The organism is Nocardioides conyzicola (assembly GCF_039543825.1).
Lineage (GTDB): Bacteria > Actinomycetota > Actinomycetes > Propionibacteriales > Nocardioidaceae > Nocardioides > Nocardioides conyzicola.
Genome location: NZ_BAABKM010000004.1, coordinates 336,796 through 393,900, shown reverse-complemented (window position 1 = coordinate 393,900; position 57,105 = coordinate 336,796). Strand labels below are relative to the sequence as shown.

Genomic DNA, 57,105 nt, shown 5'->3' with positions numbered 1-57,105 from the left:
CATCATCGCCCGGAACGGCTCCAGCCGCAGGGGCCGGGCCACCAAGGCAGGGGTGGCCACGACGCCGGAGTCCATCGGAGCATCGTAGGGTGCCGCCTGACCCACCACATGGAGGAGGCGCCGTGCTCGGCACGTCTGAGGAGCCGCTGTGCCAGGCGTACGACCTGGCGATGCTCGACCTGGACGGGGTCGTGTACATCAGCGGTGAGGCCGTCCCGGGTGCCGCGGCGCACCTCGCGGCCGCACGCGATGCCGGGATGCGGCTGGCCTTCATCACCAACAACGCCGCGCGGCCCCCCGAGGAGGTCGCCGAGCACCTCAACCAGCTCGGCGTCGACGCCGAGGTCGAGGACGTGGTGACCTCGGCCCAGGCCGCGGCCCGCGTGCTGGTGGACCGGTTCGGCGAGGGCGCCCGGGTGGTCTGCCTCGGCTCGGCGGGGCTCGAGCAGGTGGTCAGGGCGGCCGGCCTGGAGCCCGTCGGTGCCGAGGACGACGCGGTCGCGATCGTCACCGGCTACGGGCCCGAGGTCCGGTGGAGCTCCATCATGCGGGCGGCGGTGCGGATCCGCGACGGGTTGCCGTGGGTGGCGAGCAACGCGGACCAGACGATCCCGACGGCGTTCGGCATCGCGCCCGGGCACGGGGTGCAGGTGGCGATGCTGCGCGACTTCACCGGGGTCGAACCGATCGTGGCGGGCAAGCCGGAGCGGCCCCTGCTCGACGAGACGGTACGACGGGTCGGTGGCAAGCGACCGTTGATGGTCGGCGACCGGCTGGACACCGACATCGAGGGAGCGCGCCGGATCGGGCTGGACTCGTTGCTGGTGCTGACCGGGGTGACGGGTCTCGCGGAGCTCGTCGCGGCACCGGAGGAGGTGCGGCCGACGTACGTCGCGCCCGACCTCGCCGGGCTGCTGGAGCCGCACCCGGCACCCGCGCAGGATGCGGAGGAGCACCACCTCGGCGGCTGGCGCGGGAGGGTCGACGACGGCCGCCTGACGGTGACCGGCGACGGCAGCCCGGGGGACTGGTGGCGGGTGGCCGCGGCGACCGCTTGGGCGCACCTGGACGCGGTCGGCGAGCCGGTCGACCTGAGCGCGGCGACCCCGCCCGCCGCGGGGTAGCCTCGGGCGCATGAGTGAGACCGATCTGCCCGAGCCGGAGCGGGTGCGTACCGGGGTCGACTCGGTCGATGACGTCATCCGGGCCGTCGAGGAGCTCGAGGAGCGTCCGCTGGAGGAGCACGTCGGCGTCTTCGAGGCCGCGCACACCGAGCTGCGTCGCGCCCTCGACCACACCGAGTCGCCGACCGAACCCGCCTGACCGTGCCGCCTCGACGGCTCCGCCTGGACGCCGAGCTCGTACGGCGCGGGCTGGCGCGCTCGCGCGACCACGCCAGTGAGCTGATCGCGCAGGGGCGCGTCAAGGTCGGAGGCGCGCGGGCCGCGAAGGCGGCCACCGGCGTCACGACCGACGTGGCCATCGTGGTCAGCGACGACCCCGACCGTCCGGACTACGTGTCCCGGGGTGGGCACAAGCTGGCGGGAGCGCTGGCGGCGTTCGAGCCGCACGGGTTCGTGGTCGCCGGCCGACGATGCCTGGACGCGGGAGCGTCGACGGGTGGGTTCACCGACGTGCTCCTGCGGCACGGCGCGAGCGAGGTGGTGGCGGTCGACGTCGGCTACGGCCAGCTCGCGTGGCGGCTGCAGCAGGACGAGCGGGTCGTGGTGCACGACCGCACCAACATCCGCGAGCTCACCACCGAGCTCGTCGGCGGGCCGGTCGAGGTCGTGGTGGGGGACCTGTCGTTCATCTCGCTCGAGCTGGTCCTCGACGCGCTGCTGGGGGTCGTCGTGCCCGAGGCCGACCTGGCGCTGATGGTGAAGCCGCAGTTCGAGATCGGCAAGGAACGCCTCGGCAAGGGCGGCGTGGTCCGCGATCCCGAGCAGCGTGCCGAGACGGTCCTCGGCGTCGCCCACGCGGCCGCCCGTCGCGGCTGGGGAGCGCGGATGGTGGCCACCAGCCCACTCCCGGGGCCGTCGGGCAACGTGGAGTTCTTCCTGTGGCTGCGCAAGGGCCCGGCCGAGCTGTCCGACGAGGACATCCACAGCCTCGTGGTGGCAGCCGACCCTCTGGGGGTCCCGGGTGAGAGGGTGGACCCGTGAAGTCCACCGACCCGGCCGACCGACGGGTGCTGCTCGTCGCGCACACCGGACGCGACGAGGCCCGTGAGGTCGCGCGCGCCTTCACCAAGGCGCTGACCGCGCACGGGATCGTGGTGCGGCTGTTCCCGTCCGAGGCTGCGGACCTGGGACTGGAGCCGGGCAACGACGGCGTCGAGATCGCGGCGGAGACCGACCCCAGCGGCGGGTGCGAGCTGGTGCTGGTCATCGGCGGCGACGGGACGATCCTGCGTGCTGCGGAGCTGATCCACGGGACCCTCACGCCCGTCCTCGGCGTCAACCTGGGCCATGTGGGCTTCCTGGCCGAGGCCGAGTATGACGACCTGGAGTCGACGATCGACGCGGTGGTCCACCGCCGCTACACGTGGGAGGACCGGCTCACGCTCGACGTGTCGGTGCACCGCGACGGCGAGGTCATCGCCCGGACGTTCGCCCTCAACGAGGCCAGCGTCGAGAAGGCGGCCCGCGAGCGGATGATCGAGGTGGTCGTCGAGATCGACGGGCGACCGCTGTCGCGCTGGGGCTGCGACGGTGTCGTCTGCGCGACGCCGACCGGCTCGACGGCGTACAACTTCAGTGCCGGCGGGCCGGTGGTGTGGCCCGGCGTCGAGGCGCTGCTCCTGGTGCCGATCAGCGCGCACGCTCTCTTCGCCCGACCGCTCGTGGTCGCCCCGACCTCCGTGATGGCCGTCGAGGTCCTGGCCCGCACCGACGGCGCGGGCGTGCTGTGGTGCGACGGGCGGCGGACGGTCGAGCTGCCCCCGGGCGCCCGGATCGAGGTACGCCGCGGCGAGGTGCCCGTGCGGCTGGTCCGGCTGCACGAGGCCCCGTTCACGGACCGGCTGGTGGCGAAGTTCGGGCTGCCGGTCGAGGGGTGGCGCGGCTCCACGGAGCGGCGGCACCGGGTGGCCCAGGAGACGGACGATGCTTGAGGAGATCCGGATCTCCTCGCTCGGGGTGATCGAGTCGTCGACCCTCGAGCTCGGCCCCGGCCTGACGGTGATCACCGGTGAGACCGGCGCCGGCAAGACCATGATCGTGACCGCGCTGGGCCTGCTGCTCGGCGGACGGGCCGACACGGGCGCCGTCCGCACCGGCGCCAAGACCGCCCGCGTCGAGGGGGTCGTCCGGGTGGCCGGGCTGGCCGGCTTCGCGGAGGCGGTTGAGGACGTCGGCGGCGAGGTCGAGGACGACCTGGTCGTGCTCGCGCGCAACGTCTCGGCCGAGGGGCGCTCGCGCGCCTTCGTCGGTGGTGCCTCGGTGCCGGTGACCGCGCTCGCGCAGGTCGCGGAGCCGCTGGTGGCCGTGCACGGCCAGTCCGACCAGCACCGGCTGCTGCAGGCACGCGCGCAGCGGGAGGCGTTGGACCGGTTCGGTGGAGCGCCGGTGGCCTCGTTGCTGGCGACGTACTCCGACCTGCACCGCCGCCTGGAGGCCACGGAGGCCGAGCTCGCGGAGGTGGTCGCCACGGCACGCGAGCGCGCGCAGGAGGCCGACCTGCTGCGGTTCGGGCTGGGCGAGATCGAGGCCGTCTCGCCGGAGCCGGGCGAGGACACCACGCTCGCGGCCGACGAGACCCGGCTGGGCTTCGCCGACACGCTCCGCACCGCGGCCGAGCAGGCCCGGGAGGCGCTCTCGAGCGAGGACGGGCAGCCGGACGCGCTCACCACGGCGTACGCCGCCCGGTCGCTGCTCGACGGCGTCCGGGAGCACGACACCGAGGCGGGCGAGCTGGCCGACCGACTGGCGGAGCTCACCTACCTGCTGTCCGACCTGGCCGCCGACGTCGCGTCGTACGCCGCTCGGATCGAGACCGACCCGGCACGGCTGTCGACGGTGTCCGAGCGACGCGCGGCGCTGACCGCGCTGACCCGCAAGTACGGCGACACGATCGACGAGGTGCTCGCCTGGTCGGAGCGGTCCGCGACGCGGCTGCTCGACCTCGACCACACCGACGAGCGGATCGAGGAGCTGCGCGCCGAGCAGGAGGTGCTCCGGCGCGACCGTGAGCGGGCCGCCGCGGCGTTGACGAAGGCGCGGACGTCCCTGGCCGAGCGGCTGGGCCTGGAGGTCACCTCCGAGCTCGCGCTGCTCGCGATGCCGCACGCCCGGCTCACCGTCGAGGTGCGTCCGGCGGACCGGTTCACCGCCTCCGGCGCGGACGAGATCGAGCTGATGCTCGCGGCCAACACCGGCGCCGAGCCACGGGCCCTCAACAAGGGTGCGTCCGGCGGTGAGCTGTCCCGCGTGATGCTCGCGCTCGAGGTCTCGCTGGCCGGCACCAGCCCGGTGCCGACGTTCGTCTTCGACGAGGTCGACGCCGGCGTGGGTGGCGCCGCCGCGGTCGAGGTCGGCCGCCGTCTGGCGCAGCTGGCCCGCACGGCGCAGGTGCTCGTCGTGACGCACCTGCCGCAGGTCGCGGCGTACGCCGACCGGCACGTCGTGGTCGAGAAGGCCTCGGACGGCTCCGTGACCAGCTCGGGCCTGACCGTCCTCGACGACACCCAGCGGGAGCGGGAGCTGTCGCGGATGCTCGCGGGGATGGCCGACTCCGACACTGCGCTGGCGCACGCGCGCGAGCTCCTCGAGGTGGCGCAGGAGGCGCGCCGAGGCTGACTCGATGCCAGGATCACCCGATCCGTTTTGGCACGATTGACCCAGTCATGAGGTCATCGGTCCAGAAACGTCCAGTCGTCGCAGCACCTCCCGGAACGGTCGGGACCGCTCGGGTCGACCGGCGGACCCGGGGCCTGGTCTCCCGGCTGCGCCCGGGCGACATCGCCGTCGTCGAGCACCTTGACATGGACCGCGCGACCGCCCAGGCGCTGGTCGATGCCGGGGTCGTCGCGGTCGTCGACGGGGTCGCGATCATCTCGGGTCGCTATCCCAACCTCGGCCCGCGCATCCTCGCCGAGGCGGGTGTCGTGATCGTCGACGGCGTCGGTGCGGCGGGCGTGGCGGCCATCTCGGATGGTGCCGAGGTCCGGGTCCACGAGGGCACGGTCTTCGTCGGGGACGCGGAGGTCGCGAGCGGCCGGGCGCTCGACCGGGACTCGGTCGCGGCGGAGATGGAGCGCGCCCGCTCGGGCCTGGCCACCCAGCTGGCGGCGCTCACCCACAACAGCACCGAGTTCCTCCGGCGCGAGCAGGACCTGCTGCTCCACGGGGTGGGCGTACCCCGGCTCGCAGCGCGGATCGCCGGCCGGCCGGTGGTCGTCGTCGCCCACGACTACGACCCCGACACCGAGCTCGCCGGCGTACGCCGCTTCTTGAGCGAGCAGCACCCGGTCGTCATCGGCGTCGGCCCCGCCGCCGACCGCCTGCGCACGGCGGGCGTGCGCGTCGACGTCGTCGTGGTGGACGCTGCGGACGACGAGCTCCCGTCCGCGGCCGTGCTGCGTGCGGCCCGCGACGTCGTCGTCCGCGCCGACCGGGGGAGCACGCCGGCCGCGGTCGAGCAGCTGGAGCGGCTCGGCGTACGACCCGTGCTGCTCGAGTCCGCCGCAGCGCCCGCCGACGCCGCCCTGGTGCTCGCCGACGCCGCCGACCCGACGGTGATCGTGGCGGTCGGGATGCGCGCCACCGTGGCCGAGCTGCTCGACAGCCAGCGGCCCGGCGTCGCCGGGACCTTCCTCACCCGGCTCAAGGTGGGGCCGCGGCTGGTCGACGCCGCCGCCGTGCCGCACCTCTACTCCGGCCGGGTCCGGCCCTGGCACCTCTTCGTGCTCATGCTCGCCGGCCTCGCCGCCCTCGCGGCGGCCGTGTCCGTGACCCCCGTCGGGCAGGAGTGGGCCGACTCGCTCGGCTCCGCCCTCGCCGACCTCTACGACCAAGCACAGGGACTGTTCTCGTGATCTCCTACCGACACCACGTCGTGTCGCTCGTCGCCGTCTTCCTCGCCCTCGCCGTGGGCGTCGTGCTCGGAGGAGGTCCGCTCAGCGACCTCGGCCGTGACGACCGGGCGGCCGCGGCCAGCACCGCACCCGCGCGGGAGGCGCAGCGCACGGCCGACTTCGGCGACCAGTTCGCCGCCGCCTCCGCGTCGACGCTGTACGGCGGCCGGCTCGCCGACCATGGGGTCGCGGTCGTCACCATGCCCGGTGCCGACCCCGACACGACCGCGGCACTGTCCGCCGAGGTGTCCGCTGCCGGCGGCAAGGTCGTCGGCACGTACACCGCCCGGGCGGCGCTCACCGACCCCGGACAGAAGGCGCTCGTCGACACCCTCGGCAGCCAGCTGATGACCACGCTCGAGGACGCCGTCGACGCGGACGCGACGACGTACGAACGCCTCGGGAAGCTGCTGGCGCTGGCGGCCACCGGAGACGGGGCCGACGCGGAGACGGTGCGGGAGAGCCTGGCCGGCGCGGAGCTGGTGGACCCGTCGAAGGGCGCCAAGCCGGCCGACGTCGTCCTGGTGATCCTCGGGGACCACGCCGACCCGGCGATCCTGGCGGGACTCACGACGGGCCTCGCCGCCAAGGCGAAGGGCGTCGTCGTCGGCGGGGACACGAGGTCCGGGGTGTCCGGCGGTGACCTGGTCGCGCTGCGCGCCGACCCGGACGCGGACACCGTCGCGACCGTCGACGGGGTCGACACGGCCCTGGGCCAGGTGACCGCGACGCTCGCCCTGATCCGGTCCCTGACCGATCCGGGCGGGTCCTTCGGTGCGTCGGGTTCGGCGGGAGCCGTGCCTCTCACGTAGGATCGAGTTCCGTGAACAACGGGACGCCCACCAAGCACGTATTCGTCACTGGGGGCGTCGCCTCTTCCCTCGGGAAGGGCCTCACGGCCTCCAGCCTCGGCAGTCTTCTGAAGGCACGCGGTCTGCGCGTGACCATGCAGAAGCTCGACCCCTACCTGAACGTCGACCCGGGGACGATGAACCCCTTCCAGCACGGCGAGGTGTTCGTCACCAACGACGGCGCCGAGACCGACCTGGACATCGGCCACTACGAGCGGTTCCTCGACACCGACCTCGGTCAGATCGCGAACGTCACGACCGGCCAGGTGTACTCGAGCGTGATCGCGAAGGAGCGCCGCGGCGACTACCTCGGCGACACCGTGCAGGTCATCCCGCACATCACGAACGAGATCAAGGAGCGCGTCCTGGCCATGGGCGGGCCGCACGTGGACGTGGTGATCACGGAGGTCGGCGGCACCGTCGGCGACATCGAGTCGCTGCCGTTCCTCGAGGCCGCGCGCCAGGTGCGCCACGACATCGGCCGCAACAACGTCTTCTTCCTGCACGTCTCGCTGGTGCCCTACATCGGCCCGTCCGGCGAGCTGAAGACCAAGCCCACCCAGCACTCGGTCGCGGCCCTGCGCCAGGTCGGCATCCAGCCCGACGCGGTGGTCTGCCGCGCCGACCGCGAGCTGCCGGACTCCATCAAGCGCAAGATCTCGCTGATGTGCGACGTCGACCAGGAGGCCGTCGTCACCGCGGCCGACGCGCCGTCGATCTACGACATCCCGAAGGTGCTGCACCGCGAGGGCCTGGACGCCTACGTCGTACGCCGGCTGGACCTCCCCTTCCGCGACGTCGACTGGACCGTCTGGGACGACCTGCTCCGCCGGGTGCACCACCCCAAGGAGGAGGTGACCGTGGCGCTGGTCGGCAAGTACATCGACCTGCCCGACGCCTACCTCTCCGTCGGCGAGGCGCTGCGAGCCGGTGGCTTCGCCCACGAGGCGAAGGTCAACATCCGCTGGATCGCCTCCGACGAGTGCGAGACGCCGGCAGGTGCGGCCAAGAACCTGAGCGACGTCGACGCGATCTGCGTGCCCGGTGGCTTCGGCATCCGCGGCCTCGAGGGCAAGCTCGGCGCGCTGACCTACGCCCGCACCCACGGGATCCCGACCCTCGGGCTCTGCCTGGGTCTGCAGTGCATGGTGATCGAGTACTCGCGCTCCGTGCTCGGCCTCGAGAAGGCGGGCTCGACCGAGTTCGACCCGGACACCCCGGAGCCGGTGATCGCGACGATGGCGGAGCAGATCCACTTCGTCGAGGGCGCGGGCGACCTGGGCGGCACGATGCGCCTCGGTCTCTACCCGGCCGTCCTCAAGGAGGGGTCGGTCGCGCGCGCGGCGTACGGCGAGGAGCTGATCGAGGAGCGCCACCGGCACCGCTACGAGGTCAACAACGCCTACCGCGACCAGCTCGAGGAGGCCGGGCTGGTCTTCTCCGGCACGTCGCCGGACAACAACCTCGTCGAGTTCGTCGAGCTGCCGCGCGAGGTGCACCCCTACTACGTGTCGACCCAGGCGCACCCCGAGCTGCGCTCCCGCCCGACCCGCCCGCACCCGCTCTTCAAGGGGCTGGTCGGCGCGGCGATCGAGCGGCAGAAGGAGCTGCGGTTCCCGATCGACGAGAGCCTGCTGCACCGCGCCGACGAGGACGAGGACTGAGCCGGGTGCCCGAGCTCGTCGGCGATGCCGACGCCTGGCCGGTCGCCGACAGCACGCACCGGTACGACGGTGGGTGGGTGATGCGGCTGCGCGAGGACCAGGTGCAGCGGCCCGGTCATCGCGACGAGACGCCGTTCAGCCGGCTGGTCCTCGAGCACCCCGGGGCCGCGATCATCCTGGCCGTCGACGACCAGGACCGGGCGCTGTGCCTGTGGCAGTACCGCCACCCGGTCGAGCGGTCGCTGCTCCAGCTCCCGGCCGGACTGTGCGACATCGCGGGGGAGGAACCCCTCGGCGTGGCGCGTCGCGAGCTGGTCGAGGAGGCCGGCTTCGAGGCGGCCGAGTGGACGCACCTCGTTTCGGCGTACTCCTCTCCCGGGATCTCCGAGGAGATGGGGCACTACTTCCTCGCCCGCGGGCTCACCGAGGTGGGTCAGGGCGACTTCGAGCCGGAGCACGAGGAGGCCGAGATGGAGGTCCGCTGGGTGCCCGTGCAGGAGCTGGCGGACGCCGTGCTGGCCGGTGGACCGGTCGACGGGCACCTCGCCATCGCCGTCTTGCTGGCCACCGCACGCGGTCTGGCAGGATCGACCCGTCCCCGGTAGCAAAGGAGCTCCACGTGAAGGTCGGCGTCCCCAAGGAAGTCAAGAACCACGAGTACCGGGTGGCGATCACCCCGATCGGTGTGCACGAGCTGGTGGCGCACGGCCACGAGGTCTTCATCCAGCAGGATGCGGGCGTCGGGTCGTCGATCCCCGACGAGGAGTACGTCGCCGCCGGTGCCACGATCGTCCCTGATGCGGACTCCGCGTGGGGCGCCGACGGCAGCATCGACATGGTGCTCAAGGTCAAGGAGCCCGTCGCCGAGGAGTACCACCGGATGCGGGAGGGGCTGACCCTCTTCACCTACCTCCACCTCGCGGCCGACAAGCCGCTGACCGAGGAGCTGCTGGCCCGCAAGGTCACCGGCGTCGCCTACGAGACCGTGCAGCTGCCCTCGGGCGGGCTGCCGCTGCTCTACCCGATGTCGGAGGTCGCCGGTTGCCTCGCGCCCCAGGTGGGCGCCTACTCGCTGCTCAAGGCGCAGGGCGGCCGCGGTGTGCTGATGGGCGGGGTCGGCGGTGTCGCCAACGCGAAGGTCGTCATCATCGGCGCGGGCGTCTCCGGCCAGAACGCCGCCAACATCGCGCTCGGCATGGGCGCCGACGTGACGCTGCTCGACACCGACCTGGACAAGCTGCGGATGTCCTTCTGGCGCTACAACAACCGGGTCCACGGGCTGGCGTCGTCCAAGCTCGCGCTCGAGCAGCAGGTGCGCGAGGCCGACATGGTCATCGGCGCGGTGCTGATCCCGGGTGCGGCGGCGCCCAAGCTGGTCTCCAACCAGCTGGTGTCGGAGATGAAGCCGGGCTCGGTGCTCGTGGACATCGCGGTCGACCAGGGTGGCTGCTTCGAGGACACCCACGCGACCACGCACGCGGACCCGACGTACCAGGTGCACAACTCGACGTTCTACTGCGTGGCCAACATGCCGGGCGCGGTGCCGAACACGTCGACGTACGCCCTGACCAACGCGACCCTGCCGTACGCCGTCGCGCTGGCCGACAAGGGCTGGGCGCAGGCGTGCCGCGACGACCACTCGCTGGCCCTCGGCCTCAACACCCACGCCGGGCTCCTCACCAACGGACCGGTGGGAGCCGCGGTGGGCATCGAGGCCGTCAGCCTGGACGGAGTACTCGCTGAGTGACGTCCAGCGGGCGGTCCGCACCTACCTCGACCACCTCTCGGTCGAGCGCGGGCTCGCGGCCAACACCCTGACGTCGTACCGGCGCGACCTGCGCAGGTACGTCGGCTACCTGGCGGAGCGCGGCGTCGACGACCTCGACCAGGTCACCGAGGCGACCGTCATCGACTTCCTCGTGCGCCTGCGCGAGGGCGACGCCGAGCACCCGGCGCTGACCTCCACCTCGGCCGCGCGGACCGTGGTGGCGGTGCGGGGCTTCCACAAGTTCGCCGTCGCCGACGGGCTGGCGACCATGGACCCGGCCAGCGGCGTGAAGCCGCCGACGCCGGCGAAGCGGCTGCCCAAGGCGCTGCCGCTGGCCGACGTCGAGGCGATCCTGGAGGTGGCCGGGGCTCCCGGGACGACGCTGGCGCTGCGGGACCGGGCGCTGCTCGAGCTGCTGTACGGCACCGGTGCGCGCATCTCCGAGGCCGTCGGGCTGGACGTCGACGACCTCGACTGGGGTGCCTCCGGCACGGACGGCACCGTGCTGCTGCGCGGCAAGGGCAGCAAGGAGCGGATCGTGCCGGTCGGCTCGTACGCCCGGGAGGCGATCGACGCCTACCTCGTGCGCGGCCGGCCGGAGCTGGCATCGGTCACGACGAAGGCGACCAACGGGGGAGCGCTCTTCCTCAACGCCCGCGGGGGCCGGCTCTCGCGGCAGTCGGCCTGGGCGGTCCTGGTGAAGGCCGCGGACCGGGCGGGCATCACCAAGGACGTCTCGCCGCACACCCTGCGACACTCGTTCGCGACCCACCTGATCGACGGCGGCGCCGACGTCCGCGTCGTGCAGGAGCTGCTCGGGCACGCCTCGGTGACCACCACGCAGGTCTACACGCTGGTCACCGTCGACAACCTCCGCGAGGTCTTCGCCACCGCCCACCCGAGAGCACGTGACTGATGGCGTACGACGCAGATGCGGTGCTCGACGACATCACGGCGTACGCCGGGGGTCTCGGTCTCGAGCTCTACCCGCACCAGGAGGAGGCGATCCTCTCGATCCTCGCCGGCGACAACGTCATCCTCGCCACGCCTACGGGCTCGGGGAAGTCGCTGGTCGCGGTCGGGGCGCACAAGGCGGCGATGGCCTCCGACCGGGTGTCGTTCTACACCGCGCCGATCAAGGCGTTGGTGAGCGAGAAGTTCTTCGCGCTGTGCGAGGTGTTCGGCGCGGACGACGTCGGGATGCTGACCGGCGACGCGTCGGTCAACCCGGACGCCCCGATCATCTGCTGCACCGCGGAGGTGCTCGCCAACATCGCGCTGCGCGAGGGTGAGCGCGCGGACGTCGGGCTCGTCGTGATGGACGAGTTCCACTTCTACGCCGAGCCCGACCGCGGCTGGGCCTGGCAGGTGCCGCTGCTGGAGCTGCCGCAGGCACAGTTCCTGCTGATGTCGGCCACGCTCGGCGACGTGACGGAGCTGGCCGCGGACATCACGCGGCGCAACGGCCGGGACACGACGGTCGTCGACGACGCCGTACGACCGGTGCCGCTGCACTTCGCCTGGCAGCTGACGCCGCTGATCGAGACGCTCGAGGAGCTGGTGACGACCGGGCAGGGACCGGTGTACGTCGTGCACTTCACCCAGAAGGACGCGGTCGACGGCGCGACGTCGCTGCTCAACGCCGGGTGGGCCTCCGCCGACAGGGCGCAGCGCGACGAGCTGGCGGAGCGGCTGGCCGGCTTCCGGTTCGGCGCCGGCTTCGGCAAGACCCTCTCCAAGCTGCTGCGCAAGGGGATCGGCGTCCACCACGCAGGGATGCTGCCGCGCTACCGCCGGGTCGTCGAGCAGCTGGCCCAGGCCGGTCTGCTGCGGGTCATCTGCGGCACGGACACCCTCGGCGTCGGGATCAACGTGCCGATCCGCACCGTGCTCTTCAGCGCGCTCGCGAAGTACGACGGCAACCGGTCGCGGGTGCTGCGCAGCCGGGAGTTCCTCCAGATCGCCGGCCGCGCCGGCCGCGCGGGCTACGACACCGCGGGGTACGTCGTGGTCCAGGCGCCCGAGCACACGATCGCCAACGAGAAGGCCAAGGCCAAGGCCGCGGCCAAGAACGCGGCGATGAGCGCCGAGAAGCAGGCCAAGCGGGGCAGCAAGGCCCAGCTCAAGAAGCCGCCGGAGGGCACGGTGGTGTGGACCGAGCAGACCTACGACAAGCTCGTCGAGGGGCTGCCGGAGCCGCTGGTCTCGCGGATGAAGGTCGACAACGCGATGCTGATCAACGTCCTCGCTCGCGAGGAGGACGCCTTCCCGGTGATGCGCCGGCTGCTCATGGACAACCACGAGGAGCGTCGTCAGCAGCTGCGGCTGGCCCGGCGCGCGCTGCGGCTGGCCCGGTCGCTGGTGCGGTCGGGGACGCTCACGCGCCTGGACGAGCTGGACGAGTTCGGGCGTCGCTACGTGATGACGGTCGACCTGCCGGTGGACTTCGCGCTCAACCAGCCGCTCGCGCACTTCGCGCTCGCGGCGCTCGACGTCCTGGACCCGGAGTCCGAGGACTACACGCTGGACATCGTCTCGGTCATCGAGGCGGTGCTGGAGGGGCCGCGCCAGATCCTGGCGCAGCAGCAGTACGTCGCGCGGGGCGAGGCCGTGGCGGAGATGAAGGCCGACGGCATCGAGTACGAGGAGCGGATGCTGCTGCTCGAGGAGGTCACCTGGCCGCAGCCGCTGGCCGAGCTGCTGACCGCGACGTACGAGATCTACCGCGAGCGGCACCCCTGGCTGCGCGAGGACGCGCTGGCGCCCAAGTCGATCGTGCGCGAGATCTACGAGCAGGGGATGAGCTTCACCGACTTCGTGAGCCGCTACCAGCTCGCCCGGTCCGAAGGCCTGGTGCTGCGCTACCTGACCGATGCCTACCGGACGCTGCGGCAGACGGTGCCGGAGGCGCACCGGACGCCGGAGCTCGATGACCTCGTCGAGTGGCTGGGGGAGACGGTCCGGCAGACCGACTCGTCCCTGCTCGACGAGTGGGAGGCGCTGTCCGACCCGTCGCACGTGCGGACCGACGTGGCGCACCACGAGCCGCCGCCGTCACCGCGGGCGATCTCGAAGCAGGCGCGGGCCTTCCGGGTGATGATCCGCAACGCGATGTGGCGCCGCGTCGAGCTGGTCGCCCGCGACGACCTCGACGGGCTGATGCGGCTGGAGCGGGCGGCCGCCGACCGCACCGACCCGCCCGCCGAGGTGCTGATGACGCGCCCGGCCTGGGACGCGGCGCTCGAGGACTACTACGCCGAGCACGACCGGGTGCTGACCGACGCCGACGCCCGCGGCCCGGCGCTGCTGACCGTGACCGAGTCGGGCCGCGCCTGGGAGGTGCGGCAGACCATCCACGACCCCGAGGGCCACCACGACTGGGTGATCGACGGGATCGTGGACGTCGACGCCTCCGACGACACCGGTGAGCTGGTGCTGGCCGCGGTGGCGATGCACCGGCTCGGGGGCTGACGGTGCGTCGAGTGACGCGAATTGGTCCTTGAGAGCGTTCCGGAAGGGCCGTTTCGCGTCACTCAACGATCTCGGCGTCAGCCGAGCCAGTCGTCGCGGGCCGCGACGGCGGCGTCCGGGTAGTCCGCGAACAGGCCGTCGACGCCGGCGTCCAGGAAGGCCGTGATCTCGGCGTGGATGTCGCCGTCGGCGTTCGGGTCGGTGCCGACGCGGAAGTTGGTGGCCATGAACTGGTTCTCGTTGCGGAGCGTGAACACCACGACCTTCAGGCCCACGCGGTGGGCGTCGTCGACCAGGTGGCTGGGCGCGCCGGTGGCACCGGTCGCCGGGTCGCGGGGGAGCACGAGGTCCTTGTTGGGACCGACCCAGTCGGCGTACCGCGAGATCGAGCGCAGGCCCTGCGGCGTCACCATGGCGGCGTACGTCGTGCCCGGCCGGTCGAAGGGACCGCCGGCGGCGTCGACGAGCTGCTCGATCGGGAGCTTCGTCATCCGGTCGAGCTGGCGCAGGTTACCGATCTCGAAGGACTGGATGACGACCTTGTCCTTCGACGAGTCCAGCCCGAAGCGGTCCAGGGTGCGCAGCATCGGCTCCTCGAGCGAGAGCCCGATGGAGTCGAAGTACGACGGGTGCTTGGTCTCGGGGGCGACGCCGATGGTGCGGCCGGTGCGTCGCTCCTCGCGCTGCACGAGCCGGAGCACCTCGGCGAAGGTCGGGATCTCGAACTTCCCGTCGTACGCCGTGTTCTCGGGCCGGACCTGCGGCAGCCGCTCCTTGGCTCGCAGCGTCTTGAGCTCGGCGAGGGTGAAGTCCTCGGTGAACCAGCCGGTCACGGGTCGGCCGTCGATGACCTTGGTGGTCCTGCGGGCCGCGAACTCGGGGTGGGCGGCGACGTCGGTGGTGCCGCTGATCTCGTTCTCGTGGCGGGCGACGAGCACGCCGTCCTTGGTCGACACCAGGTCGGGCTCGACGTAGTCGGCGCCCAGCTGGATCGCGAGCCGGTACGACGCCAGGGTGTGCTCCGGCCGGTAGCCGGACGCGCCGCGGTGGCCGAAGACCTGCGGAACGGTCCGGTGCGCGTGGCCGTGGTGGTGGGGATCGTGCGCCTGGACGGGCGCGATCGTGAGGAGCGGGACGGTGAGGGCGGCGCCGAGCGCGCCGAGCATGATCCGAGAAGTCATGCCTCGATCGAAACCGGCGCAGGTGACCTGAGGGCGAGGTCGCGGTGAACGCTTCCCGTCAGGGACCGACGGTGCAGAAGCCGCCCTTGCAGGAGTCCATCCAGGCCGGGGCGCGCTTCAGCGACGACAGCTGCTTGATACCGGTGCCGTCGTCGACCCAGAACATCGACCACAGCGGGGGATGCGTCAGACCCCGGGCTGCGCGGGTCACGACCGCGGGGTCCCAGGTGGCGTCGGAGGTCTGGTAGGGCCCCACCTCGGTGAACGCCATCCGGCTGACCTTGGCGGCGACCGCGGCGTACCCGGCGGTCGACAGCGCATCGCCGACCCGACTGTAGCTGTCCATCCCGGCGAGGTCGACCATCGTGGGCAGCAGGCCGACGGGCGCGCTGGTGTTGGTCCCCGTGTCGGCGTTGAAGCTGTAGGCCCACAGCACGTTGTGGACGCCCAGGCCGGCGGCGCGGTCCTGCATCGCGGTCCAGAGCTGGCGGTAGGTCGTGGCGTGGGGTCGGCCCCACCAGAACCAGTCGCCGTTCGCCTCGTGCAGCGGTCGGAAGACGACCGCGACGCCGTCGTCCTGCAGCTCGCTGAACAGCTGCATCCCGGCGTCGAAGTCGGCCCAGAACCTGGTCTTGGCGGCGCTGTCGCTCGGTGCGACCAGGCTCTCCAGGTCGGTCCAGCTGCGGTCGTCGTACCGGGCCGCCGTCCCCGGGTTGTCCGGGTGCCACGAGACGCTCAGCACGGCACCCTGCTGGGCGAGCCCGGAGAGGTAGTCGAGCGGCCGGACGGGGAAGGCGTAGCCCTCGCTGTCGACGAGCTCCTTGAGGTCGAGGCCCACGACGCCGACCGACCGCCTGCCCAGCTTGTCGAGCGGGGCGGCGTACTGGGCGTTGGAGACGTTGAGCTGCTGGCCGATCCCCATGGCGCCGGCGCTCTGCCAGCGGTCGAGCCGCGCGGCGAGGCAGCGCGCGGCGCGGTCCGCCGCCGGGTCGACGAGCGGCGTGCGCGGGATGCACGCGGACGTCGCGGTCACCTTGAGCGTGACCACGCGTGAGGTGGCGCGGAGGGTGCGGTGCGACGAGGTGCGCAGCACGCGCAGCTTCTGGACGCCGGCGGCCGAGGTCCGGACGCGGTACGACGCGCGCCCCTGGGCATCGGTGGTCGGGCGGGCCTGGGTGACCCAGTGGCCGGAGACGCGACGCTGGACGACAAGGCGGACCCCCTTCTTGGCGGGTCGGAGCCGGGACGTGAGCGTCGCGGGTTCGCCGACCGGGACGGTCGTGGGGCCGATGCGTACGGCGAGCGTCGCCTGCGCGGGGTGGTGCGGGCGCGCAGCGACCAGGGTCGCCCCGGACACGATCGATCCCCCCGCGAGCAACCCGATGAGAGCGAGCCGCACGGCCCCCCACCGTTGCACCCGACGATTCTAGCCGGGCGCGCCCCGATCGCCCGAGTTCCAGCAACTTCCAGCGAGGTCCCTGGGTTCGGTGAGACCGTTGTTGGTGCTCATCTCTCGCGCTGGCCGGCGACCGCTGACCATCGTCCTGGCGGTCGTGCTCGTCGCCACGCAGCTCGCCGCCTGGCCGCGGAGCGTCGACGCGCACGACGGCGTACGCCTGCGCACGACGGCACCGATTGTGGTCACGGCGCCGAAGAAGGTGACGGTCGGCGGGCGGATCGCCTTCGTCGGAGACGTGGTGGTGAAGCGCAAGAAGCCACGACCGGTCGCGGTGGCCGAGCGGTCCGGCGGCAGGTGGCGGGTCGTCGGCAGGGCCACGTCGAAGGCCAACGGCACCTTCACCGTGCGCGTCGCGGCCGGCACGGCGACCGGCAGCAGGGTCTTCCGCGCCCAGGCCGCGGCCGCCCACGGGCTGGCCGCGGTGAGGACCGGCGCCGTCCGGGTCACGGTCACCAAGAAGCCCGTGAGCACCGGGACGGAGATCCCGGGCACCGACGAGTACGACGCGGCCGAGGCGCTGCCGGCGTCGTACGACGCGGTCGGGCCGAAGGGCGACTGGAGCTACCTCTTCGTGGACCAGCACGGCGACGAGCAGAGCGTCCGCTGGGACCCGTGCCCGGTGATCAGGTGGCGCTACAACGCCGCAGGGCAGGAGTACGCCGCTCGCGCGGACGTCACCCGGGCGATCGCGAAGATATCCGGGGTCACCGGCCTGAAGTTCAAGTACGTCGGCTCCACCGGCTTCCGGTACGTCGGCCAGGCGGACCCGGACTTCCCGCACAACGCCGACCTCTTCGTGTCCTGGGCGAGCGAGAAGCAGTACGGCCAGCTGGCCGGCGGCGTCGTCGGCACCGGCGGCGGCCTCGCCACCTCTGCCGGTGCCGGTGCGCTCGACGTCGACTGGCGGATGGACGTGGGCTACCTGACCCTCGACAGCGGCGCCCCGCAGATCGCGCGCGGCTTCGACGGCTCCGGCTGGGGGCAGATCATGATGCACGAGGTGCTGCACGCCCTGGGCCTGGGTCACGCGCAGACCAGTCAGCAGCTGATGGCGCCCGTCGCGGACGACGACAACTACCAGTTCGGCGCGGGCGACATCACCGGCATGCACCGGATCGGGCTCCGCTCGACCGACAGCTGCTAGCACCCGGGTCCTAGGCTGGGGCGCATGGCCGACGTGCAGACCTCCCACAACCCCGCCGAGCACCGCTACGAGGCCCACCTCGACGGCGAGCTCGCGGGCTTCGCGGAGTACCAGCTGACCGACAAGCTGATCATCTTCACCCACACCGAGGTCGACTCGGCCTTCGAGGGCAAGGGCGTCGGCTCGGCCCTCGCGCGGTTCGCGCTGGACGACGTACGCGCGACCGGGACCCGTGAGGTGCTGCCGCTGTGCCCCTTCATCAAGGGCTGGATCGGCAAGCACCCCGAGTACGCCGACCTGGTGCACGTCGCCCGGACGAGCACCGCCACGGACTGATCTCTCTCCACAGGTAAGTGCACAGGCGACCCCTGCCCTGTGCACCCACGCGGGGCCGAGTGCACAGATTTCCCCTTCTGCTTGGGGGTTTCCGCCCCGCTGTTGTCGCTGTCGGAGGGCGGTCCTAGAGTCGCCGCAAGTCGACCACAAGTCGCCGTGTCGACAAGTCGTGGAGGAGCGTGGGATGAGCGCAGGTGGCACGTCCGAGGCCGGCGCGATGCCGCCCGTGGTCCGCACCCCCGACCCGACCGTCGACCTGCCTTCCCCCGATCCACGAGATGAGCTGCTGCCCGTGTCCGACCCCTTGCCCTTCGAGCCTCCGGCGCGCGCCTCGAAGGCCCAGCCGACGGATCAGCCCAAGCTCGGCGCGACCGGCCGCCCGATGCCCTTCCTGCCTGAGCCGCGACCGGTCACGAGCCACGGCAACGCGCGCGTCGTCTCGATGTGCAACCAGAAGGGCGGCGTCGGCAAGACCACCACGACGATCAACCTCGGGGCCTCGCTGGCCGAGTACGGCCGCAAGGTGCTGCTCGTCGACTTCGACCCGCAGGGCTCGCTGTCCGTCGGGCTGGGGCTCAACCCCCACGAGATGGAGCTGTCCATCTACAACCTGCTGATGGAGCGCGACGTCACCCTGGACGACGTCGTCGTCTCGACCGGCGTCGAGGGCATGGACCTGCTGCCCTCCAACATCGACCTCTCGGCCGCCGAGGTGCAGCTGGTCAACGAGGTCGCCCGCGAGCAGACCCTGCAGCGGGTGCTCGCGCCGGCCCTGGAGAAGTACGACGTCATCCTCATCGACTGCCAGCCCTCGCTCGGCCTGCTCACCGTCAACGCCCTCACGGCGTCCGACGGCGTGATCGTCCCGCTCGAGTGCGAGTACTTCGCGCTGCGCGGGGTCGCGCTGCTCAAGACGACCATCGACAAGGTGCGCGAGCGGCTCAACCCCAAGCTCGAGATCTACGGCGTGCTCGGCACGATGTACGACGGCCGCACGCTGCACAGCCGCGAGGTGATGGAGCGCCTGGTCCAGGCCTGGGGCGACACCGTCTTCCACACGGTCATCCGCCGCACGGTGAAGTTCTCCGACGCGACGGTCGCGGGCGAGCCGATCACGGCGTACGCCTCGACCTCCGCCGGTGCTGACTCCTACCGTCAGCTGGCCAAGGAGGTGCTGGCTCGTTGGCCCGACGAGTGAGCCTGCCGTCGGCCGACGACCTGTTCCGCCGTACGGCTGAGGCTGCGGCCGAGACACCGGTCGCGCCGGCGCCGGAGCCAGCGGCGGAGGTCGAGGCCGAGGCCGCGCCCAAGAAGCCCAGCGGTCGCGTGCGGCACGACGAGAAGATGACGGTCTACATGACCTCCGACGAGCTGCTCGACATCGAGCACGCCCGCCTGGGGCTGCGCCGCTCGCACGGGCTGGCCGTGGACCGCGGCCGGCTGGTGCGCGAGGCGGTCGCCATGGTGCTGGCCGACTTCGAGGCCCACGGTGACGACAGCGCCCTGGTCCGACGATTGACCGAGGAATGACGGCCCCGGTCGTCGACCCGGCGGCGGGGGACACCCCGGCCTTCGCCCTGCACCTCGACAACTTCGAGGGCCCGTTCGACCTGCTGCTCAGCCTGATCTCCAAGCACAAGCTCGACATCACCGAGGTCGCGCTCTCGCGGGTCACCGACGAGTTCATCGCGCACATCAAGGTGGGCGGGGCGGTCTGGGACCTCGAGCAGACGACGTCGTTCCTGCTCGTCGCCTCGACCCTCCTCGACCTCAAGGCAGCGCGCTTGCTGCCCTCCGGCGACGTCGAGGACGAGGAGGACCTGGCGCTCCTCGAGGCGCGCGACCTGCTCTTCGCGCGCCTGATGCAGTACCGCGCCTTCAAGCAGGTGGCGTCGGTGCTCGAGGTGCGGCTCGCGGGCGAGTCCAAGCGGCACCCGCGCTCGGTCGGCCTGGAGGAGCGGTACGCCGGGCTGCTGCCGGAGGTGCTGATCGGCATCGGCCTGGAGCAGTTTGCGCAGCTCGCCGCCAAGGCGCTGGAGCCCAAGCCCGTCCTCGAGCTGTCCCTGCACCACATCCACGCCGCCAAGGTCAGCGTGCGCGAGCAGGCCGGCCTGGTGGTCGACCGGCTGCGACGCAACGGCGCCATGACGTTCCGGGCCCTCTGCGGCGACTCGCCGGACCGCCTCACCACCGTGGCGCGGTTCCTCTCGCTGCTCGAGCTCTTCCGTGAGGGCGCGGTCGCGTTCGAGCAGCTCACGCCACTCGGCGAGCTCACCGTACGGTGGACCGGGGACGACGACGCGGACGTCGACGAGCTGATCACCGACGAGTTCGACGGGGCGCCACCCGAGGCGGCCGCCCCGCAGACCGAGAACACCGAAGAAGCCCAGGAAGCACCGCAGGGAGATGACGGCGATGAGTGAGACCGAGGTCGAGACGGCCACGGACGAGCAGACCGAGGAACGGCTCGCCGTACCCCTGACCGCGCTGCGGCCCGCCCTCGAGGCGCTGCTGATGCTGGCGGACGAGCCGATGGAGACGATGGCGCTCGCCACCGCGGTGGGCTACCCGACCGACGAGGTCACCGCGGCGCTCCGGGCCCTCGCCCAGGAGTACGACGAGCAGGGGCGCGGCTTCGACCTGCGCGACGTCGGCGGCGGCTGGCGCTACTACACGCGCGAGGAGTACGCCGCGGTCGTGGAGGGCTACGTCCTCGACGGCCAGCAGGCGCGGCTCACCCAGGCGGCGCTCGAGACGCTGGCGGTGGTGGCCTACAAGCAGCCGGTCTCCCGCGCGCGGGTCTCGGCGATCCGTGGGGTCAGCGTCGACGGCGTGATGCGCACGCTGCTCACCCGCGGCCTGGTCGAGGAGGCGGGGCAGGACCACGAGACCCAGGCGCACCTCTACCGGACCACCACCTACTTCCTGGAGCGGATCGGCATCCAGTCGCTCGACGACCTGCCCGAGCTCGCGCCGTACCTGCCCGACATGGCGGACCTCGAGGACGAGCTGGCGGAGATGGTCGCCCCGGCCCCGACGGCCAGCGAGTCCACCCCCGAGCCCGACCACCCGCACCCGTCGCCGCACAGCGGCGACGGCACCGAACCCGACGGCGGCACCGAACCGACATGAGCCTGCCATGAACGACATCCACAGCTCCGGCCTCGAGATCGACGACGACGGGCTGATCCGGCTCCAGAAGCTGCTCGCCATGTCCAACGTCGCCTCGCGCCGCAAGTGCGAGGAGCTGATGCTGGAGGGGCTGGTCGAGGTCGACGGCGAGGTCGTCACCCGGCTCGGCACCAAGGTGGACCCGCGGACGGCGGTCATCCGGGTCAACGGCAAGCGGCTGCCCCCGGTCTCGGAGAAGGTCTACCTGGCCGTCAACAAGCCGCGCGGCGTGGTGTCCACGATGTCGGACCCCGAGGGGCGGCGTACGTTGCAGGACCTGGTCGCCGACCGGCCCGAGCGGCTCTTCCACGTGGGCCGGCTCGACACGGACACCGCGGGCCTGATCATCCTCACCAACGACGGCGACTTCGCGCAGCGGCTGGCGCACCCGTCGTACGAGGTGGACAAGACCTACGTCGCCGAGGTCGAGGGCGAGATCTACCGCCGTACGCTCAAGCAGCTGGTCGAGGGCGTGACGCTCGACGACGGACCGGTGACGGTCAGCAACGCCCGGATCATCGAGGCCGGCAAGTCGAAGTCGATCGTCGAGCTCGTCATCCACGAGGGGCGCAACCGGATCGTGCGGCGGCTGATGGAGCACATCGGCTACCCGGTACGCCGCCTCACCCGCACCCAGATCGGGCCGGTCGTGCTCAGGGGCCTGCTGTCGGGGGAGATGCGGGACCTCACCCTGGACGAGCTCGGCGAGCTGCTCGACAACACGCAGCTCTAGCTAGAGCGCGTCGTCCAGCGTCGCGCGGAGGTCGAAGACCCGGTCGAGGGCGGTCGCGGTGAAGAGCCGCCGGGCCGCGTCGCCGGGCACGATCACGAGCGAGCCCCGCAGCACCCGCGCCCGCTTGTGGATCCCGATCAGGGCGCCGAGGCCGAGCGAGTCGATGAAGGTGACGGCGGTCAGGTCGACCACGAGGTGGGGCGGCCCGTCGATCTGGAGCGTGGCGACCCGGTCGCGCAGGCGGGGGACGGTGGAGATGTCGATCTCGCCGGCGCAGCGCACGACGCGCGTCTCGCCGACGAGCTCGTCCGTGATGCCCAGCAGCGGCTGGTCGTCGATCGTGGTCACGGTCGTTGTTTACACGCAGTGGCGCCGTTGCGGCTCACCCTTGGGGAGGCTCTCACCGTACGGTTGGTCACATGGCACCGGTGGCGCCCGCGCTCGCGCCGTACGTCGCCTCGCTGACGGCGTACGACGTCGACCTGGGCGCGCCCGGGGTGCACCGGGGCCTGCCGTCGACGACGCTCACCTTCGTGCTGCCGGTGGGGCAGCCGCTCGACGTCGGGTGGCGGGGCGTGCCGGGCAGCAGGGCCGCACGGTGGTCGACGCTGTCGGGGCTGCACGCGCACCCGGCCGAGATCCATCATGACGGCACCCAGGTCGGGGTCCAGCTGGCGCTCACGACCGCGGGCGCCCGGGCGCTCTTCGGCATGCCGGCCGCCGAGCTGGCGGGCGAGATGCTCGAGCTCGCCGACGTCGCGCCGTCACTGCGCGACCTCCCCGAGCGGCTCGCCGAGTGCTCCGCCGCCCAGCGGGTGCGGGTGGTCGAGCGGGCGCTGTCGGCCGAGCTGGCGCGCCACGGGGTCGCGGGCCCGCGGGCCGAGGTCGGACAGGCGCTGGCCCGGCTGACGCGGGGCGACGCTGTCCAGGACGTCGCCGACGACGTCGGCTACTCGCGACGCCACCTGGCCACGCTGGTGCGCCACGAGTGCGGGCTGACGCCGCAGGAGGTACGCCGGCTGGGCCGGTTCGAGCGCTCGCGGGCCGTGCTGGGACGGATGCCGCTGGCCGAGGCGGCCTTCCGGTGCGGGTACGCCGACCAGTCGCACCTGACCCGGGAGTGGGTGGCGCTCGCGGGGTGCCCGCCGACGACGTGGCTGCGCGAGGAGTTCCCCTTCCTTCAAGACCTGGACGGCCCCGAGGCGTCAGGGTGAGGCCATGAGCGAAGCAGCGAACGTCAAGCACTGGCAGACCCTGAGCTTCCGCGACGCCGACGCGATGATCGCGTGGTTGAGCGCGATCGGCTTCACCGAGCACGCGACGTACCGCGACGAGCGCGACCCGAGCGTGGTCGTGCACGCCGAGTGGCTGTGGCCGGGCGGCGGGGGAGTGATGTTCGGCAGCGAGCGGCCCGACGGCGTCGTCAAGAACATCGGCGGCTCCGCGGCGTACCTCGTGATGGACGACCCGGACGCCGTCTTCGACCGGGCCGTCGCCGCCGGCGCGACGGTCGTCCGGGAGATGGTCGACCAGGACTACGGCGGGCGCGGCGGGAGCGTGGAGGATCCCGAGGGCAACCACTGGTCGTTCGGGAGCTACCAGCCATCCTGACAATTCCCTGACACGGGCCGCGTAGGGTCGCCGCGTGGCGCGGATCGTGGTGGCCGAGGACGACCCCAAGCAGGCAGAGCTGATCCGCCGGTACGCCGTCGCCGCGGGCCACGAGGTCACCGTGGTGCCCGACGGCCGGGCCGCCCTGGACGAGGTCGGCCGGCGCCTGCCCGACCTGCTCGTGCTCGACGTGATGATGCCGCGGCTGGACGGTCACGACGTGTGCCGCGTCCTGCGCGGAGCGCCCGAGACCGAGGCGCTGCCCATCCTGATGCTGACCGCCCGGGCGAGCGAGGACGACCTGCTCGACGGCCTCGACCTCGGCGCCGACGACTACCTGACCAAGCCCTACAGCCCACGCGAGCTGATGGCCCGGACGCGCTCGCTGCTGCGTCGGCACCGGCTCGTCTCCCAGGGGGCGGCGCGAGCGGAGGTCACCGCCGGGACCCTGACCATCGCGCCGGCCACCCATCAGGTGTCCTTCCGCGGTGGGCTGGTGGAGTGCACGCCGGGGGAGTTCACGCTGCTCGAGGTGATGGCCGTCGAGCCCGGCCGCGTCTTCAGTCGCGACCAGCTGCTGGCCGAGCTGCACCGGCCGCACGGCGGCGCGGACCACGTCACCCGGCGCACCGTCGACGTCCACGTCGCGAACCTCCGCAAGAAGCTGGAGCCCGGACTCATCCGGACCGTGTACGGCGTCGGCTACGCCTTCAGCACGCCGAGCTGACCGGTGGCCGTCTCGCGGGTGCCGTGGCGCCGCAGCCTGCTCGTCCGGATCGTCGCGGTCGGCGGACTGATCGCGCTGGTCGCCGTCGCCGCGGCCACCTGGGCGACCGTGCGGGCCACGACCGTCGCCGTGCGCGACGCCCAGCAGAGCTCGCTCCACGCCGAGGCACGGATCTACGACGAGCTGGTCGGCTACGCCGCCACCCATCGCGACTGGTCGGGTGCGCGCAGCCTGGTCCGCACGCTGGCTCGCGAGGCGGACCGGCAGGTGACGGTCACCGACGGGTCGGGACGCGTGCTCGTCGACTCCGCGGGAGAGCAGGACCGGCGCTCGCCCGCGCAGGCGCGGGCGACCCTCGACCCCCTGGCCGTGGATCCGGTCCTGCTGGCCGGTGCCGACGCCGTGATCGAACCGGCGCCGGCCGAGACCGGTCCGGTGGCCTGCGGCGCCGGGAGCTGTCGTCGCTGGGTGGTCGACCCCTCGGCGCCGATGGACGACCGGGTCGTGCCCCACGCGCCCGGGCCGACGGACGCGCAGACGGCGGGCATCGCGGCCACGGACCGGTCCCGGAAGTGGCTCGCGCTCGTCGACCAGGTCGACCGGTGCCTCGGGCGCGCGGGGCTGCGGCCGTCGAGTGGCGTGACCGACACCTTCGGCGTGATCGTCACCCAGGCGCGCCGCCACGGCGCGGTGGCCGCCTGCGCCGAGCAGGCGCGCCGCAGCTGGTACGACGGACGCGTGGCGGCGCCCGCGCTGCTGTTCGTCAGTGGGGAGGCCGGGTCGGCCGAGGTCTTCTGGGACTTCTCCCGCGACAGCCAGCAGCGCATCGTGGTGCTGGCCGGCGGGGTGGTGCTGGTGGTGCTGGCCCTCTGCCTGGTGTTCGGCGGCAGCCTGGTCCGACCGCTGCGTCGGATGGCGGTGGCCGCCCACCGGGCCGGCGACGGCGACCTGGACGCACGGGTGCCGCACCGGCGCAGCGACGAGATCGGTGAGGTCGCCCGCGCGTTCAACCAGATGGCCGACCGCCGGCAACAGCTCGAGGAGGCCCGCCGCCGGATGGTCAGCGACGTCTCGCACGAGCTGCGCACCCCGCTGGCCAACGTCCGCGGCTGGCTCGAGGCGGTGCAGGACGGCCTGGCCGAGCCCGACGAGCGGCTGGTGGCGAGCCTGCACGAGGAGACGCTGCACCTGCAGCGGCTGGTCGACGACCTGCACGACCTCAGCCTCGGCGACGCGGGGGAGCTGCGCCTCGAGCCGGTCGACATCGGCCTCGTCGCGTTCCTCGAGCAGGTGGCGGACGGCTTCCGGGGCGCGGCCGGGTCGGCGAGCGTCGCCGTACGCGTGGAGGCGGAGCCGGACGCGACCGTGCGCGCCGACCCCGTGCGGATGCGGCAGGCGGTGGGCAACCTGGTGGCGAACGCGGTCCGGCACACCCCACCCGGCGGCGTGGTCACCCTGCGGGGACGGACCGGCGTCATCGAGGTCGCCGACACGGGCGCGGGCATCCCGGCCGAGGAGCTGCCCCACGTGTTCGACCGGTTCCGGAGAGCCGACGCCGCGCGCAGCCGGACGACGGGTGGCAGTGGTCTGGGGCTGGCGATCGTGCGCCAGATCGTCGAGGCGCACGGCGGGCTCATCACCCTCGACAGCGAGGTCGGTGCCGGGACGACGGCGCGGATAGCCCTCCCGTGACAGCCCTGCCCGGAACCTGACGTCGCGCTGACGAGTTCCTGACAATCCCCGACCAGGATCGGCGCATGAGAAGAATGCTGCTCGCCGTCGCGCTCATCCTCGGACTCCTGGCCGCCGCTCCACCGCCGACCGGTGCCGCGGCGCCGGACCGGTCCCGCGGACAGCAGGTCCGCGTCTTCGACTACGACCTCGGGGACAGCGCCTACCACGTCGCCAAGTTCCACGGGTTCGACAAGCACGGGATGCCGACGAAGAGCCTGGCCCCCCTCGAGCTGATCGGCCGCGTCTACGCCCCCGCGCACAGCGCCGGGCGGCGGCTGCCCATGGTGGTGATGGCGCACGGCCTCTTCTGGAGCTGCGCCGACGACGCCACCGGCAGGACGACCGGCGACTGGCCCTGCCGGGGTCGGCTGGAGGGCATCCACAGCGAGCGCGGCTACGACTACCTCGGACGGACGCTGGCGGCCCGCGGCATGGTCGTGGTCTCGATCAGCGCCAACGGCGTCAACGCCGGGGAGCTGGGTGAGATCGCCGACCGGGCCCGTGCCGCGCTGGTCTACCAGCACCTGCGGATGTGGCGCGCGCTCGTCGAGCGCGGCACCGGCCCGTTGGCCGGCGCGTTCACGGACGCGCGCACCGGCCGCCCGGCCGCCCCCGGCTTCCGGCGCGCGATCGACCTGCAGGACGTCGGACTCCTGGGTCACTCCCGCGGCGGCCGCGGCGTGATGTGGGCGGCGGCGGACAAGCACCGCGACCTGGTCCCGGACGGCGTCCGGTTCACCGCGGTCTTCGGCCTGGCAGCTGCCGGACCGCCGTTCATGGACAAGCGCGCCCGCCGGGTCAAGGTGTCCCGCATCCCGGTGATGACGTGGATCGGCGGCTGCGACGCCACCGGCGACGACTCCTACAACCAGCTCGCGCAGCGCGGCGGCGACCCGGTGAACATCGCGATCACCGTGCACGGCGCCAACCACAACAACCTCAACTCGCGGTGGTCGGCGCACAGCGGGCTGCCGGGCGGCGAGGACGACGCCGCGCACCCGGTCGGCCGCCCCGGGCGCTGCTACGACGGTTTCGACGACTCCGAGCTCCAGAAGACTCTTGGCTACCGCGCGGAGCAGCGCGTCGCGTCGATCTACATCAACGCGTTCTTCGCCCGCTACCTCCAGGGTGACCGGCGCTACGACGACGTCCTCGCCGGTGATCGCAAGCCGGCCCGGAAGCTCACCCAGGTCGACGTCAGGCACTACCGGCCGGCGCGACCCTGACCGGGTGCGTCTCGTCGGACACCGTCGTCGGACCCGCCGTACCCGTCCCCGATAGCCTTGCCCCGTGGCAGTCAGGGCAGTGCGAGGAGCGACCCAGCTCGACGACGACGTGCGCGACCACATGCTGGAGCGCGTCGCCGAGATGGTCGTCGACGTCATGGAGTCCAACGGGCTCGAGGTCGACGACTTCATCTCGGTGATCTTCACCGCGACGTCCGACCTGGTCTCAGAGTTCCCGGCGTACGCCGCCCGGCGCCTGGGGTTCGGGGAGGTGCCGCTGATCTGCGCGCGCGAGCTCGAGATCGCCGGCTCGATGCCGCGGGTGGTGCGGATGATGGCGCACGTCGAGACCGACCTGCCGCGATCCGACATCACCCACGTCTACCTGCACGGTGCCGCGGCCCTGCGCCGCGACCTGACGCGGGTGCGGGCGGTCCCCGACGAAGCCTCCGCGGGTCGCTCGAATCCCGTGGAGGGCTGACGCACCGGTAGGCTGCGGCCCCGTGAACAGCTCTGCGCACGCGCTCGCCCCCGGCCTCGTCGTCGCCGTCGACGGCACCTCCGGCTCGGGCAAGTCGAGCACGTCGCGCGGGGTGGCCGACCGGCTCGGGCTGCGCTACCTCGACACCGGCGCGATGTTCCGCGCGATGACCTGGTGGTTGCTGCGTGCCGGGGTCGACATCCACGACCCGGCGGCGGTGGCCGCGCGCTGTGCCGAGCCCGCGATCGTGTCCGGCACCGACCCCCTCGCGCCGACGATCACCGTCGACGGTGAGGACGTGGCCGTCGCGATCCGCAGCGACGAGGTCAACGCCGCGGTCTCCCCGGTCAGCGCGGTCCCCGAGGTGCGCGCGCGGCTGCTCGAGCTCCAGCGCTCCGTGATCGTGGACGAGACCGCCCGCGGCGGCATCGTCGTCGAGGGCCGCGACATCGGCTCGGTCGTCTGGCCCGAGGCGCCCGTCAAGCTCTACATCAGCGCCGACCCGGCCGCCCGGGCCGCCCGCCGTGCCGCCGAGGAGGGTGGCGCCGACCTCGCGGCCACCCAGGAGTCGCTGCTCGCCCGCGACAAGATCGACTCCGGCCGGGCGACGGCCCCCCTCACCATGGCCGACGGCGCCGTGCACATCGACACGACGCCGTACACGCTCGACGAGGTCATCGGCCTGGTCGTCGCGCTCGTCGAGGACGTGGGGGCGAGCCGGTGACCGACCCCCACCTCGAACGGCCCCGCAGCGACCGCGTCAGGAGCTCCCCCCGCTACCTGCTCTACCCGCTCCGTCCGGTCGCGCGGTGGTTGCTGCAGCGCCGGTACGACGTCCGGGTGCACGGCGCTGCCGCGGTGCCGACCACCGGTCCCGTGATCTTCGCCTCCAACCACGTCGGCGTCATCGACGGGCCGCTGCTGGCGATCTTCGCGCCGCGGCCGGTGCACGTGCTGACCAAGATGGAGATGTTCCGCGGGTTGCTGGGCTGGTTCCTCTGGCGCTCGGGCCAGGTCCCGCTGGACCGGTTCCACCCCGACCCCCGTGCGGTGAAGATCTGCGTGCGCGCCCTGCGTCAGGGGCGCACCGTCGGGATCTACCCCGAGGGCAGCCGCGGCGCCGGCGACCTCGAGCGGTTCCACCGGGGGGCGGCCTACCTGGCCCTCGTGTCGGGAGCGCCCGTCGTACCCGTGACCATGTTCGGCAGCCGGGAGCCCGGCGGCACCAGCGGCTCGCTGCCGAAGGGCGGTGGGGTCATCGACATGGTGTTCGGCGAGCCCTACGAGGTCGACGCCACGCCGTGGCCCCGCTCCCGGGAACAAGTCGAGAAGTCGTCGTTGTTGCTACGGGAGCACATGCTGGTCCAATTGGACCGGGCGCGCGCGTCGACCGGCCGGGAGCTCCCGGGTCCGCTGCCGCCTACTGACGTCGACACCGACCCCGACACCGGGGTCACCGAGCAAGGAGCATCATGACCGAGCACGACCCTGCCGCCCCCCAGGATTCCGTGGAGGGTGCGGCCGAGGACAACGGGCCCGTCCCGATCCTCGCCGTCGTCGGTCGCCCCAACGTCGGCAAGTCCACCCTCGTCAACCGGATCATCGGGCGGCGCGAGGCGGTCGTCGAGGACGTCCCGGGCGTCACCCGGGACCGGGTCTCGTACGACGCCAACTGGAGCGGACGCGCCTTCACCGTCGTCGACACCGGCGGCTGGGACCCGGACGCGAAGGGCCTCGCCGGCTCGATCCGGGCGCAGGCGGAGATCGCCGTACGCCTGGCCGACGCCGTGCTCTTCGTCGTCGACGCCACCGTCGGGATCACCGACCACGACGAAGCGGTCGTCAAGATCCTCCGCGCGTCCGGCAAGCCGGTGGTCCTCGCCGCCAACAAGGTCGACGACCAGCGCACCGAGGCCGAGACCTACGGCCTGTGGAACCTCGGGCTCGGCGAGCCCTTCCCAGTGTCCGCGCTGCACGGTCGCGGCTCGGGCGACATGCTCGACGCGATCCTCGCCGCGCTGCCCGAGCCGCCGCCCGAGCGGATCGGCGAGTACGGCGGGCCGCGCCGCATCGCGATCGTCGGCAAGCCCAACGTCGGCAAGTCCTCCCTGCTCAACATGCTGGCCGGTGAGGACCGGGTGGTCGTCGACAACGTCGCCGGCACCACCGTCGACCCCGTGGACGAGCTGATCGAGCTCGGGGGCGAGGTCTGGCGCTTCATCGACACCGCCGGTCTGCGCAAGCGGGTCAAGGAGGCGTCCGGCCACGAGTACTACGCGTCGCTGCGCACCTCGACCGCGATCGACCGGGCCGAGGTCGCCGTCCTCGTGCTCGACGCCGAGGAGCCGATCTCCGAGCAGGACGTCCGCATCCTCCAGACGGTCCGCGAGGCGGGCCGGGCCCTGGTCATCGCGTTCAACAAGTGGGACCTCGTCGACGAGGAGCGCCGCTACTACCTGGAGCGCGAGATCGAGCGCGAGCTCGTGCAGGTGCAGTGGGCGCCGCGGATCAACTTCACGGCCCGGACCGGCTGGCACGTGGACCGGCTGGTGCCGGCGCTGCAGAAGGCCATCGCCGGCTGGGAGACCCGGATCTCCACCGGCACCCTCAACGGCTTCCTGGGCCGCCTCGTGGCCGAGCACCCGCACCCGGTGCGCAGCGGCAAGCAGCCCAAGGTCCTCTTCGGCACCCAGGCCTCGACGGCACCGCCGACCTTCGTCCTCTTCACGAGCGGCAAGCTCGACGCCGGGTACGAGCGGTTCATCGAGCGTCGCCTGCGCGAGGAGTTCGGCTTCGCCGGCACCCCGATCGTGCTGCAGCAGCGGCCGCGCGAGAAGCGCAAGCGCTGAGATCGGGTTAGCGTCAGCGTCGTGCGCAGACTCGTGACGCTGACGTTGACCCTCGCCCTGGCGGTGTCGATCACCGGGGCGACGAGCGGTACGGCGTACGCCCAACGGCCGGCGGCCGAGCGTGCGGTGGGTGGCTGCTCGGTGTTCCCGGCGGACAACTGGTGGCACGCGGACGTCAGTGGCCTGCCCGTGCACGCCCGCAGCCGGCGGTGGCTCTCGCACATGTCGACCGACCGCGACCTGCACCCCGACTTCGGGCCGTCGTACGGCGACGGACCCGACTACGGCATCCCGATCACCGTGGTGAAGCCGTCCCACAAGCGTGTGAAGGTCCGCTTCGACTACGCGGACGAGAGCGACCGCGTCGGCTACCCGCTGGGCGCGGACACCAAGGTCGAGGGCGGCCGTGGGTCCGGCGGCGACATGCACACCGTCGTCGTGGACCGCGGCAGGTGCAAGCTCTACGAGACCTGGTACACGCAGGTGCGCCGGGGACGGTGGACGGCCGGCTCCGGGGCTGTCTGGTCACTGACGTCCAACAGGCTGCGCCGGGACGGCTGGACCTCGGCCGACGCCGCGGGGCTGCCGATCCTGCCGGGCCTGCTGCGCTGGTCCGAGGTGAAGGCCGGGCGGGTGGACCACGCGATCCGGTTCACGACCGACGTCACCAGCAAGCACCACCTGTGGCCCGCGCGGCACGACGCCGGCTCCCGGTCCAGCCTGGCCTACCCGCCGATGGGGGCGCGCTTCCGGCTGAAGGCGGGCTACTCGACCCGCGGGCTCTCACGCAACGCCGTCACGGTGGTCAAGGCGATGAAGACCTACGGGCTCGTGCTGGCCGACAACGGGTCGCCCTGGTTCTTCCAGGGGGAGCAGAACGCGCACTGGCCGGCGCGGCTGATCGAGGAGCTCAAGGGCATCCCTGCGTCGGCGTTCGTCGCCGTCGACACGTCGTCGCTGAAGGTGTCGGCGAGCTCGGCCCAAGTTCGTTCGGATTGAGGACAGAACCTGACCTGAGTGGTTTCTAGAGTCGTGGCATGACCACCGAACGCGACGACATCCTCGACCTCCTCCACAAGCACCGTGACCTGTTCCGCTACACGGTCCAGGGCCTCTCCGACGAGCAGGCCGCCACCACGCCCACCGCGAGCGCGCTCTGCCTCGGCGGCCTGGTTAAGCACGTGACCGCCGTCGAGAAGAACTGGGCCGACTTCGTCGTCGAGGGCGCCGCCTCGCAGCCCGACGTCGACTGGGCGACCATCGACTGGTCGAACCCGCCGGCCTTCGTCCTCGAGCACCAGAACGGCTTCCGGATGACCGAGGGGGAGACGTTGGCGGGCCTGCTCACGGCGTACGACGAGGTCGCCGAGGCGACCGATGCCCTCCTCGGCAACCCGGACCTCGACCTGGACCTGCGCCAGCCGCTCCCGGTGGCGCCGTGGTTCGAGCCCGGCGGCGCCTGGTCGGCGCGGCGGGTGTTCCTCCACATCGTCGCGGAGACGGCCCAGCACGCCGGTCACGCGGACATCATCCGCGAGACCATCGACGGCCAGAAGTCGATGGGCTGAGCCTGGGTCGTGTGCCTGAGGCCGGTCCCTGGACCGTGCTCAGGCACACGACCCGTCCGGCCGGCCTCGTTGAGCTTGTTCGTGACCGCCGGGCTCAGGTCGACTGCTTGGATCGTGCCGTTCTCGATCTGGGCACTGGTGATCAGCTGGGCGCCTACCGCGCGAGCCACCCGATGTCGGCCGAACGCCCGGGCTGCGGTAGTGTTCACGCCGGTTCGCCGCTCACGAGGCGGCGACCGTTCGGGCTGTAGCGCAGCTTGGTAGCGCACTTGACTGGGGGTCAAGGGGTCGCAGGTTCAAATCCTGTCAGCCCGACCGAAGGACATGCAGGTGAGGGGCCGTTCCGAAGGAATTCAGGCGGCCCCACACCCGCCTTCTGAGCCCGGTGACAGCACTCTTGACAGCAGTCGCGCGTTGGATCACCGTCAAGGCGACTCGCATCAACCGTAGGCGAGAAATCGAACCCCCCGACCGATTGACACCACCTTGATCTTCGGGTGAGGGCGCAATGCCGTTCGCACAGTCGGGTGGCGGTGCAGCAGGGGGTCCACGACAGGCCATAGACGTCTACGCTGCCGACCGTGCAAGCACTCACGGGGCTAGAACGCGCGTTGTCGCGAGTTCAGAGGTTGATCGACGCGCACGGCACCCTCCATGGCGGGGGCCGGGGTCGGCCCCAGCAGCAGGCGGCTGACGTTCTTCGGGGGGCGGTCGTGTTGGGGGTGGCCGCCCTTGACGCCTTCGTTATGGACGTCTTCATCGAAGCCATTCCGCCGTTGGTCAAGCAGGGGCGCCTAGGTAACGAGGCGCACACCCTCGTCGACTCCAAGGGTCTGCTGCATGCAGTCGGGGCGGCCGACCCGCCCGGTGAACTTGCACGTCTGGCCTCCCTCCAATACGCCCGCACAACATTCCAGCGCAGCAGTGCCATCGAATCGCATCTCCGCCGCTTCTTGGGATTTACGCCTGACTGGACGCAAGTCGCAAGCCGACTCAAGTCGGCCTCGGCGGACGACGCGAAGAAGCAACTCGATGGCTTTGTAGAGCGTCGCAATCAGATCGCTCACGCTGGAGATGTGCCACCCGGCACGACTAAGGCGAGCGCGATCAGCCGTCCCTACGTCGAGCGCTGTTTGCGCACCGTCAAGGTCACTGCCGAGGTCATAGATTCTGGGCTGGACGCCTACATCTAGACAGTTCTGACGAATATCCCGTGCGGGCGGCTGGCCCACTCGCCTGTGCGCGCGTCAGCGCTTACAGCAACTCGTCGAGCAGTCGCGCTACATCGCCATCTTGAAAACTTGAACGCTGGGTCAGCGAGGTAGGCCGCCCGTGCCGAGTCCGCCGCTTGCTTGATGACGTCGGGCGCCGCGCTGACGTCGCGCAGCGCGGCCATGGTGTCGGCGTGGGTCGACTTGTTGTTGAGGTGGTAGCGGGCGCGTCCGTCGAGCTGAGCGATCTGGATGCCCCGGGTGACGTTGCTGCGGGAGGCCATGACGATGACGTTAGAGCGGAGCGCCGACAGCGAGCGGAAGTGCAGGTGGCGGCTAGTCCCGTAGCGTGCTGGACGTGCCCCAGACGATGAGCCGCGTGGAACGCTGGGAGAAGCAGAGCGAGGTGCCGCTGCTGCTGCTGCTGGCGACCGCGTTCCTCGTCGCCTACGCGTGGCCCGTGCTCGACCCTCGGCTGGAGCCCGACCTCAAGACCAGCCTCATCATCGGATCGCGGGCGATCTGGGTCGCGTTCGCCATCGACTTCGTCATCCGGCTCTACCTCGCCGACCGGCGCGGCCACTACGCGCTGCACCACTGGTACGACGTCGTCCTGATCTCCGCGCCGATGCTGCGCCCGTTGCGGCTGCTGCGGCTACTCGCGTTCGCCAGGATTCTGAACCGGTCAGCGGTTGGTGGGCTCGCTGGCCGGGTGTCCATCTACGTCGCTGGGGTCGCGCTGATGTCCGTGGGCCTCGGCGCGCTCGCGGCGCTCGACGCAGAACGCGACGCGCCGGGCGCGAACATCACGACCGCTGGTGACGCTCTGTGGTGGGCAGTGTCGACCGTGTTCACGGTGGGCTACGGCGACACCTACCCGGTCACCACTCAAGGTCGATTCGTCGCGGTTGCGCTCATGATCGTCGGCATCGCCGTTGTCAGTTCGGTCACGGCCGTGATAGCGACGTGGCTCATCGAGAACGTGCAGCGCGAAGCAGGGGAAGACAGCCGGACCGATCAGTAGGCCGCGCCGCCAGGCCCAAGATCACCCGGGAAACGGCAGCGAGTCAATGCCACCGGGACACGTGGCGACGTCGTCACCGTCGATGCTCAGGGCTGCCGACCATGAGCCGATGGTCAGCATCGACGAGCTGGCCGAGTACCTCGACAAGCCGGTGCGCACGATCTACGACTGGCGGCTCTCGGGGCCGAGCTCCGTAGGGTGCGTGCCGTTTTGCTCGGGAGGCTGGAAACGACCGGAGGGCAGGGATCGTGGATCACGAACCTGGCTTGGGCGAAGATGCCGACGTCGCCGGTTGTCACACTTCCGCAGTTGTTCGGGTCAGCAGCGTGACAGATGTTGACTACGGATCGGGGCCGCCATGGACGAGACCACCTCTAACGACACCAGGGAGTTCGCGGACGAACGTCTGATCGTTTCCCGCGATGACCTACGTACTCACCTGCAGTGGGCGATCGAGCTCGAGCACGCCACCCTGCCGCCGTACCTGTGCGCCCTGTACTCGCTCGACCCCGCACGCAACCCGCAAGCGGTCGAGGTGGTGCAGAGCGTGTTCGTGGAGGAGATGCTGCACCTCACGTTGGCCGCGAACCTTCTCAACGCGATCGGCGGTAGCCCTGTCCTCGACGCGCCGCACCTCCTGCCCGGATACCCGCGGACGCTCCCGCACGGCGCCCCCGCGCTCACGGTGGAGCTGCAGCCGTTCGGACCAGAGGCCCTCGAGGGGTTCCTGCGAATCGAGCATCCATCACCACCGCGAGCCGCACGAGAGGCGGATAGGTACGAGACGATCGGGCAGTTCTACAGCGCGATCGAAGCGGGTCTGCGCTACCTGTGCGACGCCCTGGGTGAGGAGAAGCTGTTCACCGGCGACCCCTCGCGACAGGTCGGATCGACCTATCCCTACGGAGGATCGGGCAAGGTCGTTGCCGTCACCGACCTCGACACAGCGATCGAGGCTCTCCGCGAGATCGTCGAGCAGGGCGAGGGGACTTCCCACACCGAGGTCTGGGATGGGGACCACCAGATGTTTCACGCCGACCGCAACGAGGTCGCGCACTACTACCGCTTCGAGGAGCTCAAGCTCGGCCGTCAGTACCAGGCCGGTGACACCCGCGAGTCCGGACCGACCGGCAAGCCGGTGGACGTGGACTGGCAGGCCGTGCACCCGATGCGTCCCAACCAGCGGATCGGGGACCCGGGGTCACCCGAAGAGGTGCGGCAGGCCCAACAGCGGTTCAACGACGCCTACTGCACCCTGCTGTGGATGCTGGAGCAGACCTTCAACGGGGAACCCTCGACGCTCGGCCCAGCGACGGGTGCGATGTTCGGACTGAGGGCTCAAGCGCAGGCCCTGCTGCAGATGCCGGTGGGCGATGGACTCACCGCCGGGCCTACGTTCGAGTACGTCGCTCCTCAAGACCGGTCGTAGGAGCTTCTCCCGCAGCTCCCGCCAGCCGCTCAGAGCAAGCGCGACGCAGACGGGAACAAGTTCTCGATCATCGACGTCGTTCACGGGGCCGGTAGGCAGTGCCTACCGGCCCCGGTTTCTGCTCCCCGGCTTGGCGGATGCGGGGCTCATGCCGCGAGTGCGATGGTTCCCGGCATGGGTGCGGGTGTGCAATCGCAGGTGGCGCTGCACGGCAGGTAGCTGTGCAGTGCGTGGCCACAGGCTGTGCACGCGAGATCGTGTGACAGGTGAGTCTGAGCGCTCTCCGGGATGTCCCACATGACGTCCTCCTCCTCTCCGGTTCCGCGGTCCCAGCAGGTCGCCGAAGGGAACGCGCCGTCATCGACACGCCGCGACCCCGACGAGCCCCCGGGTCACGCCGACGGGGTTCGATCGTCGCCGTGTCAGCTGCCCCAGCCGTAGAAGGACCGGCGGTCGCCGGCCTCCCACTGCTCACGCAGGCCGGGTGTGGTCAGGTCCCAGTCCGGGCGGATCTCCCGGGTGACATCGCGCAGGTCGTGCCAGAGGTCGGTCGTCGACGGGCGACCCCAGAACCAATAGCCGTTGTAGACGGAGTGGACGATGAGGCCGGGCTTCAGCACGAGGGTGTGGGGGATCATCGGGTCGTCCGCCATGTCGGTGTACTCCTGGATCCCGAGGTCCTTCTGCACGGTCCGGTGCGGGTCCGAGAGGAACGGCCACTGGGCGCCGACCGCGTCGTGGAACTCCTGGGTGCCGCGAGGCTTGTCAGGGGTGATGGTGGCGACCCTCGTGTACGCGACCGCGATCTTCGAGTAGAAGGCTGCCAGGTCCAAGTGCTGCTGGTGCTCCTTGGGGCAGTACGCGCCTCGAGCCAGCGTCAGGATCATCGGATCGCCGCCCTGGATCTCGCTCAACCGTCGGGGGGCACCCGTGTGGTCGGACAGCTCGTAGTCGGGGAACACGCCGCCGGGCGTGAGTGCTGGGTGCATGGCTTCGCTCCGTTCGTGGGTTGTCAGGCAGGTGTGTCGACTCGCGGCCGGAAGTGCTCCGTCCGCCAGTCCTCGAAGGTGGTCGTCGTCGTACGCCAGCTGGGCAGCAGCACCTCGGAGCCTGGCTCGAACCGGGCGCCCAGGTAGAAGGCGTCGTGGTCCGGCGTGACCGGTCGCGGGTCCCCGGCCGCCTGGAGCACTTGGCGTGCCAGCGCGTCGAGGAAGTGGACCGTGGGGCCGGCGAGCTCGAAGGCGCCGTTCAGTGGCGCGCCGAGAGCGAGGTGGACGATCTCTGCCGCGACCTCGTCGGCTGATACCGGCTGGACCCGTAGCGGCGGCAGGCGCACGAGATGCGTGGTCGCGACGTGGTCGATCAACCGCGGCACGAACTCGTGCAGCATCGTGGTCCGCAGCAGCGTGTGCGGAGTGGGCGCAGCATCGAGCAGCCGCTCCTGTGCGCTCTTGCCACGGAAGAACTCGCTGTCGATGCCGTGCGCGCCGATCAACGAGACCCCGACGTGATGCTGGATCCCGGCCGCCTGCTCGGCGAAGAGGATGTTGCGCGTACAGGTCTCGAAGAAGTCGTGGGACTGCTCGTAGTCGTACGCCGGCCTGTTCATGCTGGTCGCGTCGACCACGACCTCGGCGCCGACGAACAGCTCGGCAAGCCCCTGCCCGCTGTAGGCATCGATCCCGGTCCTGAGCGAGCCCACGGCGACCTCGGCCCCGTGGTCCCTGAGCCGGTTCACGACGCGGGACCCGATCAGCCCGGTCCCGCCCACCACGACGACGCGCATGCTGACTTCCTCTCCGTACGCCGTTGACGCATCGCTCGACCGAGCACGCAGCCGCCGTGTGACGTCGTCACAGCAACCACGGCCGTCCGGTCGGCTGGGTGGCGGAGCGAGGGTCGAGTCGCAGGTAAGGACGGGACTCACCGGGTTTCACCGGGGCGATCGGCGATCGCCATGCCGGAAGCAGAGAGCGACTGGACCCGCTCGTCACCCTGGCCCGCCGAACCTGCTCTCCCGACTTGTCACAGCGAGACCCCCTCGCCGGTCGGAGAGACAGCAGTCTCCAACCCAGAGAGGTGTCACCCATGAAGGTCGTCGTCATCGGCGGAACGGGCCTGATCGGCTCCAAGGTCGTCGAGAAGCTCAATGCCCACGGACACGACGCCGCACCGGCTTCGCCCCAGACCGGTTGCAACACGATCACCAACGAGGGCGTCGACGACGCGGTGGCCGGTGCGGGCGTCATCATCGATGTCTCGAACTCGCCGTCGTTCGCCGACGACGACGTGATGAGCTTCTTCACGACCGCCACGACCAACCTCATCGCAGCCGCGAAGAAGGCGGGCGTGGGGCACTACGTCGCGCTGTCGGTGGTCGGCTGTGACCGCCTGCCGGACAGTGGCTACCTGCGTGCCAAGGTGGCGCAGGAGAAGCTGATCGCGGACTCGGGCCTCGAGTACTGCATCGTGCGCGCCACGCAGTTCTTCGAGTTCGGCAAGTCGATCGCGGACGGAGCGACCGTCGACGGCAAGGTCCACCTCCCACCGGTGCACTACCAGCCGATCGCGTCCGACGACGTGGCGACCGCGGTGGCGCGTACGGCGGTCGGCGATCCGGTCAACGGCGTCATCGAGACCGGGGGACCCGAGCCGGTACGGATGGACGAGTTCATCGCCGCCGGCTTGAAGCGGGTGGGCGATCCCCGCGAGGTCGTGTCGGACCCCCACGCGACGTACTTCGGCACCGAGCTCACGGACGAGAGCCTCGTGCCCGGTCCCGGCGCCCAGCTCGGCACCACGACGTACGCCGACTGGGTCGCGGCGAACGCCCGCTGATCATGGCCACGAGAGCAGTACGACGCGTGATGTGCGCCCGGTCGGCCGACGAGGCCAACCGGACGGCGACTCCGCTCGAGCTGCTCTTCGACCTCACGTTCGTCGTGGCCGTCGCGCAGCTCGCTGCCCGGCTCGCCCAGGCGACGGTCGACGGTGACGCACCGTCGGCCGTCGCGCCGTTCCTCATGGTGTTCTTCGCCATCTGGTGGGCGTGGATGAACTTCACCTGGTTCGCCTCGGCGTACGACACCGACGACGTGAGCTACCGGCTGGTGGTGTTCGCCCAGATGGGCGGGGTGCTGGTCCTCGCGGCCGGTACGGGCAGCGCATTCGACGGTGACTACAAGGCCGTCACCGTCGGCTACCTGATCATGCGGATCGGACTGCTGAGCCTGTGGCTACGAGCGGCCGTCCAGCACCCCTCGAGTCGCGGCACGTCCCTCCGCTACGCCGTCGGCGTCGCCGTGCTCGAGGCGCTCTGGCTCAGCCGACTGGCTTTCGGCGACCACGCGGCGATCGCGACGTTCCTGGTGCTGGTCGTGCTCGAGCTGCTGGTGCCCGTGTGGGCGGAGCGGTCCGGGCCGACCAGCTGGCACCCGCACCACATCGCCGAGCGCTACTCGCTCTTCACGATCATCCTGCTCGGCGAGAGCATCTTCGCCGGGACCAGCGCCGTCGTCGCCGTCGTCGAGGACACCGCACCGACCAGCCTGGTGGCTGTGTCGGCGTCGAGCCTGGTGATCGTCGCGGCCCTGTGGTGGCTGTACTTCGCCGTGCCGGCCGGTGCCGGGCTGGAGGTCCGTCGGCACTGGTCGTTCGTGTGGGGCTACGGGCACTACCTGCCGTTCGCCGCCCTGGCGGCGCTCGGCGCGGGCCTGGAGGTCGCGGTCGCCGCGAGCGCCGGGCACACCCGCCACCTGGGAGTCCAGAGTGCGGTGGCAGCGGTCGCGCTGCCGGTGGCGGTCGTCGTCGTGATGGTCGAGCTCCTGCGTGTCCCGGACGGGTCGGCGCGCCTGCGCCCCGCAACCGTCGTCGCCCTGCTCCTGCTGGGCCTCGTCGTCGCCGGGGCCGGACAGCTCGGCCTGGCCGTCGGGGTCTGCCTGGTGGCGGTCACCGTGACCGCTGCCGTGGCGGCGGACCTCACCCTTCCCACGAGATCGAGGAGCTGGGCATGAAGAGGATCGTGATCGTCGGCGGCGGGTACGCCGGGTTCTACACGGCTTGGGGGCTGGAGAAGCGGCTGCGGCGAGGGGAGGCGTCGATCACGGTGATCGACCCGGCGCCGTACATGACCTACCAGCCGTTCCTGCCCGAGGTCGTGGCCGGCTCGATCGAGGCGCGCCACGCGATCGTGCCGCTGCGCCGTCACCTGCGACGGACGCTGGTCGTCAGCGGTCGCGCCACGGCCATCGACCACGCGAACCGCGTCGTGCACCTCATGCTCGCCGACGGGTCGGACGCCACGCTCGAGTACGACGAGGTCGTCGTGACCGCTGGTGCGGTCACCCGGGTCTTCCCGGTGCCCGGCGTCGCAGCAGGGGCGATCGGGATGAAGCGCATCGAGGAGGCCGTGGCGATCCGGGACGCCGTGCTCACGTCGTTCGACGAGGCGGCGAGCCTGCCCGCCGGACCCGAGCGGCAGCGGCGCCTGACCGTCACCTTCGTCGGCGGCGGCTTCGCGGGGGTCGAGGGGTTCGGTGAGCTGCTGAGCCTGGCGCACGCCCTGACTCGCTACCACCCGGGCCTGTCCCGTGACGAGGTCGACTTCCACCTCGTCGACGCGAGCGACCACCTGCTGCCCGAGGTGACCCCTCCCGCCAGGGCGTGGGTTCGGCGCCACCTCGAGCGACGCGGTGCGCGGGTGCACCTCGGCACCACCGTCACCTCCGCGGTCGGCGGCCTCGTCACGCTCTCGACGGGCGAGACCTTCGAGTCGGGCCTCGTCGTCTGGACCGCCGGCATCGCCGCCAACCCGGTGGTGGCGCGGCACACCGACCTGCCCATCGACCATCGCGGGCTCGTCGTGGTCCGCCCGGACCTGCGGGTCGGCACCGATGCCGAGCCGGTCGAGCACGCCTGGGCGGCCGGCGACGACGCTGCGGTCCCTGACCTGGCGGCAGGTCACGGCGCGTACGCCGTGCCCAACGCCCAGCACGCCGTCCGTCAGGGCAAGCTGCTGGCGAGGAACATCGTGGCTACGCTCCGCGGTCGGCGCCCGCGGCCGTACCGTCATCGCAGCCTCGGCACGATCGCGACGCTCGGCCTCGGGCACGGCATCTTCCAGTCGGGTCCGATCACGATCAAGGGCTTCCCGGCGTGGGTGGTGCACCGTGGTTACCACGTCCTCGCCGTACCCACCTGGGAGCGCAAGCTGCGGGTCTCGATCGGCTGGCTCGGCGGGCTCCTCCTGGGACGGGACATCGCATCGCTGCAGACGGTGCAGCGCCCGCGCGACGCGTTCCAGCAGGACGCCGAGCAGCGGAGGACTGGTTGACACCAGGCCCGTCCGGCGGCTCCGGTAGCGTCTTCCGGGAGCCGTCCCAGGAGCCCGCGTGAACGCCACCCCGTTGCCCAGCCTGGTCGGTCGGCAACGTGAATGCACGGTGCTGGACGACCTGCTCACGGCCGTGCGCTCCGGCCGCTCGAGTGTCTGCGTGATCCGTGGCGAGGCGGGCATCGGGAAGTCGGTGCTGCTGGCGTACGCCGGCGCACACGCGTCCGGCACGACGACGGCCCGTGCGCAGGGCATCGAGGCCGACATGGAGCTCGCCTACGCCAGCCTGCACCAGCTGTGCGGCCCGTTCCTTGGCGATGTCGACGGTCTGCCTGCTCCCCAACGTGACGCACTGCGCGTCGCGTTCGGGATCGCCACCGGGGACCCTCCGGACCGGTTCCTCGTGGGGCTGGCCGTGCTCACCCTGCTCACCAGAGCATCGGAGACGCGGCCGGTCGTGGTGCTGGTCGATGACGCCCAGTGGCTCGACCAGGTCTCGCTGCAGACCCTGGAGTTCGTGGCCCGGCGACTGCTCGCGGAGGCAGTGGCGATGGTCTTCACGGTCCGCGACCCCGAGGGCGCCGCCGCGCTCGTCGGCCTGCCGGTCCTGCGCCTGGAGGGCCTGGACCGGAGACCCGCCGGAGCCCTGCTCGACGCGGTCGTCGAAGGTCGTCTGGACCCGAGAGTCCGCGATCGGCTCGTGGCCGAGACCCAGGGCAACCCGCTCGCCCTGCTGGAGCTGTCGCGCGGCCGCACTGCCACCGATCTTGCCTACGGCGGCGATCCGGGTGACCAGCGGTCGGTGTCGACCCGGGTCGAGAACGACTACGCCAGCCGCCTGGACGCCTTGCCGGAGCACACCAGGACGCTGCTGCTCCTCGCCGCTGCTGAGCCGGTCGGCGACTCCGACCTCCTGGTCCGCGCCGCTGCGATCCTCGGGGTAGCACCGGATCCGGCCCCGGCCGCCGCTGCAGGTCTCATCGAGCTCGCCGAGCCGATCCGGTTCCGGCACCCGCTCGTCCGCTCGGTGGTCTACCGCGAGGCGACGCCGGACCAGCGCCGCGCCGCGCACCGCGCATTGGCCGAGTCCACCGATCCGGTGCTGGAGCCGGATCGTCGTGCGTGGCACGCCGCGCAGGCGGCCGACGCCCCGGAGGAAGGTGTCGCCGGCGCTCTCGAGGCAGCGGCGGACCGGGCCAGGCAACGCGGCGGCGTCGTCGCCGAGGCGACCCTGCTCGAGCGGGCCGTGGACCTCACGCCCGACCCGGGCCGGAGAGGACGCCGCGCGCTGAGCGCCGCCGAGGCGTACCTCTCCGCAGCAGCGCCCGGACGTGCGACGGGGCTCGCCACGATCGCCGACCTCTGCCCGCTCAGCGCCCTGGACCGGGCCCGACTGGCGCGGCTCCGTGCGCAGGTGCTGTTCGCCCTGAACCGCAGCAACGAGGCAGCTCCCTTGTTGCTCGCGGCCGCGGCCCAGTTCGCCGACGAGCAGTCGCCCCTGGCGCGAGAGACCTACCTCGAGGCGATCAGTGCGACCGTCTTCGCAGGCCGGGTGCACGGGCCACACGGAGCCCGCGCTGCCGCGGTCGCCGCCCAGACGTCCGGGGCGCCACCGTCGTCGTCCGAGGCCTCCGACCTGCTGCTCGACGGTCTGGCGACGATCCTCGCCGACGGGAGGCCCCAGGGCATCCCCGTGATGCACCGGGCGCTCGCGGCGCTCCTCGACGAGGAGCCTGTCAGCCGCGACGCGATGGTGCGCTGGCTGCTCCAGGCTCCGGTCGCGCAGGAGGCGTACTCGCACCAGCTCTGGGACTTCCGCGCGTGGAGCGTGCTCTCCGCGCGGGCGGTCAGGCTGTCTCGCGAGATCGGTGCCCTGGGCGCGCTGCCATTCGCCCTGATGTTCGCCGCAGGCGTCGACTTCCACCGCGGCGACGTCGCTAAGGCTGCGCAACGCATCGAGGAGGGCTTCGCGATCAGTGCCGCGACCGGTCACGCCCCGTTGACCTACGCGTCGTTGGTGCTGACGGCGTGGCAGGGCGACGAGGCGGCAACCCTGCCCATCCTCGAGCAGGCGCGCAGGAGTGCTACCGAGCACGGCGAGGTCTCCCTGCTCGGTGTCAGCGGCTACGTCAAGGGTGTCCTCTACAACGGCCTCGGTCGCTTCGACCTCGCGCTCGCCGGCGCCAGGGAGGGCATCGACCACGACGGGTTCAACTTCACGGGCTGGGCGCTGAGCGAGCACATCGAGGCTGCGGTTCGGTGCGGCGAGACGCAGGTGGCTGCGGAGTCCCTCCATCGCCTCACCCGAAGGACCGACGATGCCGGCACCGACTGGGCGCGTGGGGTCCGTGCGCGCTGCGCAGCGCTGCTGGATCACGAGGCGGCCGACGAGCTCTTCCGCGAGGCGCTCGTCCGCCTCGACCACGAGGGCATCGCGATCCACGTCGCCCGCACCCATCTCCTGTACGGCGAGTGGCTACGTAGCGCTGACCAGCGCGACGCGGCACGCGATCAGTTACGTCGTGCTCACGAGATGTTCGACCGGATGCGGCTGACCGGCTTCGCGGAGCGCGCCCGGCTGGAGCTGGCCGCGACGGGGGAGCGCACCCGCGTCCGGGACGCCGCGGCGACCGGGCTCACCTCGCAGGAGGAGCAGATTGCGGTGCTCGCCGCCAGCGGCCTGACGAACCCGGAGATCGGTGCCGAGCTCTTCCTGAGTCCACACACCGTCGACTGGCACCTGCGGAAGGTCTACGCGAAGCTCCGGATCAACTCGCGTCGCGAGCTTCCGACTGCACTCGAGACGGCGCACCCGGCCTGACCGGAGGTGCGGTCCGCGCCAGCCACTCGACCGGTAGCAGGAAACGGTGGCCGGTGAGGCAGTGCACCCGTGCGTGCTCGACCGGGCCGTCGGTGCTCTCGAGGGTGGCGCGCCACTCCACCTCAGAAGGTTGGCCACAGTCCGGACAGGTCGTGAGCTCCATCGCCGTCACGCGACCCGGTCGTGCTCGACGAGCTCGTGCGCGACCACGGCACGATGGTCTTCGTCGAGCGGGGCGTGGATCTCGGCGTAGCCACCGTCGACGCCGCGCATGATCCGGCCGGTCTCGTACCCGTGCTCTGCGTCCTCCCGGTCCTTCGCGACGAGCGCGAGGCAGAGCTGTCGGGTGAGCTGGAACGCCACGAGCGGGCCGAGCACCAGCAGCGTCCGCAGCACGACCACCTGGTGCTCGAACGCGATGCTGAACTGCGTCGTGACGAGGTCGGTGGCGCCGGCGGCCCAGAGGCTCAGGAAGAGCACGAGCCCCGAGACTCCGAACGCCGTCCGGGTGGGTCGGTCCCGGGGCCGGTCGAGCAGGTGGTGCTCCCGGTGGTCACCGGTCGCGCGGGCCTCGAGGAACGGCCAGAGGAGCACCACGGTCAGGAAGGCCCCGACCACGGCCTGCGGCACCAGGACCGCGAGGGGCAGCGTGCCGCCGAACGCGGTCAGGTCCCAGCCGGACGGGACCAGGCGCAGGGCGCCGTCGAGGAAGCCGGTGTACCAGTCGGGCTGGCTCCCGGCCGAGGCGTGGGCGGTCGACGACGGCCCGTACTTCCACACCGGGTTGATCGTGACCAACCCGGCGAGCAGCACCAGCACCCCGGTCGTGATCACGAAGAGACCGGAGGCGCGAACGACGACCGCCGCGAGCGGCAGCCCGACGACGTTGCGCTCGGTGCGCCCGCGGGCCGGGAACTGGGCCGGCAGGCGACGGAGGGCGAGCCGGAACCGGACACCGAGGACCAGGACCAGGAGCGCAGGCACGACGGCGACGTGCAGCCAGTACATCCGCTCCACGAGATGCCCGGGGAACTCACCGCCGAGCAACACGAACGACGCCCAGGTGCCGACCAGCGGGATGCCGACGAGGATGCCTTGCGCGATCCGGAGCCCGGTTCCGGCGAGCATGTCGTCCGGGAGGCCGTAGCCACTCCATCCGCCCGCGAGGGCGAGCAGGAACGTCAGCCCCAGCAGCACCCAGCTCCACTGTCGTGGCCGGCGGAAGCCGCCGGTGAAGAAGGTGCTCAGCATCTGGAGGATCAGCGACGCGGGCAGCACCAGAGCGGCCCAGTGGTGCGCCTGCCGGACGAGCAGCCCGCCCGGGACGTCGAACGAGATGTGGAGCGTGCTGGCGTACGCCTTCGACACCGGGACGCCCTGGAGCAGGGCGTAGCCGCCGTCGTACCGGACGGTGTCGGTCGAAGGCTCGTAGAAGAACAACAGCACGACCCCGGTCACGGCGAGCACGAAGAAGCACCCCAGCGAGACGACGCCGAGGAGCGTCGACCAGTGCAGCGGCACGGTGCGGGTGACGGGACGGAGCTTCATGGTCTCTCCTGCAGGGCACGCGGGGTGGGTGCGGATGGAACACGGGTGGGACGGCCAGCGCGTAGCGGCCGCCCCACCCGTGGATCGGCGGTCAGGCGGCGTCGGCGGCCTTGACCGCAGCGAGCGCCTCGAGGATCACCTCGGCGACCTCGGCGGGGTGCGAGACAGCGACGGCGTGCGAGGCCTCCGGGAGCTCCCGTACGGCGACCGCGCCTGCCCGTGCGGCCTCGTCGCGCAGCTCGGCGGCCGGGATGTTGCGGTCCTGGCCGCCGATCACGAACCAGCTCGGCGCGTTCTGCCATCCCGGCTGGTCCGTCGGCAGGCCGTCCTTGAGCGCCTGCTCCGTGACCGGGCGCTGAGTGCGGCCCAGCAGGCCCGCGGTCTTCACCGGCAGATCGGCGCAGAACTGCTCGTGGAAGGCGTCGAGGCGGATCGCCAGCTCGTTGCCGCCCGAGCTCACCGGGTAGGCGGTCAGCGCCTCGCCCAAGGTGCTCCCGGGCGTCCGCGACGACAGCTCGAACGCACTCTCGCCGTCGTCGGGCGCGAACGCCGCCACGTAGACCAGGCCGACGACGGCGGGGTTCGCCGCACCGGCTGCGCCGGTGATGATGATGCCGCCGTAGGAGTGGCCGACCAGCAGGACGGGACGGCCGAGGCCGGCGATCACGTCACGGAGGTAGGTCGCGTCGTTGCGCACGCCGCGGAGCGGGTTGGCGACCGCGATCGCCTCGACACCGTGGGCGTAGAGCTGTTCGATGACGCCGTTCCAGCTGGCGGACTCGGCGAAGGCGCCGTGCACCAGGACGACGACGGGGGACTGTTCGGACATGGAGGTGACTCCTTGGTAGGTGGGACGGGAGGTGGTCAGGCCGCGAGGGCCTTGCGAAGGACGTGCACGGCCTGCTCGATGGCGCCCGTGCTGGCGGCCGAGGGCCGCAGCGGGTTGAGCATCATGAAGTCGTGGATCGTCGCGTTGTAGCGGACGGTCGTGGTGCGCACCCCGGCCTCGATCAGCCGGCGGGCGTACGCCTCTCCCTCATCGCGGAGCACGTCGTTCTCGTCCACGATCACGAAGGCCTCGGGCAGACCCGCGAGCTCCTCGAGGGTGGCTCGCAGGGGCGACGCGGTGATCTCGCTCCGCCGGGACTCGTCGGGGAGGTAGGCGTCCCAGAACCAGGCCATCGACTTCGCGAGGAGGAACGGGCCCTCGGCGAACTCGGCGTAGCTCTCGGTGTCCTGCGCGCCGTCGGTGACCGGGTAGTAGAGCGACTGGTGGCGGAAGGTCACGTCACCGCGCTGCTTGGCCATGATTGCCACTGCGGCACTCATGTTGCCTCCGACCGAGTCGCCGGCGACCGCGATCCGTGACGCGTCGATGCCCTCCGCAGCACCGTTCGCCGTGATCCACTGCGCGGTGGCGTAGGCCTGCTCGATCGCGACCGGGTAGTGCGCCTCGGGGGCGCGGTCGTACTCGACGAAAACGACTGCTGCGTTGACGCCGGTGGCCAGATCGCGCACGAGCCGGTCGTGCGTGTGCGCGTTGCCGAGGACCCAGCCGCCGCCGTGGATGTACAGGATCGCGGGAAGCGGTTCGGTGCTGCCAACGGGCTTGACGATGCGGACCCGCACGTCACCGACCTCGGCCGGTACGACGATCCACTTGTCCTCGACGTCCGGCTTCTCTACGGGCTGGGACTGCACGTCGTCGAGGACCTTGCGGGCCTCCTCCGGCGTCATCTCGTAGAAGTACGGCGGGTTCGCCGTGGCGTCGGCGAGCTGTTGCGCCTCCGGCTCCAGGTAGTGCTTGCTCATCGGTTCTCCTTCTGGTGGGTGTGAGGCTCGTCAGCGGGTGGCGCGGACGGCCGCGGTGATGACCCGGGTGACCGGGGTCGGGTTGGTGAGAAGGCCGAGGTGACCACTCTTGAAGCGGGCGATCGTCGAGCCGGCCTTCTTGGCCATGTCGCGCTGCGCGGCGGCCGGGATGACGAGGTCCTGGGTGCCGATGAGGTACCAGCTGGGGATCGTGTCCCAGGCCGGGGTGCCAGACGGCTCGTTGAGCGCGCCGAGGGTCACGGGTCGCTGGGTGGCCCAGAGCGACTTGGCGCGCTTACGGGTCAGGCCGGTCGCGAACGACTTCAGGAAGGTCGATTTCTTCAGGTAGACGTCGCTGTCCGCGGTCGGGGGCAGCTGCCCCGGCACGAAGTTGAAGATCGTGGTGGGGTCGGCCACCGAGAGTGCGGACTCGGGACCGGCGAGCTCGGCCACCGTCTCGCCCTCGGCGGGCACGGAGCCGTCGACGAAGACCAGCGCACGGACGTCGGGGTCGTCGGTCGCGGCGTTCGTGATGACCGCGGCGCCGTACGAGTGACCGACCAGCACGATCGGCCCCTGGATCGTCTCGAGGAGCGCGTCGAGGTAGGCGGAGTCCGACGCCAGGGACCGCAAGGGGTTGGCGGGTGCGACCACCGGGTAGCCGGCCGCCTGCAGCCGCCGCACGACGGGCCTCCAGCTGGAGGCGTCGGCCCAGGCTCCGTGGACGAGGACGATCGTCGGCTTCGTGGCTCGGCGGTCGGCGCTGTGGGCGTCGGCGGAGGTCGGCGTCGCGACCGCGGTGCCGAGCGTGAGCGAACCGAGGAGCACGGCGGCGCGAAGGCGGCGTCGGCGGGCGATGCGCCGGGCAGCGCGGGCGGTGGGAGTCATGGTGGGTCCTGTTCTGATGAGCGACTTGTGCGGACAGGGAGGTCGACCGGGCGCTAGGCCCGGGCGTGACAACGCCGAGGCGGGTCAGGGCTCCCAGGGGGAGACGTTGTGGACGTACGAGAGCTGCTCGTGCCACGCCAGCAGGTCGTCCCGCGTGAGCGGTGACAGGCCAGTGGACCGATCGGCCGCGGGCAGCGTCGGCTCACTCAGCCGCAGCGGCTGAACGCCCACGAGGAGGAGCAACGTCAGCAGCTCGCCGACCACGTGGCGCAGTCCTGGCCGGCGGCACGTCGGGCAGCAGAACAGAAGCTCGGCAGCGGCTCGGGGCTCGTGGTCCATGCGGAGGATCGCCCTGTCCATGTCGACAGCGATCTCGTCCTCGCAGCGCGTGCAGGTCAGCAGCACCTCGGTCATCGTCATCACCTCCATCGATCGGGGACGCAAGCCCTGACCGGGCCGTGGGGCTTGTCGTGACAGGTGGTCGGGTCCTGTCACGGCGCACGCTCCCGCTCGGTCGGAGGAGGAGGTAGACGTCCTGAGACGGAGGTGGTCCGGATGTCGCGTGTCATCGAGACACCGAGGCTGGAGCTGCGTCCGTGGTTGCCGGCCGACGCCGACGCCGCATCGGCGATCTACACGCCGCAGACCGTCAGTCGCTGGCTCGGTCCGGACGACCGGCTGCTGAGGACGCCTGCGGTGGTGCGCCGGCAGGTGGCGGAGTGGAGTGCCGAGGACGTCTCTTCGGACTGCGTCGGGCACTGGGCGGTCGGCCTACGTTTCACTTCGGCCGTGGTGGGCGCGCTGACCCTCGAGCACGCGCCTCCGGGGGGCGAGAGCCTCACGATCGGCTGGGCTCTGGCGCCCGACGCGTGGGGCCACGGGTACGCGACCGAGGCGGGCGACGCCCTGGTCCGATGGGCCATCCACGAAGGCGGCGTGGACGAGGTGTTCGCGATCATCGAGCCCGACAACACCCGGGCGAAGGCGACGGCCGAGCGCATCGGCATGGAGTGGGTGACCGAGCTCGGGCACCTCGCCGACGACGGCCGCTCCCAGGTGTACCGCATCCGCCACGAGGACCTGGACTACGAGGACTGAGGGCTAATCCTGCAGCGTCGCGTCGACCGGGACCTCTCGCATCCTCGCGGCGATGTCGGTCGGGATCGGCTGGACGGGCTCTCGGCGCACGCCTTCGGTCGGTGACCACACCAGGTTGACGCGCAGCTCTGGGTCGGGATCCGGGTGATCGGAGCGCTGGTGGCAGCCTCGGCTCTCCCGCCGCTCGAGCGCAGACTCCAAGGTCGCGCGTGCCGCGAGAGCCGCCGAGCGAAGGTCGAAGGCGTGCGCGACGGCGTGGTAGCCGCTGATGTCGATGTGCACCCCGAGGTCGGCTTCGCGGTCGACCACCTCGTCCAGCCGGTCGAGCCCCGCCAGGAGCCCCGACTCGTTTCGGACGGCGCCCGCGTGCTCGGTCATCAGGTCACGGACCTCGCGGAGGAGGGCCTGCACGTTCTGGGTCCCACCGGCGGCGTAAACCCCGTCGACGTCGGCCTCGGCATCGCGGACCGCTCCGAGGGACCGTCGGTGTGCGGTGAGCCGTGCCGAGTGCTCGACCGCGGCCCGGCCGGCTGTCCGGCCGTGGACGAGCAGCTCCAGGAGGGAGTTGCCACCGAGCCGGTTGGCGCCGTGCACGCCGCTGGCGCCCTCGCCGACGACGAACAGCCCCTCCACCTCGGTGCCGTTGTCCTCCGGCCTGACCCGGGCACCGCCCATCGAGTAGTACGCCGTCGGCGCGACCTCGATCGGGTCGCGGGACACGTCGAGCCCCTGCAGCTCGAGCACGAGCTCATGGACCTGGGGCAGTCGGCTCAGGATGTTCGCCCGGGGGAGGTGGGACAGGTCGAGCCACACGCCGCCTGCGTGAGTTCCTCGCCCTTCGGCTATCTCCGTGTACGACGCCCGAGCCACGAGGTCCCGACCGGCGCGCTCGATGCGCTCGGGGTCGTAGCGGCTCAAGAAGCGCTCGCCGAGGTTGTTGAGGAGCACCGCACCCTCGCCGCGCGCCGCCTCACTGACCACGGTGCCCGCCGCGTGCTCGGGGCCGAGCAGACCGAACGGGTGGAACTGCACGAGCTCGGCGTCACGGAGCCGCACACCAGCTTCGGCCGCCAGCCGGAACGAGTCTCCCGCGGGGTCACCGCGTCGGGCCGTCGTGCGACGCCAGATCCGGGTGTGGCCACCGGCGGCGAGGATCACGGCATCGGCGTGTAGGAGGTAGCGGGACCCGTCGACGAGGTCGAAGCCGTAGGCGCCGAAGACGGAGCCGTGGTCGACGAGCAGGCGGGTGACCGAGCAGGTCGACAGGAGCGGGACACCCGCCCGCTCGGCGTACCCACGGAGCGCGTCCAGGAGCTCGCCTCCCGTCCGGTCGCCGGCGAACGCGGTCCGCCGGTAGCTGTGGGCGCCGGACCTGCGCTGGGCGATCCGACCGTCCGGCTGCCGGTCGAAGCGCATCCCGAGACGCTCGGCATCGTGGACGGCTCGCACGGCATTGCGGGCGATGGTCTGCACGGCGCGTGGGTCGGCGAGCAGGCCGCTCTCCCGCAAGGTGTCGGCGGCGTGCTGCTCCCACGTGTCCCGAGGGTCTGCATGCGCCAGAGCGGCGCTGACCCCTTCCGACGTGGGCGGTGCCGCGGTGTCCTCGACCCTCGGGCGACCGACGGCGAGCACGGCGACACCCGCCTCGGCCACCTCGATGGCGGCCCGGAGACCGGCACCCCCGGTACCCACCACCAGGACCGAGGTGGCGAGCTGGTGTTCACGTGTCATCGGGGCTCCTCGAAGGCGGCAGACGGGCGCTTGTCCAATCTCGACCGGACAGTGCCTCGATCTGTGACAGGACCGATACCGTTGCCTCGGGAGCGCTCCCGAGTCGGGCGCCCACGTCCCTCAGGAGCCTGATGAGCGCAACCCCGCTGCCGAATCTGGTCGGTCGACACCACGAGCGTGCGGTGCTCGATGACGTGCTGGGTGGACTGCGTGCGGGCGAGTCGGCGGTGTGCGTGATCCGTGGGGAGGCCGGGATCGGCAAGTCCGTCCTGCTCGAGTATGTCGCAGCGCAGGCCTCCGGGGTGACGGTCGCACGCGCACAGGGCATCGAGGCCGACATGGAGCTCGCCTGGGCGAGCCTGCATCAGCTGTGCGCGCCGTTCCTCGGTGCTGTCGACGCGCTGCCCGAACCACAGCGCGACGCGCTCCAGGTCGCCTTCGGGATGGCGGCGGGCGACCCGCCCGACCGGTTCCTCGTCGGGCTTGCCGTGCTCACGTTGCTGACCCGCGCCTCGGAGACCCGACCGGTCCTGGTCCTCGTCGACGACGCCCACTGGCTCGACCAGGTCTCGTTGCAGACACTGGAGTTCGTGGCCCGTCGGCTGCTGGCCGAGGCCATTGCGATGATCTTCACCGTCCGCGACCCGGAGGGTGCAGGCGCGCTGGTAGGGCTCTCCGAGCTGCGGGTCAGCGGCCTCGACAAGCAGGCCGCCGGCGACCTGCTGGTGACGTCCGTCGAGGGCCGCATGGAGCCACGCGTCCGCGACCGGCTCGTCGCGGAGACGCACGGGAACCCGCTCGCTCTCCTGGAGCTCTCCCGGGGGCGGACTGCTGCGGAGCTCGCCTACGGCCTGGACGCCGCGGACCCGACCTCGGTGTCGACCCGGGTCGAGCAGGACTACGCACGCCGTCTTGAGGCGCTGCCGGAGGCGACGCGCACCCTGCTGCTCGTCGCAGCAGCGGAACCGGTCGGTGACGCTCGCCTGCTGCTGCGAGCGGCCGAGCTCCTCGGCATCACCCCCGACGCGGCACCTGCGAAGGCCGCCGGGCTCATCGAGTTCGGCGAGTCGGTCCGGTTCCGGCACCCCCTGGCGCGCTCCGCGGCGTATCGGGGGGCCGATCCGGAGCGGCGCCGCGAGGTGCATCGAGCGCTCGCCGAGGCCACCGACCCCGTGCTGGAGCCCGACCGCCGGGCGTGGCATGCCGCCCAGGCCTCGGACCGACCGGACGAGGAGGTCGCGCTCGGGCTGGAGCAGGCCGCCGACCGGGCCCGCCAGCGTGGCGGCATCGCGGCGGAGGCCGTCCTGCTCGAACGCGCTGCGTCGCTCACACCGGACCCGTGGCAGCGTGGCCGTCGGGCCCTCGCGGCCGCGGAGGCGCACTTCTCGGCAGCGGCGCCCGAGCGTGCGACCGAGCTCGCAGCGCTCGCGGGCCTGTGCCCGCTCGGCCCACTCGACCGCGCTCGCCTTGCCCGGTTGCGAGCCCGGATGCTCTTCGGTCGGAGCCGGAGCGACGAGGCGGCGCCGCTCCTCCTCGACGCCGCCGCGCAGTTCGCGGCCGAGGGGTCACCGCTCGCCCGTGAGACGTACCTCGAGGCCATCAGCGCCACGGTGTTCGCCGGGAGGCTGCACGGTTCGCACGGCGCCCGAGCCGCGGCGATCGCGGCGCGTGCCTCCGGCGCACCTCCCTCTGGCTCCGAGCCTGCCGACCTGCTCCTCGACGGCGTCGCCACGTTGCTGGCCGACGGGGACGAGCTGGGTGTCCCGGCGCTGGTGCGCTCCTTCGAGCCGTTCGCCCACGAGGAGCTCACCAGCCGCGACGCGACGATGCGGTGGTTGCTCTCCGTACCGGTCGCGCTCGAGTCGTTCATTCACCACCGCTGGGACCTTCCGGCCTGGGACGTGCTCTCCGCCCGAGCGGTGCGGCTGGCCCGCGACGTCGGGGCGCTGAGTGCGCTCCCGCCTGCTCTCATCTACTACGGCGGCGTGCAGATCCACTACGGCGACTTCGCCGCGGCCAACCGCATGATCGAGGAGGCCGACGCGATCGCGACGGCGACCGGCCAGGCACCTCATCGGTACGCATCCCTGGTGCTGGCCGCCTGGCAGGGCGACGAGCAGGCCGCGACCGGGATCTTCGAGGACGCGCGGATCAGCGCCACCGAGCACGGTGAGGTCTCACTGCTCGGCGTGACCGGCTACGTCCAGGGTGTGTTGTACAACGGTCTGGGCAGGTACGAGGAGGCGCTGGCCGCCGCTCGAACGGGCATCGACCACGACGGGTACAACTTCACCGGTCTGTCGCTGGTCGAGCACGTCGAGGCAGCGGTCCACTGCGGCGAGCTCGGCCAGGCGCAGGAGTCCCTGGCCCGTCTCGCCCGGCTGACCAAGGCCGCCGACACGGGCTGGGCCCGCGGCATCCTGGCCCGCAGCCAAGCCCTCCTCACGGAGGACGACGGGGAGACGGACCAGCTCTACCGCACGGCGATCGATGAGCTGAGCCTGGACCGGGTGACGGTCGAGGTCGCGCGCACCCACCTCATCTACGGCGAGTGGTTGCGGCGCACCCGTCGGCGGGCAGACGCGCGCGACCAGCTCAGGACCGCGCACCGCATGTTCGACGACATGCGGTCCGCGGCCTTCGCCGAGCGCGCTCGACGCGAGCTCCTCGCCACCGGTGAGCACGTCCGGACCCGGGGCGCCGAGCCGGAGGCCCGGCTGACTCCCCAGGAGGCGCAGATCGCGACCCTGGCCGCCAGCGGGCTGACCAACCCGAAGATCGGGGCCGAGCTCTTCCTCAGCCCGCACACCGTCGAGTGGCACCTGCGCAAGGTCTACACGAAGCTCGACATCAGCTCGCGTCGCGAGCTGGCCGCGGCCCTCGCGGCACCGGGCGCCGACGGCGTCCAGGCACCGACCTCCGCCTGAGCGTTCCGGGGCCGCTCCCGCCCACGGACCCCACGCGGACCCCACGCGGACCCCCGTGGTGCGTGGGGGGTCGGGCCGACCTCCGGGGCGGTCACTCACTGGGGTATCCCACGTACCCACCACGTACGTCCCGTGGCGCGCTCCAGCCCCGCGCGGGCCGAGGCTTGATCCATCGCCACCGATGGGTGCCAGCCCCGAACAGGAGTCAACCGATGTCCGCGCCAAGTCTGCAGATCCCGACCTCGACCGATGCGGGGGAGAGTGGGGCTGGCGAGACCGTGGATGCCGCACTCGACGCGGCGCTCGAGATCTTCCTCTCCGAACGCACGCGTCTCTTCCGCATCGCGCACCGGGTCACCGGGGACCAGATGAGTGCCGAGGACGTGGTCCAGGAAGCATGGTTGCGCTGGCAGCGCACGGACCGTCGGGTGATCAAGAACCCCGCCGCGTTCCTGACCACGACCACTACCCACCTGGCGATCAACGTGATCCAGTCGGCGCGGCACCGTCACGAGACGTTCGCGGAGCCGCCACTCGCGGAGCTCGCCGACCCGGAACAGGATCCGACTGCGCACGCGGAGCAGACCTGTGCGGTGGAGGAGACGCTGCTGGTCCTGATGAGCCGGTTGAGCCCGGCCGAGCTCGCGGCGTACCTGCTGCGCAAGGGTTTCGAGTATCCCTACGTCGCGATCGCGACGTTGCTCCGGACCACCAGCGCCAACGCACGCCAGCTCGTACGGCGCGCCCAGCAGCGCGTCGACGGCGATCGCGTGCGCACCGTCGACGCCGATGCCCACCGTCAGCTCGTGGCCGCCTTCCTGACGGCTGCACGGACCGGTGACCGGCAGACCCTGGAGGGCATCCTCGGCCACGACGCGCGACCGACGACGCGCACCCACCAGCGGCCGCCCGTGCGACCCGGCCACCCGCCTGCGCGCCCCCGGCTTGCGTGAGAACCGGGGTTGGCCGACGCCACGTTCGCGCCAGTAGGCTCCGACCGAGAGCCATGGAGCGAGTCAGCAGAGCGCCGGGAGGACTCCTCGGCCGGCAGCGGGAGCGAGCGGCTCTGGACGACCTCATCCGCGGCGTCCGGGGCGGTCGAGGCGCGGCCCTAGTGCTGCGCGGCGAGGCCGGCATCGGGAAGACCGCATTGCTCTCGTACGTCGAGGACAGCGCCTCCGGCTGCCAGGTCGCGCGGGTCGTGGGCGTCGAGGCGGAGGCCGAGCTGGCCTTCGGCGGCCTGCACCAGCTCTGTGCGCCCTTCAAGGACTACTTCGGCCGGTTGCCCGACCCGCAGCGACTCGCCCTGGAAACCGCGTTCGGCCTCAGCGCCGGGAGCCCGCCGGACCGCTTCCTCGTCGGCCTGGCGGTGCTGAACCTGCTGGCCGAGGTCGCCGAGGTGCAGCCGCTGGTGTGCCTGGTCGACGACGCCCAGTGGATGGACCACGTCTCTGCCCAGACGCTCGCCTTCGTCGCCCGGCGGCTCCTTGCCGAGCGGGTCCTGCTGGTCTTCGCCACCAGGCCCTCGAGCGGGGGGCCTCTGGAAGCGCTGCCCCATCTCGACGTCGCCGGGCTCGCCGACTACGACGCCCTGGTCCTGCTCGCGTCGGTGACGCCCGGCCGGTTCGACGAACGGGTCCGCGACCGGATCCTGGCCGAGGCCCGCGGCAACCCGCTCGCTCTTCTCGAGCTGCCCCGTGGGCTCACGACGGCCGAGCTCGCCGGCGACGTGGACGACGTGGACGACCAACCGCTGCCCGGTCAGCTCGAAAAGGGCTTCCTGCGACGGCTCCGCGCGCTCGGCCCAGACGCGCAGCGACTGCTGCTCGTCGCAGCGGCGGAGCCCGTCGGCGACGTCGTCATGCTGCGACGTGCGGCCGAGACGCTCGGCATCGACCTCGACGCTGCTGCTGCCGAGGCCGAGGCTGCCGACCTCGTCACCCTGCGCAGCATGACGCGCTTCCGGCACCCGCTGGTGCGCTCCATCGCCTACCGGGCTGCCTCGCCCGAGCAGCGGCGTGAGGTGCACCAGGCGTTGGCCGGTGCGACGGATCCCGACTTCGATCCCGACCGGCAGGCGTGGCACCTCGCGAGCGCCGCTTCCGTGGCCGACGAGCACGTCGCCTCTGGTCTGGAGCAGGCCGCCGAGAGGGCTCGCTCCCGCGGCGGTGTCGCGGCGTCAGCCGCGTTCCTCGACCGTGCCGCGCAGCTCACTCCCGACCCGACCCGGCGTGGGATCCGCGCCCTGGCGGCGGCCTCGGCGAAGAGCCAGGCGGGCGCGTACGCCGAGGCTCTCGAGCTGCTCGACGGAGCACTGCTCACCCCGCTGGGCGACCGCGATCGTGCTCAGGCCGACCTGGTCCGCGGCCAGGTCCTGTTCGCCTCCCAGAGTGCCAGCGCCGGACTGCCCCTCCTGCTCGCGTCGGCCCACCGGCTCGAGACACTCGACCCGGACCTGGCGAAGGCGACCTATCGGGATGCGATGTACGCCGCGTTCACCGCCGGCCAGCTGCCTGGGGGAGAGGGCCTGGAGGAGGTGGCCGCCGCCGTGCTGCGGATGACCCCGGCCGAGCCGCCCACGCGGAGCGACCTGCTCCTCACCGGGGTGGCCATGGTCTACACGGACGGCTACGCGGCCGGCGCGCCGCTGGTGCTCGAGGCCCTCTCGGCGTACCGCACGGGAGGCGTCGGTGCCGCCGACCTCGGCTGGTTGCCGCTCGCGTGCCGGATGGCGCACAACTTCTGGGACTTCGAGAGCTGGTCGGTGCTCTCCGCGGCGACGGTCGACCTCGCCCGCGACCTGGGTGCCCTGGCCCTGCTTCCCTCGGCGCTCCTGCTGCGGCTGGCGAACCGGATGTACGCCGGTGATCTCGCCACGGCACGGGCACTCGTCGACGAGGCGACGAACATCGGGGACGTCACCGGCGCCGGCTTCTTCGCTCACTACTGTGCGCTGGTCGTGGCTCCGTGGAGCGGCGACGAGACCTCGACCCGAGCAGCGATCGACCTCATCGTCCACGATCCCCTGCTGAGCACCGAGGGCAAGGTGCTCACCGCGACCGAGTGGGCCGCCGCCGTGCTCTACAACGGCCTCGAGCGGTGGGACGACGCGCTCGTGGCCGCGAGGCGAGGAGCGGCGTACCCGAAGGAGATGGGTCTGTCGTTCTGGGCGATGGTCGAGGGGGTCGAGGCGGCCGCGAGGCTCGGCCGCCCCGAGGAAGCGACCGAGATCGC

At 71.8% G+C, this 57,105-nt stretch carries 54 protein-coding genes and 1 tRNA gene (2 of these 55 cut by a window edge); 42 read left to right on the top strand and 13 right to left on the bottom strand.

Features of this window, described 5'->3' with window-relative positions; translation table 11 throughout:
- Window positions 1-75, bottom strand: the 5' portion of a protein-coding gene (locus tag ABEA34_RS21685; protein WP_345523761.1) for a DUF1015 family protein. 1,062 nt of this gene lie to the left of the window's left edge; 75 of the gene's 1,137 nt are visible here — the first part of the coding sequence; its start codon is at window positions 73-75; its stop codon lies off the left edge, out of view.
- A gap of 47 nt (window positions 76-122) precedes the next feature.
- On the opposite strand from ABEA34_RS21685, the gene ABEA34_RS21680 reads away from it, so the two are divergent.
- The 12 genes from ABEA34_RS21680 to ABEA34_RS21625 are packed head-to-tail and all read left to right on the top strand — an operon-like array spanning window position 123 to window position 13,830.
- On the top strand, window positions 123-1,124 hold the full coding sequence (locus tag ABEA34_RS21680) for an HAD-IIA family hydrolase (RefSeq protein WP_345523760.1): 1,002 nt from the start codon (window positions 123-125) through the stop codon (window positions 1,122-1,124).
- 10 nt (window positions 1,125-1,134) lie between these two features.
- Window positions 1,135-1,323 carry a hypothetical protein gene (locus ABEA34_RS21675; RefSeq protein WP_345523759.1) on the top strand — a complete coding sequence of 63 codons (189 nt, stop codon included), beginning with the start codon at window positions 1,135-1,137 and terminating at the stop codon, window positions 1,321-1,323.
- Window positions 1,324-1,325: 2 nt separating this feature from the next.
- Window positions 1,326-2,165, top strand: a complete 840-nt coding sequence (locus ABEA34_RS21670) for a TlyA family RNA methyltransferase (protein WP_345523758.1) — start codon at window positions 1,326-1,328, stop codon at window positions 2,163-2,165.
- Window positions 2,162-3,115 carry an NAD kinase gene (locus ABEA34_RS21665; protein WP_345523757.1) on the top strand — a complete coding sequence of 318 codons (954 nt, stop codon included), beginning with the start codon at window positions 2,162-2,164 and terminating at the stop codon, window positions 3,113-3,115. Before ABEA34_RS21670 ends, ABEA34_RS21665 begins: the two co-directional genes overlap by 4 nt.
- A complete protein-coding gene (gene recN, locus ABEA34_RS21660) occupies window positions 3,108-4,799 on the top strand; it encodes a DNA repair protein RecN (RefSeq protein ID WP_345523756.1) in 1,692 nt (563 codons plus the stop codon). Before ABEA34_RS21665 ends, recN begins: the two co-directional genes overlap by 8 nt.
- A 47-nt stretch (window positions 4,800-4,846) precedes the next feature.
- Window positions 4,847-6,037 carry a putative cytokinetic ring protein SteA gene (gene steA, locus ABEA34_RS21655; RefSeq protein WP_345523755.1) on the top strand — a complete coding sequence of 397 codons (1,191 nt, stop codon included), beginning with the start codon at window positions 4,847-4,849 and terminating at the stop codon, window positions 6,035-6,037.
- Complete coding sequence (locus tag ABEA34_RS21650; RefSeq protein WP_345523754.1) at window positions 6,034-6,888, top strand: copper transporter; 855 nt, start codon at window positions 6,034-6,036, stop codon at window positions 6,886-6,888. The genes steA and ABEA34_RS21650 overlap by 4 nt, the downstream gene beginning before the upstream one ends.
- Window positions 6,889-6,899: 11 nt before the next feature.
- A complete protein-coding gene (gene pyrG / locus ABEA34_RS21645) occupies window positions 6,900-8,591 on the top strand; it encodes a CTP synthase (RefSeq protein WP_345523753.1) in 1,692 nt (563 codons plus the stop codon).
- A 5-nt stretch (window positions 8,592-8,596) separates the two neighbouring features.
- On the top strand, window positions 8,597-9,196 hold the full coding sequence (locus ABEA34_RS21640) for an NUDIX domain-containing protein (protein WP_345523752.1): 600 nt from the start codon (window positions 8,597-8,599) through the stop codon (window positions 9,194-9,196).
- A gap of 14 nt (window positions 9,197-9,210) precedes the next feature.
- Window positions 9,211-10,338 carry an alanine dehydrogenase gene (ald, locus tag ABEA34_RS21635; RefSeq protein WP_345523751.1) on the top strand — a complete coding sequence of 376 codons (1,128 nt, stop codon included), beginning with the start codon at window positions 9,211-9,213 and terminating at the stop codon, window positions 10,336-10,338.
- Window positions 10,331-11,275 (top strand): site-specific tyrosine recombinase XerD, encoded by a 945-nt coding sequence (xerD, locus tag ABEA34_RS21630; protein WP_345523774.1) that lies wholly within the window; start codon window positions 10,331-10,333, stop codon window positions 11,273-11,275. The genes ald and xerD overlap by 8 nt, the downstream gene beginning before the upstream one ends.
- Complete coding sequence (locus ABEA34_RS21625) at window positions 11,275-13,830, top strand: DEAD/DEAH box helicase (protein ID WP_345523750.1); 2,556 nt, start codon at window positions 11,275-11,277, stop codon at window positions 13,828-13,830. Before xerD ends, ABEA34_RS21625 begins: the two co-directional genes overlap by 1 nt.
- A 77-nt stretch (window positions 13,831-13,907) precedes the next feature.
- Here the strand turns inward: ABEA34_RS21625 and ABEA34_RS21620 are convergent, their stop codons facing one another.
- Complete coding sequence (locus ABEA34_RS21620; protein WP_345523749.1) at window positions 13,908-15,011, bottom strand: glycerophosphodiester phosphodiesterase; 1,104 nt, start codon at window positions 15,009-15,011, stop codon at window positions 13,908-13,910.
- A gap of 58 nt (window positions 15,012-15,069) precedes the next feature.
- Window positions 15,070-16,428, bottom strand: coding sequence for a glycosyl hydrolase (locus tag ABEA34_RS21615; protein ID WP_345523748.1), 1,359 nt, complete (start codon window positions 16,426-16,428; stop codon window positions 15,070-15,072).
- An 85-nt stretch (window positions 16,429-16,513) separates the two neighbouring features.
- On the opposite strand from ABEA34_RS21615, the gene ABEA34_RS21610 reads away from it, so the two are divergent.
- The 7 genes from ABEA34_RS21610 to ABEA34_RS21580 all read left to right on the top strand — a co-directional run bounded on the left by ABEA34_RS21610 (window position 16,514) and on the right by ABEA34_RS21580 (window position 21,854).
- On the top strand, window positions 16,514-17,614 hold the full coding sequence (locus ABEA34_RS21610) for a matrixin family metalloprotease (protein ID WP_345523747.1): 1,101 nt from the start codon (window positions 16,514-16,516) through the stop codon (window positions 17,612-17,614).
- A gap of 24 nt (window positions 17,615-17,638) precedes the next feature.
- Window positions 17,639-17,950, top strand: coding sequence for a GNAT family N-acetyltransferase (locus ABEA34_RS21605; RefSeq protein WP_345523746.1), 312 nt, complete (start codon window positions 17,639-17,641; stop codon window positions 17,948-17,950).
- 286 nt (window positions 17,951-18,236) lie between these two features.
- The gene (locus ABEA34_RS21600; RefSeq protein WP_425576904.1) at window positions 18,237-19,148 is read left to right on the top strand and encodes a ParA family protein; all 912 of its coding nucleotides are present in this window, start codon (window positions 18,237-18,239) and stop codon (window positions 19,146-19,148) included.
- Between the two features lie 2 nt (window positions 19,149-19,150).
- A complete protein-coding gene (locus tag ABEA34_RS21595; RefSeq protein ID WP_425576903.1) occupies window positions 19,151-19,480 on the top strand; it encodes a hypothetical protein in 330 nt (109 codons plus the stop codon).
- Entirely contained in the window at window positions 19,477-20,373 is an 897-nt protein-coding gene (locus tag ABEA34_RS21590; protein ID WP_345523744.1) for a segregation and condensation protein A, read from the top strand. The genes ABEA34_RS21595 and ABEA34_RS21590 overlap by 4 nt, the downstream gene beginning before the upstream one ends.
- The gene (gene scpB / locus ABEA34_RS21585) at window positions 20,366-21,082 is read left to right on the top strand and encodes an SMC-Scp complex subunit ScpB (RefSeq protein ID WP_345523743.1); all 717 of its coding nucleotides are present in this window, start codon (window positions 20,366-20,368) and stop codon (window positions 21,080-21,082) included. Before ABEA34_RS21590 ends, scpB begins: the two co-directional genes overlap by 8 nt.
- A gap of 7 nt (window positions 21,083-21,089) precedes the next feature.
- A complete protein-coding gene (locus tag ABEA34_RS21580; protein ID WP_345523742.1) occupies window positions 21,090-21,854 on the top strand; it encodes a pseudouridine synthase in 765 nt (254 codons plus the stop codon).
- Here ABEA34_RS21580 and ABEA34_RS21575 read toward each other — a convergent pair whose 3' ends face one another.
- On the bottom strand, window positions 21,855-22,202 hold the full coding sequence (locus tag ABEA34_RS21575) for an STAS domain-containing protein (protein WP_345523741.1): 348 nt from the start codon (window positions 22,200-22,202) through the stop codon (window positions 21,855-21,857). It lies immediately after the preceding gene.
- A gap of 71 nt (window positions 22,203-22,273) precedes the next feature.
- Here ABEA34_RS21575 and ABEA34_RS21570 point away from each other — a divergent pair, with 71 nt between their 5' ends.
- The 13 genes from ABEA34_RS21570 to ABEA34_RS21510 all read left to right on the top strand — a co-directional run bounded on the left by ABEA34_RS21570 (window position 22,274) and on the right by ABEA34_RS21510 (window position 33,243).
- Entirely contained in the window at window positions 22,274-23,068 is a 795-nt protein-coding gene (locus ABEA34_RS21570; protein WP_345523740.1) for a helix-turn-helix domain-containing protein, read from the top strand.
- 4 nt (window positions 23,069-23,072) lie between these two features.
- Window positions 23,073-23,465 (top strand): VOC family protein, encoded by a 393-nt coding sequence (locus ABEA34_RS21565; RefSeq protein ID WP_345523739.1) that lies wholly within the window; start codon window positions 23,073-23,075, stop codon window positions 23,463-23,465.
- Between the two features lie 34 nt (window positions 23,466-23,499).
- The gene (locus tag ABEA34_RS21560) at window positions 23,500-24,192 is read left to right on the top strand and encodes a response regulator transcription factor (RefSeq protein ID WP_345523738.1); all 693 of its coding nucleotides are present in this window, start codon (window positions 23,500-23,502) and stop codon (window positions 24,190-24,192) included.
- A 3-nt stretch (window positions 24,193-24,195) separates the two neighbouring features.
- Entirely contained in the window at window positions 24,196-25,884 is a 1,689-nt protein-coding gene (locus ABEA34_RS21555) for a sensor histidine kinase (RefSeq protein ID WP_345523737.1), read from the top strand.
- Window positions 25,885-25,949: 65 nt separating this feature from the next.
- On the top strand, window positions 25,950-27,152 hold the full coding sequence (locus ABEA34_RS21550; protein ID WP_345523736.1) for an alpha/beta hydrolase: 1,203 nt from the start codon (window positions 25,950-25,952) through the stop codon (window positions 27,150-27,152).
- Window positions 27,153-27,216: 64 nt separating this feature from the next.
- Window positions 27,217-27,633: a chorismate mutase gene (gene aroH / locus ABEA34_RS21545; protein ID WP_345523735.1), complete on the top strand. Its 417-nt coding sequence runs from the start codon at window positions 27,217-27,219 to the stop codon at window positions 27,631-27,633.
- 22 nt (window positions 27,634-27,655) lie between these two features.
- Window positions 27,656-28,357 carry a (d)CMP kinase gene (gene cmk, locus ABEA34_RS21540; RefSeq protein ID WP_345523734.1) on the top strand — a complete coding sequence of 234 codons (702 nt, stop codon included), beginning with the start codon at window positions 27,656-27,658 and terminating at the stop codon, window positions 28,355-28,357.
- Window positions 28,354-29,109 carry a lysophospholipid acyltransferase family protein gene (locus ABEA34_RS21535; RefSeq protein WP_345523733.1) on the top strand — a complete coding sequence of 252 codons (756 nt, stop codon included), beginning with the start codon at window positions 28,354-28,356 and terminating at the stop codon, window positions 29,107-29,109. Before cmk ends, ABEA34_RS21535 begins: the two co-directional genes overlap by 4 nt.
- Window positions 29,106-30,482 carry a ribosome biogenesis GTPase Der gene (gene der / locus ABEA34_RS21530; RefSeq protein WP_345523731.1) on the top strand — a complete coding sequence of 459 codons (1,377 nt, stop codon included), beginning with the start codon at window positions 29,106-29,108 and terminating at the stop codon, window positions 30,480-30,482. The genes ABEA34_RS21535 and der overlap by 4 nt, the downstream gene beginning before the upstream one ends.
- 21 nt (window positions 30,483-30,503) lie before the next feature.
- A complete protein-coding gene (locus ABEA34_RS21525; RefSeq protein WP_345523730.1) occupies window positions 30,504-31,481 on the top strand; it encodes a hypothetical protein in 978 nt (325 codons plus the stop codon).
- 38 nt (window positions 31,482-31,519) lie between these two features.
- Entirely contained in the window at window positions 31,520-32,050 is a 531-nt protein-coding gene (locus ABEA34_RS21520; RefSeq protein WP_345523729.1) for a DinB family protein, read from the top strand.
- A gap of 241 nt (window positions 32,051-32,291) precedes the next feature.
- Window positions 32,292-32,365: transfer RNA gene (locus ABEA34_RS21515), tRNA-Pro, on the top strand.
- A 266-nt stretch (window positions 32,366-32,631) separates the two neighbouring features.
- Window positions 32,632-33,243, top strand: a complete 612-nt coding sequence (locus ABEA34_RS21510; protein WP_345523727.1) for a HEPN domain-containing protein — start codon at window positions 32,632-32,634, stop codon at window positions 33,241-33,243.
- Here ABEA34_RS21510 and ABEA34_RS21505 read toward each other — a convergent pair.
- Window positions 33,240-33,545, bottom strand: a complete 306-nt coding sequence (locus ABEA34_RS21505) for a hypothetical protein (RefSeq protein ID WP_345523726.1) — start codon at window positions 33,543-33,545, stop codon at window positions 33,240-33,242. The two genes, ABEA34_RS21510 and ABEA34_RS21505, sit on opposite strands and share 4 nt — an antisense overlap.
- 74 nt (window positions 33,546-33,619) lie before the next feature.
- On the opposite strand from ABEA34_RS21505, the gene ABEA34_RS21500 reads away from it, so the two are divergent.
- Both ABEA34_RS21500 and ABEA34_RS21495 read left to right on the top strand, forming a co-directional pair.
- The gene (locus tag ABEA34_RS21500) at window positions 33,620-34,285 is read left to right on the top strand and encodes a potassium channel family protein (RefSeq protein ID WP_345523725.1); all 666 of its coding nucleotides are present in this window, start codon (window positions 33,620-33,622) and stop codon (window positions 34,283-34,285) included.
- A gap of 358 nt (window positions 34,286-34,643) precedes the next feature.
- Complete coding sequence (locus ABEA34_RS21495) at window positions 34,644-35,714, top strand: ferritin-like domain-containing protein (RefSeq protein ID WP_345523723.1); 1,071 nt, start codon at window positions 34,644-34,646, stop codon at window positions 35,712-35,714.
- A 422-nt stretch (window positions 35,715-36,136) separates the two neighbouring features.
- On the opposite strand, the gene ABEA34_RS21490 is transcribed toward ABEA34_RS21495, so the two are convergent.
- Window positions 36,137-36,703: a redoxin domain-containing protein gene (locus ABEA34_RS21490; RefSeq protein ID WP_345523722.1), complete on the bottom strand. Its 567-nt coding sequence runs from the start codon at window positions 36,701-36,703 to the stop codon at window positions 36,137-36,139.
- 23 nt (window positions 36,704-36,726) lie between these two features.
- Complete coding sequence (locus ABEA34_RS21485; RefSeq protein ID WP_345523721.1) at window positions 36,727-37,500, bottom strand: SDR family oxidoreductase; 774 nt, start codon at window positions 37,498-37,500, stop codon at window positions 36,727-36,729.
- A 302-nt stretch (window positions 37,501-37,802) separates the two neighbouring features.
- On the opposite strand from ABEA34_RS21485, the gene ABEA34_RS21480 reads away from it, so the two are divergent.
- Genes ABEA34_RS21480 through ABEA34_RS21465 form a run of 4 tightly spaced genes read left to right on the top strand, consistent with a single transcriptional unit; the run spans window position 37,803 to window position 43,867 of the window.
- On the top strand, window positions 37,803-38,552 hold the full coding sequence (locus ABEA34_RS21480) for an SDR family oxidoreductase (RefSeq protein WP_345523720.1): 750 nt from the start codon (window positions 37,803-37,805) through the stop codon (window positions 38,550-38,552).
- Window positions 38,553-38,554: 2 nt separating this feature from the next.
- The gene (locus tag ABEA34_RS21475; RefSeq protein ID WP_345523719.1) at window positions 38,555-39,727 is read left to right on the top strand and encodes a low temperature requirement protein A; all 1,173 of its coding nucleotides are present in this window, start codon (window positions 38,555-38,557) and stop codon (window positions 39,725-39,727) included.
- Entirely contained in the window at window positions 39,724-41,046 is a 1,323-nt protein-coding gene (locus ABEA34_RS21470) for an NAD(P)/FAD-dependent oxidoreductase (RefSeq protein WP_345523718.1), read from the top strand. The genes ABEA34_RS21475 and ABEA34_RS21470 overlap by 4 nt, the downstream gene beginning before the upstream one ends.
- A 58-nt stretch (window positions 41,047-41,104) precedes the next feature.
- Window positions 41,105-43,867, top strand: coding sequence for an ATP-binding protein (locus ABEA34_RS21465; protein ID WP_345523716.1), 2,763 nt, complete (start codon window positions 41,105-41,107; stop codon window positions 43,865-43,867).
- Between the two features lie 168 nt (window positions 43,868-44,035).
- Here ABEA34_RS21465 and qcrB read toward each other — a convergent pair whose 3' ends face one another.
- The 5 genes from qcrB to ABEA34_RS21440 all read right to left on the bottom strand — a co-directional run bounded on the left by qcrB (window position 44,036) and on the right by ABEA34_RS21440 (window position 48,529).
- Window positions 44,036-45,415 (bottom strand): cytochrome bc1 complex cytochrome b subunit, encoded by a 1,380-nt coding sequence (gene qcrB, locus ABEA34_RS21460; protein ID WP_345523715.1) that lies wholly within the window; start codon window positions 45,413-45,415, stop codon window positions 44,036-44,038.
- 91 nt (window positions 45,416-45,506) lie between these two features.
- On the bottom strand, window positions 45,507-46,244 hold the full coding sequence (locus ABEA34_RS21455; RefSeq protein ID WP_345523713.1) for an alpha/beta fold hydrolase: 738 nt from the start codon (window positions 46,242-46,244) through the stop codon (window positions 45,507-45,509).
- 35 nt (window positions 46,245-46,279) lie between these two features.
- Window positions 46,280-47,227 carry an alpha/beta hydrolase gene (locus tag ABEA34_RS21450; protein ID WP_345523712.1) on the bottom strand — a complete coding sequence of 316 codons (948 nt, stop codon included), beginning with the start codon at window positions 47,225-47,227 and terminating at the stop codon, window positions 46,280-46,282.
- 30 nt (window positions 47,228-47,257) lie between these two features.
- Window positions 47,258-48,115 carry an alpha/beta fold hydrolase gene (locus ABEA34_RS21445; RefSeq protein ID WP_345523711.1) on the bottom strand — a complete coding sequence of 286 codons (858 nt, stop codon included), beginning with the start codon at window positions 48,113-48,115 and terminating at the stop codon, window positions 47,258-47,260.
- Window positions 48,116-48,199: 84 nt separating this feature from the next.
- Entirely contained in the window at window positions 48,200-48,529 is a 330-nt protein-coding gene (locus ABEA34_RS21440) for a hypothetical protein (RefSeq protein WP_345523710.1), read from the bottom strand.
- A gap of 141 nt (window positions 48,530-48,670) precedes the next feature.
- Here ABEA34_RS21440 and ABEA34_RS21435 point away from each other — a divergent pair, with 141 nt between their 5' ends.
- Window positions 48,671-49,213 (top strand): GNAT family N-acetyltransferase, encoded by a 543-nt coding sequence (locus tag ABEA34_RS21435; protein WP_345523709.1) that lies wholly within the window; start codon window positions 48,671-48,673, stop codon window positions 49,211-49,213.
- A gap of 3 nt (window positions 49,214-49,216) precedes the next feature.
- Here ABEA34_RS21435 and ABEA34_RS21430 read toward each other — a convergent pair whose 3' ends face one another.
- Window positions 49,217-50,944, bottom strand: coding sequence for an FAD-binding protein (locus tag ABEA34_RS21430; protein ID WP_345523707.1), 1,728 nt, complete (start codon window positions 50,942-50,944; stop codon window positions 49,217-49,219).
- Between the two features lie 131 nt (window positions 50,945-51,075).
- On the opposite strand from ABEA34_RS21430, the gene ABEA34_RS21425 reads away from it, so the two are divergent.
- The 3 genes from ABEA34_RS21425 to ABEA34_RS21415 all read left to right on the top strand — a co-directional run.
- Window positions 51,076-53,871 (top strand): helix-turn-helix transcriptional regulator, encoded by a 2,796-nt coding sequence (locus ABEA34_RS21425; protein ID WP_345523706.1) that lies wholly within the window; start codon window positions 51,076-51,078, stop codon window positions 53,869-53,871.
- A gap of 212 nt (window positions 53,872-54,083) precedes the next feature.
- Window positions 54,084-54,824, top strand: coding sequence for a sigma-70 family RNA polymerase sigma factor (locus ABEA34_RS21420; RefSeq protein ID WP_345523705.1), 741 nt, complete (start codon window positions 54,084-54,086; stop codon window positions 54,822-54,824).
- A gap of 53 nt (window positions 54,825-54,877) precedes the next feature.
- Window positions 54,878-57,105, top strand: partial view of an ATP-binding protein gene (locus ABEA34_RS21415; RefSeq protein ID WP_345523704.1) — the 5' portion only. 547 nt of this gene lie beyond the right edge of the window; 2,228 of the gene's 2,775 nt are visible here — the first part of the coding sequence; the start codon lies at window positions 54,878-54,880; its stop codon lies beyond the right edge, outside the window.

Bases quoted from the DNA above. Each gene is read 5' to 3' on its own strand.
- ABEA34_RS21420 (WP_345523705.1), top strand. From the start codon at position 54,084: ATGTCCGCGCCAAGTCTGCAGATCCCGACCTCGACCGATGCGGGGGAG.
- ABEA34_RS21565 (WP_345523739.1), top strand. From the start codon at position 23,073: ATGAGCGAAGCAGCGAACGTCAAGCACTGGCAGACCCTGAGCTTCCGC.
- ABEA34_RS21620 (WP_345523749.1), bottom strand. From the start codon at position 15,011: ATGACTTCTCGGATCATGCTCGGCGCGCTCGGCGCCGCCCTCACCGTC.
- ABEA34_RS21550 (WP_345523736.1), top strand. From the start codon at position 25,950: ATGAGAAGAATGCTGCTCGCCGTCGCGCTCATCCTCGGACTCCTGGCC.
- ABEA34_RS21470 (WP_345523718.1), top strand. From the start codon at position 39,724: ATGAAGAGGATCGTGATCGTCGGCGGCGGGTACGCCGGGTTCTACACG.
- ABEA34_RS21505 (WP_345523726.1), bottom strand. From the start codon at position 33,545: ATGGCCTCCCGCAGCAACGTCACCCGGGGCATCCAGATCGCTCAGCTC.
- ABEA34_RS21430 (WP_345523707.1), bottom strand. From the start codon at position 50,944: ATGACACGTGAACACCAGCTCGCCACCTCGGTCCTGGTGGTGGGTACC.
- ABEA34_RS21605 (WP_345523746.1), top strand. From the start codon at position 17,639: ATGGCCGACGTGCAGACCTCCCACAACCCCGCCGAGCACCGCTACGAG.
- scpB (WP_345523743.1), top strand. From the start codon at position 20,366: ATGAGTGAGACCGAGGTCGAGACGGCCACGGACGAGCAGACCGAGGAA.
- ABEA34_RS21580 (WP_345523742.1), top strand. From the start codon at position 21,090: ATGAACGACATCCACAGCTCCGGCCTCGAGATCGACGACGACGGGCTG.
- qcrB (WP_345523715.1), bottom strand. From the start codon at position 45,415: ATGAAGCTCCGTCCCGTCACCCGCACCGTGCCGCTGCACTGGTCGACG.
- ABEA34_RS21435 (WP_345523709.1), top strand. From the start codon at position 48,671: ATGTCGCGTGTCATCGAGACACCGAGGCTGGAGCTGCGTCCGTGGTTG.
- ABEA34_RS21480 (WP_345523720.1), top strand. From the start codon at position 37,803: ATGAAGGTCGTCGTCATCGGCGGAACGGGCCTGATCGGCTCCAAGGTC.
- ABEA34_RS21495 (WP_345523723.1), top strand. From the start codon at position 34,644: ATGGACGAGACCACCTCTAACGACACCAGGGAGTTCGCGGACGAACGT.
- ABEA34_RS21455 (WP_345523713.1), bottom strand. From the start codon at position 46,244: ATGTCCGAACAGTCCCCCGTCGTCGTCCTGGTGCACGGCGCCTTCGCC.
- ABEA34_RS21485 (WP_345523721.1), bottom strand. From the start codon at position 37,500: ATGCGCGTCGTCGTGGTGGGCGGGACCGGGCTGATCGGGTCCCGCGTC.
- ABEA34_RS21490 (WP_345523722.1), bottom strand. From the start codon at position 36,703: ATGCACCCAGCACTCACGCCCGGCGGCGTGTTCCCCGACTACGAGCTG.
- ABEA34_RS21520 (WP_345523729.1), top strand. From the start codon at position 31,520: ATGACCACCGAACGCGACGACATCCTCGACCTCCTCCACAAGCACCGT.
- ABEA34_RS21475 (WP_345523719.1), top strand. From the start codon at position 38,555: ATGGCCACGAGAGCAGTACGACGCGTGATGTGCGCCCGGTCGGCCGAC.
- ABEA34_RS21445 (WP_345523711.1), bottom strand. From the start codon at position 48,115: ATGACTCCCACCGCCCGCGCTGCCCGGCGCATCGCCCGCCGACGCCGC.
- der (WP_345523731.1), top strand. From the start codon at position 29,106: ATGACCGAGCACGACCCTGCCGCCCCCCAGGATTCCGTGGAGGGTGCG.
- ABEA34_RS21450 (WP_345523712.1), bottom strand. From the start codon at position 47,227: ATGAGCAAGCACTACCTGGAGCCGGAGGCGCAACAGCTCGCCGACGCC.
- recN (WP_345523756.1), top strand. From the start codon at position 3,108: ATGCTTGAGGAGATCCGGATCTCCTCGCTCGGGGTGATCGAGTCGTCG.
- ABEA34_RS21570 (WP_345523740.1), top strand. From the start codon at position 22,274: ATGGCACCGGTGGCGCCCGCGCTCGCGCCGTACGTCGCCTCGCTGACG.
- ABEA34_RS21625 (WP_345523750.1), top strand. From the start codon at position 11,275: ATGGCGTACGACGCAGATGCGGTGCTCGACGACATCACGGCGTACGCC.
- ABEA34_RS21675 (WP_345523759.1), top strand. From the start codon at position 1,135: ATGAGTGAGACCGATCTGCCCGAGCCGGAGCGGGTGCGTACCGGGGTC.
- ABEA34_RS21425 (WP_345523706.1), top strand. From the start codon at position 51,076: ATGAGCGCAACCCCGCTGCCGAATCTGGTCGGTCGACACCACGAGCGT.
- steA (WP_345523755.1), top strand. From the start codon at position 4,847: ATGAGGTCATCGGTCCAGAAACGTCCAGTCGTCGCAGCACCTCCCGGA.
- ABEA34_RS21590 (WP_345523744.1), top strand. From the start codon at position 19,477: ATGACGGCCCCGGTCGTCGACCCGGCGGCGGGGGACACCCCGGCCTTC.
- ABEA34_RS21440 (WP_345523710.1), bottom strand. From the start codon at position 48,529: ATGACCGAGGTGCTGCTGACCTGCACGCGCTGCGAGGACGAGATCGCT.